The organism is Alcanivorax sp., assembly GCF_002733835.1.
GTDB lineage: Bacteria > Pseudomonadota > Gammaproteobacteria > Pseudomonadales > Alcanivoracaceae > Alcanivorax.
Map to the genome: position 1 here is coordinate 1 of NZ_NVWY01000008.1, position 56,946 is coordinate 56,946.

The window sequence follows — 56,946 nt, forward strand, 5'->3', positions numbered from 1 at the left end:
CCTTGGGTCAGATGCTCCTTTGGTCCCTCCACCCCGGCAAGTCCTGCATGGTTGCAGGAAGAGCATTCAAACATACAAGTTCCCTTCCAGGGGACGAACGAAGGTCGCTCTGCACCTTGCCGCCTATTGCGATAATAGAAGAACAGGCCGCGCCTCTGACTCTAGTGATGATCCTTCGGACCTTTTTCGCGCTTCGCGCGGTTCGTCCCCTGGAAGGGAACTCCTACAGGGATGGGAGGGGAAGGAAGCGCGTGGCGCGAACGCCACGCGGGGGAAGATCAGCCTGCGAAGTTGAGCAGGACGCCGGCGGCGACGGCGGAGCCGATGACCCCGGCCACGTTGGGACCCATGGCATGCATGAGCAAGAAATTGTGGGGATTGGCGTCCAGGCCGACCTTGTTGGCCACCCGTGCCGCCATGGGGACGGCGGACACACCGGCGGCGCCGATAATGGGATTGACCGGGTGGCGACTGACGCGGTTGAGCAGCTTGGCCATCAGCACGCCAGTGGCGGTGCCGATCATGAAGGCCACCAGCCCCAGGGCCAGGATACCCAGGGTTTCCATGACCAGGAACTGTTCTGCGCTGAGTTTCGCCCCCACGGCCAGCCCCAGCATGATGGTCACCACATTGATCAGGGCATTGCTGGTGGTATCCACGAGCCGGTTCACCACCCCGGATTCCTTCATCAGGTTACCCAGGCAGAACATGCCCAGCAGTGGCGCCGCATCGGGTAACACCAGCGCCACCAGCACCAGCAACAGGATCGGGAACAGAATTTTCTCTACCTGACTCACCGAGCGCAGTTGCTCCATTTTGATCTGGCGCTCTTTTTGCGAGGTCAGCGCCCGGATGATTGGCGGCTGGATAATGGGTACCAGCGCCATGTAGGAATAGGCCGCCACCGCAATCGCGCCAAGTAGATGCGGCGCCAGCTTGGTGGTGACATAGATGGAAGTGGGACCGTCTGCGCCACCGATGATGCCAATGGCGGCGGCATCCGACAGGGAAAATTCCATGCCCAGAAAATTCAGCGCCAGCGCCCCCAGCAAGGCGGCAAAGATGCCAAATTGCGCCGCCGCGCCCAGCAACAGGGTGCGCGGGTTGGCCAGCAGCGGGCCAAAATCGGTCATCGCCCCTACGCCCATGAAGATCAACAGCGGGAAAATGCCGGTAGTCAGGCCTACGGTATAAATCAAATAGAGAATACCGTCGCCGTAATTGGCTTTTACTGCCAGGTGGTGCAGCTGATCCTGCACCGCTGGCCCTGCCGCCTGCGCGGCCGTATAAAGCGCGTCACGCCCTGCCCCGGCCTCCATACCCAGCACCTGTGCCATGGAGGCCAGCAGCTCTGTAGAGCCAAAATGCAGCGCCTGACTGATGGCGGATTCCGCCAGCCCGGCCATGGGAATATTGGCCAGCAAGCCACCAAAGCCGATGGGCAACAACAGCAATGGCTCGAATTTTTTATGAATGGCCAGCCACAGCAAACCCAGGCAGACCAATAGCATGACCAGCTGGCCGCCGCTCATGTGAAACAGCCCGGTGCTGTGCCAGAGGGTTTGCAGCTTATCCATTGGCGGGCTCCACGCTGAGCAGGGTTTGCCCCACGGCCACGGCGTCGCCCTCTTTCACGGCAACCTCGCTGACCACGCCTGCGCAGGTACTGGACACATCCGTTTCCATTTTCATGGCTTCCAGCACCATGATTTTTTGACCTTCGGTGACCTGATCACCAGGCTTCACCAGTACCTGAAAAATATTCCCCGCCAGCGGCGCAGGCACCGGCACGCTGTTGGCCGGGTTACCGGGAGAGGGGGCGGATGGCGCAGGGGCAGAGGCACCACCCACCGCACGCAGGCCGGTTACATCACCGCCCTCGTTCACTTTCACCGTGTACTGTTGGCCGTCTACCTCAACGGTATAAACCCCTTCTGACTGCGTGCCGCTGCTGGCCGCGTCTTTACCTTCGCCCGGTGCCGCTTCAAACGCCGAGGCATCGCCCCGGTTTTCCAGAAAACGTTGCCCAATTTGCGGGAACAACGCATAGGTAAGCACGTCGTCGATTAAGCGCTCCCCTTCCGCCAGCGCCATGCCCCTGTCTTTTGCCAGAGACAGCACTTCATCACGGAGACTGCCCATTTCGTTGTCGAGCAGATCACCCGGGCGGCAGGTAACCGGTTCGTCCCCCTCCAGGGTGCGCTGCTGTAGCTCGGCATTGTACGGGGCCGGTGCGGCGCCATATTCGCCACGGAGGATGCCGCGGGTTTCCTTGCTGAGCACTTTGTAGCGTTCGCCGGAGAGCACATTGAGCACCGCCTGGGTGCCGACGATTTGCGAGGTGGGCGTCACCAGTGGAATGAACCCCAGATCTTCACGGACGCCGGGAATTTCCTGCAGCACTTCATCGAACCGGTCCGCTGCGCCCTGCTCCTTGAGCTGACTTTCCATATTGGTGAGCATGCCGCCGGGCACCTGCGCCACCAGGATGCGCGCATCCACACCTCGCAAGCTGCCTTCGAAGGCGGCGTACTTTTTGCGAACCTCACGAAAATAACCGGCAATACGATTCAGTTTTTTGATATCCAGCCCGGTATCCCGGTCCGTGCCTTCCAGCATGGCGACCACGGATTCCGTTGGGCTATGACCATAGGTCATCGACATGGACGAGATGGCGGTGTCCACGTTGTCGATGCCCGCTTCTGCCGCTTTCAGGGCCGTGGCGGTGGACAGCCCCGTGGTCGCGTGCGATTGCATGTGCACGGGAATATTCAGGGAAGCTTTCAGGCGCGTCACCAGCTCGAACGCCACGGCGGGGCGCAGCAGGCCGGCCATGTCCTTAATGGCAACCGAATGGGCGCCCATCTGTTCGATCACTTTGCCCTGCTCCACCCACATGTCCATGGTGTGCACCGGGCTGACCGTGTACGCGATGGTGCCCTGGGCGTGCTTGCCCTGCTTTACCACAGCGGCGATGGCCCGCTCGATATTGCGCATATCGTTCATGGCATCAAACACACGGAACACATCCACGCCGTTTTCCGCTGCACGTTCCACAAAGGTATCCACCACATCATCCGCATAGTGGCGATAGCCCAACAGGTTCTGCCCACGCAGCAGCATTTGCTGTGGCGTTTTTGGCATGGCCTGCTTCAATTCGCGGATGCGCTGCCAGGGGTCTTCCCCCAGATAACGAATACAGGCATCAAAGGTCGCCCCACCCCAGGATTCCAGTGACCAGAAGCCAATGTCATCAAGTTCCGCAGCAATCGGCAGCATGTCATCCAGGCGCATACGGGTAGCAAACAGGGACTGGTGCGCATCACGCAGCACCACATCGGTAATGCCCAACGGTTTCAGGTCACTCATGGAATAATCCGGTATCTATGACAGTGAAGACTGGCGATGCTGCTGCACCGCTTTTTCGATAGCTTTGATAATGGCCGGCGATGGCATATTTTGCGGGGAGGATGAAGCGGGCTGCGGCGCCGGTTCCTCGCGGCCGAATTTCTGCACCAGCGCCGACATGGCAGTGGTGACGGCCACCAGCACAATCAGAAAAACAAACACGACACCCATGCCAACCAGCATGAGTTCGACACCCTGAGCCATCATAGCGTTCATGGAACACTCCTTTTGGTTCCAAAAGCGGATTCAGTCACCGCGTGCGAGAGCGAAAGGCGTCGCCGTTTGGGCGGGCATCATGGTGGCCTTGTGAGCCGGTATTGCTCTCGCGGGGTTAAAGGCAATGTAGACAGATTGTCGACAACCCGCAATGAGGCATGCGAGGAACCGGTTGGTGGTTTTGATCAATCGACGGCGTGCAGGCCAGATTTATCCAGACCGTAGAGTAAAAAATATCGCAATGGAATGAAGTGCAATACGGCGTCGGGAAGACTTGGGGGTCGTACCTGCTCGGACAGCGTTGAGCCTGCGAGCCTGTTGCATGCGGCATGAAGGGTGAGGCGTGCAGCGGCCGCAGAGCGGCATAAAAAAAGGCCCCCGATTGGGAGCCTTCTTTTATTCGTATGGTACACCGGGAGGGAGTCGAACCCCCGACCTACTGGTTCGTAGCCAGTTGCTCTATCCAGCTGAGCTACCGGTGCAAATCTCGTTGCTGTAACGCCGCGAGAGGCTGCGCATTATTCCGAAAGCCCCGCGGTGAGTCAAGCGTAGATCGGTTAAAAGTTCGGCAATCAGCTTTCTGCGGCAGCCATTTGTTTTTGCATGTAATTTTCCAGGCCGACTTTATCGATCAGACCGAGCTGGGTCTCCAGCCAATCGATATGCTCTTCCTCGGATTCGAGGATATCTTTGAGCAGGTTACGGCTGATGTAATCCTGGATGGATTCGCAATAAGCAATGCCTTCACGCAGGTCTGGCACAGCCATTTGCTCAAGCTTGAGATCGCATTCCAGCATTTCCTTGGTGTTTTCACCAATCATCAGCTTGCCCAGATCCTGCAGGTTGGGAATGCCTTCCAGGAACAGAATGCGCTCGACCAGCATGTCCGCATGCTTCATCTCGTCGATGGATTCGTGATATTCCTTGGCATAGAGTGCCTGCAAGCCCCAATCCTGGTACATCTTGGCGTGGAGGAAGTACTGGTTAATGGCAACCAGCTCATTGCCGAGTGCACGGTTGAGGAACTCAATCGCTTTGGCGTCGCCTTTCATTGGGGGGATCTCCGTCACATGAACTTGGGGTAACCCCTATTGTTCAGCAAGTGTGTGACAGAGACAAGGCAGGAGAGGAAAAAAAGCGCTTCAAATACAAGCGCTTATGCAAATGAGAACGATTGTTTATGCGGTTTGTGGCCAGAAAACAACCGCCTCACCAGCAGTAGAAGAGTTCGAGAATGAGGTCGCCTCGTTTGCGCTACGGGTCTCACGCAAAATTTGGCGGGCGTGACGGGCACATTTACCACACTGACTTCCAACCCCAAGTTCCCGACGAAGATCACGCAGGCTGTCGCAGCCAGAATCGACCGCTTCCCGTATATGGTTGTCAGTAATACCCTTACAAATGCATACGTACATAAGTCGCCTTTCCTCAATCTCTGAAAAGGATGCTAAACCTAACGCGAATCATTATCAACTACTTTTGGGGATCTATTCACCCACCCCGCTCCAGCTTCCCTGAGAGCAACGCCATCCATATGCAAAATGCACATTTAGCCACCCAGCACCCTTATCTCACGGTGAAATCCTGGCAGCACGACCTGTACGACAGGCATAAAAAAGCCCCGCAAAGCGGGGCTTTTAGCCTTCATAAACCCTTCTGACGTATCAGGAAGGCTTCTTCTTGGCCGGAGTACGCTTACGTGCAGCTTTCTTGGCAGGCGCTTTACGGGTTGCTGCCTTTTTTGCTGCAGGTTTCTTGGTGGCCGCTTTTTTGGCAGGCGCCTTTTTAGTCGCTGCTTTTTTTGCAGTCGCCTTGGGCTTGCGAGCGGTCGCTTTCTTGGCCGCACGCTTGGCCTTCGCCGCCGCTTTACGCGCAGCTGCCTTGGCTTTCTGCTCCGCTTTCTTCTGTTCGGCCTTGGCTTTCTTCGCCAGTTTGCGCTCATGATCACGCAATTTGGCTTTGAAGTTGCGCTCAGCAGTGCGCAGTTTCTTCACTTCGCGGGCAACCACTTTCTTGGCGGCCTGGATCTCGGCACGAATCAGTTTCGCTTCGCCACGAATATCCTGGAGTTTCAGGCGCGCAGTGTTCATGCGACCGCGTGCAGTTTCAACGGCACGCTTGGCGGCGGCAGTGGAAGTTTTTTGTGCTTTTTCACGCTTGGCGGCAACATCGGCACGCAGTTTCGACAGTTTGGCGTTCTCTGCGTCGATTTTGGCGCGATGCTTATCAAGTTTGGTTTGTGACTGGGTAACTTTCTTTTCTGCCTGGGCTACAGCTTTGTCCTGTAATTTAACCTTGGATTCAGCGTTGCTGACAGATTTGGGAACAGCCGGTGCTTTTGCAACAGCGGCTTTCTTCGCTGCGGGTTTGCGCGCCGCAGTTTTTTTCGCGGCGGCTTTCTTTGCTCTAGCCATGATTGATCTCCTAAGCTATGGCGTTGTCATCAGTACTGCGACAAGTGGAAAATAGCATAAAAAAAAATCAGTTGGTACATTATTTAATCAACCCACTTTTAATTTTTCTGATTTTTTTCACTGCCTTTGCTACCCGCCCTTTTCACCCCGTTTCTCTTTTACGCGTTTTCGTTTTATTTTTTATGGGCATTATTTACCTCCCGACGAATATTGAATCTTCCTGGGGCAGTATTTCTGCACGTTTTTCTACACTCGTTGTTCTTCCTGCACACCTTGGGTTTACACAACAACACAGTCCATGTGCACGAAAAAAAAGCGCTCTTACAATAAAATCCACAGCCATTATGGAAAGCCTCCTCTCGCTATCGCGCCTGAAAAAGACAGATCACCCAGGCAAAGGCGCCTTTCTTTCCTGCGCCTCTTACAGCGAATCAACAAGACAGACTATTTTGATTTGAGTAGAACCGTTACGCGCCGCCTGAAAGAATCGCCCCCATTACTTTGCGAGAAATGCCGTTCATTTTTCCACTTCCCGGAAGGCTATTAGGCATCACTTTTATTGGGTTGCATCCTCATTCGTTGTTTTTTCAGTTCGAGACGACTCCGAACCAGACGCGCCGTGCAGCTCCTTGAGAGACAACCCGCCATCCACATTACGGCGCCCCTTTCCCAACTCAGGAGAAAATCCGGGCATATGGCAGCAGGTAAATCAGGACGAACAGGGGGTAAGCGCCAGTCGGTATTCACACTGGGAGGGGTTTGGTGAGAGATTTGGGGCGATATCAGGGAATACGCCAGATGGTGCATGCTTGGCTATTGGTTGCAGGCTTTCTGTGATTCCTCCCCAAAAAAAACGGGAAGCCGAAGCTTCCCGTTTTTATACAGCGTTTTGTCAGCCTCCCACAGGAGGCCGTAATCAGCCTTTCAGGGCGGACAGCACGCGGTCGCGGATGTCCTCAACAGAACCAACGCCTGCAACACGCACATAGGCCGGTGCGTTAGATTCGCCCTGCCTGGCCAGGTCCTGATAAAAATCTACCAGCGGACGGGTCTGCGCCTGATACACCTCAAGACGCTTGCGAACCGTCTCTTCCTGGTCGTCGTCACGCTGAACCAGCTCATCACCGGTTTCATCGTCTTTGTCTTCAACTTTAGGTGGGTTGTACTTGGTGTGGTACACACGGCCAGAGGCCGGGTGGACGCGACGACCGCTCAAACGCTCGATGATCTCTTCATCGTCTACGTCGATTTCCACTACAAAGTCGATATCGACACCCTGCTCCACCAGAGATTGCGCCTGGGGAATGGTGCGGGGGAAACCGTCGAACAGGAAGCCGTTTGCACAATCATCTTCCGTAATGCGCTCTTTCACCAGGCCGAGGATGATATCGTCAGAGACCAATCCGCCCGCATCCATCACTTTCTTGGCTTCCAGGCCCAGTGGAGTGCCTGCTTTTACCGCAGCGCGCAGCATGTCACCGGTGGAAATCTGAGGAATATTGAACTGTTCCTTGATGAACTGCGCCTGGGTGCCCTTGCCCGCACCGGGGGCACCAAGCAGGATGACACGCATAGGATTCTCCATCTTACTGTCGTCAGAAGAGGCAAAAAGTCCCTCTGATTTATTCACCCTCATCGCCACGGCCAAGTGCCGTACGGCTCTGGATACGGCCCACGCTAACCCCACGAGAGGGCGCAATGCCCGCCGCAGACGGCGTAAACTGGCGTAATTTCCAAGCGTATGGGTGTACAAATCAGAGGAACCCAGCCTCCGAAGGGGTGCAACTTTACCTTGAGGCCCCCTTCATCACAAGGGATAGGGGCTGCTACTTAGGTAGCAGCCCGGGGCGGCAAGCCCCTATTGGCGGGACAAATCGAGGGTTGCAGGCTGCGCCTGGGGAAGTTGTAACGAAACCGGTACGGCGGTAATCGCCGCCTGATCCACCGAGGCACCCGGTGCTGGCGTGTAGCGGGCACCGATAACCAGGTCCGCCTGCGCGTCCGGGTAGCCCTGCAGCCAGTTTGCCGCCGTCAGCTCCACAGTAATGGGGAAATGGGGAACCACTTTCCGTTGTGCAGCCAGCGGTTGCCCGGTGCTTCCCGCTTCGCGAAGGAACACAAACAGGGTACCACCAGCCGGCAGGCCTTCACCGCTGATTGTCGCCCCAAGGTTGGCAAAGACCCCTTCACGCTGCTTTTGCTCCCGGGCCCGATCCAAACCGCGCTGCAACAGTTCCGCCGTTTCGCCTTCGCTGTGCCGGGACAACAAAGACGCCCAGGCCTGTTCCGACAGCGCATAACGCCCGGCCCGGTCCGCCGACATGGCCAGCAACATCCAGGCCCCATCGTGATTCGGTTCACGGTCCAGCACCCAGCGAATTTCGTCCAGCGCCGGGTCGGTAAGCCGTGCTTCATTCTTTTCGATCAAGGCGCGTGCCAGCAGCAGATGCATGGCGGCATCATCCGGATTCAGCTGCAAGGCCTTGCGAGCGGCTTCTTCGGTCTGTGCCGGCGCTCCCAACTGGTCATACAGAGCGCCCAGGGCATACCAACCAACGGCAGAGGGGGTCCGGGAGAGTTCGGATTGCAACACCCGCACCAAGGCCCCGGCGGGCACTTCAGAGGCGGCTTTCTCCGGTGGTTGCCCGGCGATAATTTGCCGCGCCACCTCACCGTATTCCTGTTTATGCCCCAACCAGGTGCTGGTGTGCTCGTTAAGACCGATAAACCCGTAACCGGCGCCGGCCAGAACCACCATCACCAGGGGAATACCTATCGCGCCCGTCATGTTCTTGCCGGCTTTGCGCCCTTCACGGCGCCACATCATCCACAGCACCGCAGCCATCACCAGCAACAGAACCAGCGCCATCACCCACAACATCATTTCGTGCCCTCTTCCGGTTCTTTACCCTGGGATCTCTCATCTTCTGCTGCCGCTTTACGGCTGGCGTTACGCAGCAACATAACGATCACTACGCCGCCACCCAATAACAACAAAATGGGGCCCAGCCACAAAATGGAGGTACCGGCATTCACCGGCGGGCGATAGCTGACAAAGTCACCATAACGAGAGACAAAATAATCGACGATGTCCTCATCGCTTTTGCCTTCCAGGATCATGGTATGCACTCGCGTTCGCATATCCTGGGCAATGCCGGCATCGGAATCCGCAATGCTCTGGTTCTGGCATTTCGGGCAACGCAGTTCCTCAGACAGGATACGAAAACGCTGTTCCTGTTGTTCATTATCGAACTGATAGACATCAATGGCGGCCAAGGCCGGCATGGACAGTATCAGCAGCAACACCATACGCAGCATTATTCTTCTCCCTCACCCTGCCCCGTCGCTGGCGACTGTGTAGGCAATAAAGGAACAAATTTTTCTTCCCAGACGCGGGCATTCAAATCCCCCGCGTGGCGCAACACGATCTCCCCCGCCGGGTTAATCAGGAAAGTTTCCGGGGCCCCATAGACCCCCAGATCCAGTCCCAGTTGGCCGTCGGCATCCACAATTACATGGGTGAAGGGGTTACCCAGGTTAGCCAGATATTGACGGGCGGCCGGCAGCTCGTCCTTGTAGTTCAACCCGGAAATGGCCACACCCCGTGCCGCCAGCTCCAGCAGATACGGGTGTTCCACATGGCAGGTGGGGCACCAGGTGGCCCACACATTCAATAGCTGCCAACGCCCTTTCAGGGACTCTTCAGTATAGGTTTCTTCGGTCAGTAACGACGGCAGGGAAAACGACGGTGCCGGTTTGCCCACCAACGCAGAAGGCAGTTCCTGTGGATCACGACCCAGGCCGCTGGCCAACAGCACCGCCAGCAACACAAAGCCGACCAGAGGCAAAAACACCCAGGGAGAATTAGCTTTCATTGGCAGCTCCTGCGTCGTTGGCCGCAAAACGGTTACGGCGGTAACGTTTGTCTGTCAGCGCCAGGGCACCACCAAGGGCCATGATCAAGGCGCCTAACCAGATCCAGCGAATTCCGGGTTTGAAGTAAATGCGCACCGCCCAGGCATTGCTGTCATCCAGCGGTTCACCCAGGGCCACATACAGGTCGCGCCAGAAACCGGCATCGATGGCCGCTTCGGTCATTACCTGGCGGCTGGCGTGGTAGGTACGTTTTTCCGGGTGCATCACCGCCACCGGATCACCGTCATGGCTCACGTGGAAATGACCACGGGTGGAATCGAAGTTGGGCCCGCGGTATTCGTCCAGGCTGTCGAACACAAAGGTGTAGTGCCCCAGTTCCGCCGTATCCCCCGGCGCCATGCGAATGTCGCGCTCTACTTCGTGGAAGCTGACCAGGGTAATGCCGGCAATCAATACCGCCAGGCCACAGTGAGCCAGCACCATACCCCAGTAGCCGCGCCCCAGTTTGCCCAGCCCGGTGACAAAACCTTGCTTGTAGGCACGGGCCCGGCGAACCACATCGTCCACGTGGGCAAACACCAGAAACAGCGCCAGCATGATCGCCAATACGCCCTGCCATGGGCTGGGCTCTGGCAGGCGAGAGCCAAACCAGCCGGCAATAATGGCGGCGGGGGCCAACAGCGCCATGCGCTTGAACAGGGTGTTACCGTCCTGGCGTTTCCAGTTACTGAACATGCCCGGCACCATCAGCAGAATCAGCACAAAGGCCAACGGCACAAAGAAGCCATTGAAGTAAGGGCTGCGGATGGAGATTTTCATGTCCAGCGCTTCGCCGATCAGCGGGAATAACGTTCCCATCAACACCACGGATGTGGCGGTAAGGAGAATCAGGTTATTACCCAGCAGGAAGGCTTCCCGCGATACCGGCTTGAAACCGGTATCACTGCGTAGCGCCGACGCCCGCAGGCCAAACAAGGTCAATGCGCCACCGGCGACCACAATCAGGAAGCCAAGAATGAAAGCTCCCCGGGCCGGGTCGTTGGCAAAAGCGTGGACCGAGGTCAGCACCCCGGAGCGCACCAGGAAAGTCCCCAGCAAGCTCAGAGAGAAAGTAATAATCGCCAGCAACACCGTCCAGGCACGGAACATGTTGCGCTTTTCGCTCACCGCCAGTGAGTGAATCAAGGCTGTACCCGCCAGCCATGGCATCAGGGAGGCATTTTCCACCGGATCCCAGAACCACCAGCCGCCCCAACCAAGTTCGTAGTACGCCCACCAGGACCCCAGCGCGATACCCACGGTCAGGAAACTCCACGCCACCGTGGTCCACGGCCGGGCCCAGCGGGCCCAGGCCGGATCCAGGTTACCCATCAACAAACCGGCCACCGCAAATGCAAACGCCACGGAGAAACCGACATAGCCCATATAAAGCATGGGCGGGTGAATAATCAGTCCAGGGTCTTGCAGCAGCGGATTCAGATCGGCGCCATCCAGCGGGAACCAGGGCAGGTTTCGATCAAAGGGGTTGGAGGTGAGCAGCATAAACAGCATAAAGCCCACGGAAATCATGCCCATGACAGCCAGCACCCGGGCCACCATCGGCAATGGCACACTGCGGCTCAGCAACCCGACCATGGCCGCCCAGCCGGACAGCATCCAGCCCCACAGCAACAGGGACCCTTCGTGGCCGCCCCAGATAGCAGACAACCGGTACTCCAGCGGCAACGCAGAGTTGCTGTGCCCAGCCACATAGGTCACGGAGAAATCATTGATATAGAAAGAATAGCCCAGCGCCACCATGGCGACAGTCATGGCCAGCCACTGCACCCAGGCCAACGGACGGGCATACCACTGCCAGGCAGGCAGGTTGCGATACACGCCAATCAGGGGGAAAACTGATAGGCACAGGGCAGCAGCCAGTGCCAACCACAGGGAAAGATGCCCGATTTCTACCGCCACGAGAGCTCCTTACTTATACGACTGGATATGCGACTTGCGTTTTTGACTGGTCAAGGGGCGGCCGGACGCGGCTATTTGGCGCGATCCGGCGCGCATAGCATCGGTAGATGGTCCGGCAATTGCAAGTCCGTGGCGGTGCCGCAATGAAAAGACCCCCTGAGCGGTACAAGAAGATAGACAGCGGTCATTTCACTCCGTTCATCGGTCATTTTCGGTAAAACGACGCCAAGACATATTTTGAGACGGTTGCTATTCGTATGCTCTCACCTCGCTTTGCTACTATCAGCGCTTACATGACAGGGTGTCACCGCGCTGAAGATAAAACGTCACAAATAATCCATATACTCAAAATGCGCCGCCCTGGCCTGCATGGAGTAAGACTTTGAGCACTACGACAACACAGAAATCTTCCTACTCTCGCGAGGAGCTCCTCGCCTGTGCACACGGTGAGCTGTTTGGTCCCGGCAATGCGCGGCTTCCATTACCTAACATGCTGATGATGGACCGTATCACCCATATCAGCGATCAGGGCGGTAAGTACGGCAAAGGGGAAATCATTGCCGAACTGGATATCCGACCGGACCTCTGGTTTTTTGATTGCCACTTCGAAAGCGACCCGGTGATGCCGGGCTGCCTGGGCCTGGATGCCACCTGGCAATTGTTGGGCTTTTTCCTGGGCTGGGTCGGCAACCCGGGCCGGGGCCGTGCACTGGGCGTGGGGAATGTGAAATTTTCCGGCCAGGTGCTGCCCACGGCCAAGAAAATCACTTACCGGATCGACCTGAAACGGGTCATTTCCCGCAAGCTGGTGCTCGGACTGGCCGATGCCACCGTGTCCGTGGACGGAAAAGACATCTACCAGGCCGACGATCTGAAAGTTGGTTTGTTCACTTCTACCGACGGTTTTTAGGAGCGATTCATGCGCCGCGTAGTAATCACCGGGATGGGCATTGTCTCCTGTCTGGGCAACGACACAGACAGCGTCACCCGTTCATTGCGGGAGGGCCGCTCAGGTATTCGCTTTAAAGAGGAATACAAGGAAATCGGCATGCGCAGCCAGATAGCGGGCACGCCCACTATCCAGCTGGACGACTTTATCGACCGCAAACCCCGCCGCTTTATGGGTGATGCGGCGGCCTACGCCTACGTGGCCATGCAGAACGCCATTACCGATTCCGGCCTCAGTGACGAGCAGGTCAGCCATGAACGCACCGGTTTGATTGCCGGCTCTGGCGGGCACTCGTCCTTTAACCAGGTGGAAGCGGCGGATATTGCCCGCAGCCGCGGCGTGAAACGGGTTGGCCCCTACATGGTGCCGCGAGTGATGGCCTCCACCGTATCGGCGTGCCTGGCCACACCGTTCAAGATCAAGGGGGTGAACTACTCTATCGCCTCCGCCTGTGCTACCAGCGCTCACTGCATCGGCAACGCCGTGGAGCAGATTCAACTGGGCAAGCAGGACGTGGTCTTTGCCGGTGGTGGTGAAGAGGAACACTGGACGCTGAGCTGTCTGTTCGATTGCATGGGCGCCCTCTCCAGCAAATATAACGACACACCGGAAAAAGCGTCGCGCGCCTACGACGCCACCCGCGATGGTTTCGTGATTGCCGGCGGTGGCGGCATGGTGGTGGTGGAAGAACTGGAACACGCCAAGGCCCGTGGCGCGACCATCTACGCCGAAGTGCTCGGTTACGGCGCTACCAGTGATGGCCACGACATGGTCGCCCCCAATGGCGAAGGCGCAGCGCGTTGCATGCGCCAGGCGCTGGCGACAGTAGAAGGCCCGGTAGACTACATTAACGCCCACGGCACCAGTACGCCGGTGGGAGACGTGGCCGAACTGAAAGCCATCCGTGAAGTGTTTGGCGATCAGTGTCCGGCGATTGGCTCTACCAAAAGCCTGTCCGGCCACAGCCTGGGTGCGGCCGGGGTACAGGAAGCCATTTATTGCATGTTGATGATGCAGAATGACTTCACCGCCATCAGTGCCAACATTGAAACCCTGGATGAAAAAGCCGACGGCATGCCTGTGCTGGTGAAAGGCAAAGACAGCGGCCCGACCACCGTGCTGAGCAACAGTTTCGGCTTCGGTGGCACCAACGCCAGCCTGGTGCTGCGTAAATGGGAAAGCTGAGTTCAACCTTGTGCAGTAATGGCTGACAATGCCAAAAGCGTTATTCGGCCCTCACCAAAAAAGCCCGGCACTTACCGTAGCCGGGCTTTTTTGTGGTTTCCAGCGGCCAGTGGGACCGGCGCCGAATCAGAACTTGTGGATCATGCCCACGGAAAACGCCATGCCGGACTCGTCCACATCATTGATAGTGCCCGCCGGATCGAAGTCCGTGTCTGAGGCAGAAATCAAGCCATAAGCAGTGGTGAAATCACCCAGTTTGTAGTCTGCGCCCACCGTCAGCGTGGCCACATCCAGATCCAGATCGCTGCTATCTAGCATACCCGCCTGGGCCTTCAGGGCCACACGCTCAGAGACACCAAACTTGCCGCTCAGCAGGTACGACATCAGGTCACCCTCTGGCGCGCCGTAGGGGTCCAGTTTGCTGCGCTCGACAATGGCACCCACCGCCACACTGCTGCTCACATTCAGCCCCAGGGAAGCGCGCACGGTTTCCAGGTCACCGCCGTCAATGGCAGGCCCAACGGTCCCGTCGGTGTAGCTGCTTTCATAGGCCAGAGCGGCATAGAGAGCATCCTGCTGATAGGTAGCAGACAGCCCCCAGGTATCGGTGAGTCCGTCCTTGGTTTCACTGTTGGGCGCCACGCCGACCACCACATCGTCTTCACCCGGCGCCAGCTGGGCCCTCACCACAATGCCGCCCAGGTCCATGCTTTCCCAGTTCAGGCTATTGCTGTTACGGCGCTGGCCGAGAAAGACGGTGTCCATATCCGCCACGGTATCGTTGAACTGGTCGATCTTGCCTTCCGCCAGTTTCACCACGCTGTCGTAACGGCCGGCGAAAATCTTGCCCACCTGGGTGCCCAGGCCCAGAAAGCTGTTGCGTGTGGAAAAGGTGGCGCTGCTATCACCGTCCGCGTCGTAACCCACTTCCATCTGGTAAATCACCGACAGGCTGTCGTTATACAGCGGCTCTTCGCCTTTCACCCCCAGCCGGGAGTTGTTGCTGGACACAAACCAGGCGTCGGACAGATCATCCTGGCTAAAGACCAGGGCGCCCTCCGGATAATCACTGGTTTTATCCACGCTAAGATTCAGCTTGCCATAGAAGGTCGGCGCCGCCATGGCCCCCACAGGCAACATGGCCGTGGCGACCGAAGCCGCAAGTAGCATTTTTTTCACGTTAATTCCCCGCTCAATGTGTCGCTCGCAATTGATGACGACTATATGACTGTTTTGTGTCACCAACAAGAACGAGCAAGCACGGCGAGACCCTGGTGTTGCGTGTTGTGTGAACTCCGTTGTGGCCGCAGAGCGGCAAAAAGACGGCAAAAAAAAAGCCCCCTGGCGGGGGCTCAAAAAATACCGTCATAGCTTCTCCTGCCAATGGCAGGTCCCGAGCCTGATGACGATAGGCACACTCGGTTAATCCAGTGATCACGACAAGGCCGTAATCAGAACATAATCAGAACCAGCTTGGATCCATCTCCATAAAGGTGTCGTCGCCATTAATCAGCTGTTGCGCATCCCATTCCACCCGGGGCAATTCCCAGCGGAAGAAGTAACGGGCAGCCTGCAATTTTCCTTTCGCAAAAACCGCATCGTCAGGGTCGCTCAACGTGACTGCTGCATTAGCCTGGCGTAACCACATCCACGCCGCCACGGTGTGGCCCAGCAACTGCAAATAGGCATTGGCATTGGATAATGCCGCGCGCGGGCCGGCACTGGCCATTTGCTTGCCCACCGCCTGGGTGGCTTTTTCAATCAGGAGCAACATGGCTTGCAACGCATCCGCCATTGGCTTGCAGCGCTCGTCAGCGGTGGCCTGCACATCGGCCATGATTCGTTTCGCCAACAACAGCATGCCCTTGCCGTTGTCCATCCACACTTTGCGGCCCAGCAGATCCAGACCGTGCACGCCGGTCGTACCTTCATGAATCGGGTTAAGACGGTTATCACGCCACACCTGTTCCACCGGATATTCACGGGTGTAACCCGCACCGCCGAAGACCTGAATCGCCATATCGTTAGCTTTCAGACCAAACTCGGAGGGCCAGGTTTTCAATACCGGAGTCAGCAGATCAAGCAGCAACTCTGCCTCTTTGGCGGCTGCCTCTTCCCCGGTCTGGATCTCGTCAACCAGACGATAGCCGTACAGACTCATGGCAATCGCCGCTTCCGCATAGGCTTTCTGGGTGAGCAGCAACCGTTTCACATCCGCATGCTCAATGATCGGCACCTGCGGCTTGGAAAAATCCGCATCATCCGGGTGGCGACCCTGTACCCGGTCACGGGCATAATCCAGCGCAAACCGGTAACCCCGATAACCCAACAGCCCGGCACCAAACCCTACGCCCACCCGCGCTTCGTTCATCATCTGGAACATGTAACGCAGGCCCTGATGGGGCTCACCCACCAGATAGCCATGGCAATCATCGCCGTCACCAAACGTCAGGGCAGTGCTGGTGGTGCCACGGTAGCCGAGCTTGTGAATCAGCCCTGCCAGAATCACATCGTTGCGTGCATCCGGGTTACCGTCGTCATCCAGTCGATATTTGGGCACCACAAACAGGGAGATCCCCTTCACCCCTTCCGGGCCACCGGGAATCTTTGCCAACACCAGATGCACGATATTTTCTGCCAGTTCATTTTCACCGCCAGAAATAAAAATCTTGTTGCCCTTGAGCCGATAACTGCCGTCATCCTGGGGCACCGCACGGGTGCGGATATCAGTAAGGGAAGACCCCGCATGGGGTTCTGTCAGAGCCATGGTCCCAGTGAAACGCCCTGCCATCATCGGTTCCAGGAACCGGGTTTTCAGGGTCTCGCTGCCAAAGTTACGAATCACATTGGCCGCTGCCGCCGTCAGAAACGCATAGCCGGTAGAGCTGGGGTTCACACAGGTGAACATGCCTTTACAGGCCGCAGCGGCAATCTCCGGCAGCTGCATCCCGCCTTCTTCAAAACTGGCCCGGGAGGATAAAAAACCGGCATTGATATAGGCATCGAACGCTTCTTTGACTTCCGGGCGCATCACCACTTTGCCATCCACGAAAGTGGGCTCTTCCTTGTCGGACAGTGCGTTGTGGTTGGCGAATTTTTCCCGCGCCAACTTTTCAGCTGTATCCAGAGCCGCTTCAATGGTCTCACGGCTGTGATCTTCAAAACGCGGGCGGGCAAACAGGCTATCGGTGTCCAGCACCTCAAAAAGCTGAAAGCTCAAATCACGGCGGTCGAGAATCATATCACTCACAGTAGCGCTCCGGTTATTTTGGACAACAGCTTGCCATCGTTATGCCGTGTCTGGCATTGTCGCCTATGACTAATTCATGGTGGAACACGACATATGTTCACGGTAGCAGTACTGGCCTTTGATGGCGTCTTCGCCTCTGCTCTCACCGGGGTGGTGGATCTTCTCAACCTGACCGGAGTGACCTGGAACCGGATTCACGGACAGCCTCTGAACCGGCAATTCAAGGTCCAGGTGGTGTCCCGTGGTGGCAACCCGGTGCGCTGCACTAACGGCATCCGCATGGCAGTGGATTGTTCCCTGGAGCAGATGGATCAGGCCGACCTGGTGGTGGTTCCCACCATTGGCGGCAAAATCGAAACCGTGCTGGCCCAGGAACAGGATGCACTACCCTGGTTACGTTTTCTGCATCAAGGCGGCGCTGATCTGGCCAGCAACTGTACCGGTGCTTTCCTGCTCGCTGAAGCCGGGCTACTGGACGATAAAACCGCGACTACCCACTGGGGATTCAGCCAGGAGTTTCGCCATCGCTACCCACAGGTAAACCTGAATGAACGGGAACTGATTACCCGTGATGGCAACATTTTCTGCGCCGGTGGCGGCACCGCCTGGCGTGACCTGACCATCCTGTTGGTGGAGCGCTTCTGCGGTGCGGATCTGGCCCGGGAACTGGCCCGGGCGTTTGTCATTGATGTGCGAAACGATCTGCAAAGCATTTACGCCGGCCTGCCGGCACATACCTATCATCAAGACGACCAAGTGCAGGCCATCCAGGGCTGGATTCACGAGCACTACAAGGAAAACACCAGCCTGGGGCAATTGGCCGAACGGGTGCATTTGAGCCCACGCCAGTTACAGCGCCGGTTTACCACCACACTGGGCGAGCCGCCGTTGCAATACCTGCAACGGGTGCGCATTGAAGCCGCCCGCAAAATGCTCGAGCGCGGCACCAATAACCTGGCCAAACTGTCTGAACAGGTGGGTTATCAGGACGTGAGCAGTTTTTCGCGGTTGTTCAAACGGCACACCGGCCTGTCCCCCAGCCACTACCGGCAGCGTTTTGCCCGCACCGGCGCCCTGAACGACTAGTCCTGCCGTTTGTCATCTGCCTGATTGCGCAGCAGCAGGAAACCCCTGACAGTGGAAGCCTGGAGCCGCGTGAAGATTGTTGACGGAACCTTGACGCCCCCGCGCGGAATATACTCACAGACAAACAAGGAGAGTCCTGTGAACAACCTGTCCATCCTTCTGGTAGAAGACCATCGGCAACTGGCCCAGACCGTATTGGAGTACCTGGAGCAGGAAGGCGCCAGTGTGGACTACGCCGGCAACACTCGCCTTGCCCGGGAACTCGTTCAGGAGCATCACTATGACCTGATGCTTCTGGATGTGATGCTGCCCGGCGAGGACGGCTACAGTTTCTGCCAGTACCTGCGCAAGGAGCTGGCGCTGGATATGCCGGTGATTTTCATGACCGCCCGGGATCAGCTGGAAGACAAACTGGAAGGGTTTGATCGCGGCGGCGACGACTATATCGTCAAGCCCTTCGCACTGCCGGAGCTGTCAGCCCGGGTGGCTGCGCTGGTACGCCGACAACGCAAGGAAGTCACTGCCAACACCTTGCAGATTGCCGATCTGGAACTGGACCCGGCCCGGCAGGAAGTGCGTCGCGACGGTCAGTTACTGAAACTCTCCCCCACTGCCTTTCGCATTCTGCGTATCCTGATGCGCGAATCCCCCAAAGTGGTCAGCCGGGAACAGCTGGAACACGAACTGTGGGGCGACCTGGTGCCCGATTCCGATGCCCTGCGCAGCCATCTCTACAACCTGCGCAAAGCGGTAGACAAGCCTTTCGATATTGCCCTGCTCAACACCCTGCCGGGCGTTGGCTTTAGCATTCAGGAAACAGCACAACCGCACAGCAACGCGCAGTAAACTTGCACTTGGATGGGCTCGGGGCAGAGAATAGGCAAAAAAGCGATTTTGCCTATTTATGCCAGCCAACCGTACCGACACTTCGTTAGCCAGCTATTCTTCCTGCCAGGAATTGCTGGACGCACATCTAGCCCAACTACAAAACCGTTTTGGTATGGCGCTGTGGATGATCACTCGCCTGCGCACCGATGAGTTGGTGGTATTGCGCTCCCGGGATAATTACTACGGCCTGAACCAAGGCAACCGCCTGCAATGGGAACAAAGCTATTGCGCCAAAATGATGGAACTCGGCGCCCCCCGCATTGCCGCCAACGCACAGCTCAATCCCGACTATAGCCATGCCCCGATCAACAGCGATCTGACCATTGGTGCCTATATCGGTCTTCCCCTGGTGGACCGGGACAACCAGCTGTTCGGCACACTTTGCGCCCTGGATCCGGAGCCCCAGAACCCTGCCCTGGAACAGGCACTGCCCGCCCTGCAGCATGAAGCCCGGCTAATCAGCTTCCTGCTCGCCAATGCCCTGCGGGACGCGCAGCAACAACGCATCAGTATTTTTGTGGAACACCCGGATCGTTGCCCACAGACCGGCCTGCCCGGTCCGCAGGGGTGGGCGGATATAACGAATGAGGAACAGCAACATTGCCGGGATTTCGGCACCGAGTCGTGCGTGCTTTTTCTGCACGCACCGGAGGAGAGTGACAGCCTGATTATCGCCGATTCCCTTGCCGCCCTGTTGCGCGAACAGGACAGCGTTGCACACCTGGGCGACAATCATTTCGGGATTCTTCTTGCCGACGCCGATACCAGCAAGGCAGAGAAAGTCATTCATCGCGTCCGGGACGCACTGAATGCCAAACAGCTACTGGTACAGATTGAACAGCAAACGTTGAGCGCGCTCTGATACCCGGTTAAAACTGAACCCGCACTTCCGTGCCCTTGCCCGGTTCACTGGCCACCATCAGCTCCCAGTCATAGCGCTCACACAGGCGTTGCACAATCGCCAAGCCCAGGCCGTGGCCACCTTCCACGCTTCCGCCCCGCTCAAACGGCTGCATGATGCGCGACAACTCATCCGCATCCATGCCCGCACCATAATCCACCACCTGCACGGCCTTATCCATCACCACGATGGTGACATCACCAGAGCCACTGTAGTTAATCGCATTGCGGACCAGGTTCGTCAGCACAATGGTGAGCGCCGCCTCAGGGCAGTTCACGCTCAGTAGCGCCGTCTGCCGGACCTGCAAGCGGATTTGCTTGCGCTCGGCCAGGGGGTTCAGGCGTTCAATCAGATTCACCGCCAGATCATTGACGATCACGTCCTCACTCTGCTGGCTATGCTGCTCCGTGCGCGCCAACATGAGCAATGTCTCCAGGGTGGCTTCCATGTCATCGACGGTGTCGTCCATACGCCGAATCAGAGGGCGGTCGCCCACTTGGCTCACCAGTAATTCCAGGTTGGCGCGAAACACCGCCAGTGGCGTGCGCAATTCGTGGCTGGCATCACGGGTAAACTGGCGCTCACGCTCCACAAACGACACCAACCGGTCCGCATAGCCATTCAGTGCCGCCACCAAAACCGCCACTTCGCTACCCGAATCCGCCGATATGTCGCTGAGATCCGGGCGAGCCACACTGGGGTCATTCACCGGCGTTTGCCGTAATGCATCAGAAAGCTGGACCAGGGGGGAAAGTAAATCGCGGGATTTTTTCCAACCGAGAAACGAGGTGATGTAAATCACCAACAGCACCCCGGTTAACGGCAGAATGCCGAACAGGAACGCCAAGACCGACACGCGCTTTTCATCAAAAATCAGGTAAAGCCGCGCGCCGTCGCGGTGCTCGATATACACAATGGGCCGCTCACCGGCCAGATCCACCCGCTGATAACCGTCAGGCAAATTCGCCAGTACCTGGGGAATCGTATCCTGCACCGCCTCACTGTCCAGCAAGCCCAGCAGATGGCGGGTGTTGGGACGCGGCTGAGTCGGGTTTACCTCCACCAGCGACCAGTAGTGGTCGGCTTCCTTGATCAGTGCCTGTTTGACCAGCACATGCTCAATAATATTCGCCGTCGCCCATACGCCCAGAACGGTGGCCAGGCTGATCAACAATAGCTGAACCAGATAGACGCGGGTAAGACGATGTTGAACGCCGGTTTTTTTCATGCCTTGCTCATTTTATGGCTATTCATGGTCGCCCGCGATAACAGCGCTCAATTCGCCACAGGCTTGGCGAAGCGGTAATGCGCAACGAACCACTCTTCGCCTCCACCATAGTTAAACAGCTCCGCACACGCCATGAAAAACATGCGCCAGCGTTGCAGCCAGATCTTGCCCTGGCCTTTACCGTAAATTTCATCCAAGAGCCGAGTCAGCGCGGCCTGCTTCTCATCGGCCAGTACCAACCAGGCCTCCAGAGTGCGGGCATAGTGGGTGCCGTTCACGGCCCAGCGCTGCTCCTCCTGAAGATCACCGGCACAATGAGGCAGCCAGTCGTAAGCCGGCATCATGCCACCGGTAAAGAAGTACTTGGCCATCCAGTCCTTGCTGCCTTCGGTCTCGAAAAGGTAGGTCAGATCGCGATGACAGAACACGTGAATGAAGAGCTTGCCACCCGGCTTCAACCAGTCATGAATACGCGCCATCAACGTTTTGTGATTGCGCATGTGCTCAAACATTTCCACCGACACCACCCGATCGTAGGGCTGCTGCGGCTGATACACAGAGGCATCCGCGGTGATCACATCCACATTATCCAGACCCCGCTCTGCAGCGCGCCCGAGAATAAAAGCACGCTGGGACGACGAGTTGGAAATCGCGGTAATCAGGCTGTTGGGATACTGCTGCGCCATCCACAACGTCAGAGAACCCCAGCCACACCCCATTTCCAGCACATCCTGGCCATCTTCCAGCTCTGCCCGCTCACAGGTCATCGCCAGCATCACCCGCTCTGCCTCTTCCAGGGTACTTGAGGGATTCGGCCAATAGCCGCTGGAATACTTCAGGTAGGGCCCCAGCACCTGCTCATAGAAGCGGGCATCCACTTCATAATGCTGCTCATTGGCCTCGTCCTGGCCCACCGCAACAGGCCCCTGTCGCAAGGCCTCTTCGAACGTCTGGCGGTTACTGCGTTGTTTTTCCTGTTCAAGGCGCTGCCCCAGCAGACGACGAATACCAAAACGCACCAGTCCATCGGGCAGCAGCCCCGATTCCGCCATTTGAATCATCATGATTTGGGTCTCCAGGGAAAGAACGCACTCGTCGTGCGCTGATAATCACGGTAGTCATCGCCGCGGGATTTGAGCGCCTGTTTTTCGGTATAGGGGATGCCTGTGACGAACCACAGAAATACGAACATGGCCAGGGGCAACAGCCACAGCCAGCCCGCGTACGGCGCACCGATGGCCATCACGGGGTAACTGACCCAGTGCAACCACTCGCAGAAATAGTTGGGATGGCGACTGTAGCGCCAGAACCCTTCACGGCAGGTCTTGCCTTTGCTGTCAGGCCGCTTTTTGAAATCGGCCAACTGCTTGTCTGCCAGGGCTTCCCCGGCGATGGCCAGCAAACCGACAACAACGCCCAGCAAAACCAACGGCGGCGCAAACCGATCCTGCTCGCCCACCACCCAGAACGTGAGCGCAAAACCCCAGGCCAGTAGCGCCTGGCCCCAGAAGAAAACCAGGAACACAGGCTGCGCTTTACTGCCCAGCACCTCGCGCATGGCCGCGTAACGGCCATCTTCAGCGCTTTCCTGACTCACTCGCTGAAAAATATGGCTACCCAGACGCAGCGACCACAACAATAACAACACCCCTGCCGCCAATCGGGGCACCAAGGCACCGTTTCCGGTTACCAGAAAACTCACGCCTACAATGCCCACCGACCAGGCCCAGAACACATCGACCCAACCGGCGTTGCGGGTCTGGCGTTGCTGTAACCACAGCACGGTAGCAACAATCAGCAAGGCGATAAGCAGCAAGTAATGGATTTCAGGCATGTTCGGTTTCCTGTTTTGTCATCGTCGCAACCTGCGCCAGCAACGGTACCGCTATGGCCCAACTGACACCGTAAACGGTAGCCAGCAACAGCCAACCCTGTGGCGCGGTCGCTGCCCCCAGGCGAATGCCCATGGTGACGGAAAAGACGCCGCCCAAGGCACCAAACAAGGCCGCCAGCACCGGCCGGCCACACAGCCAGTTCAGGCTATAGCGAAAACTCACCGCAAAGCCCAGCCACAACGCCCAGACCCAATGCGGGGCCCACCAGTGTTGCTGCCAGTCGCGGTACTGCAACACATCCGGCAGCAACCACAACGGCTCCATCAACAAACACAACAGGCCACCGGTAGCGATCAGCAGCAGGTCCTGGCGCCACTGGCGTGTCAGCGTTACTTGCGCGGCGACCATGGCAATCAACACGCCCCAGGCCAGCAATCCCACCCCCTGCGCCGCCCCCATCACAGCGGCCGCCCAGAGCAACTGGAACGCGAAAAAGTTAACGATGACCGCACGTGTGGGGAAATTCATAGGCTTACGATGCAGCATCCCTCGTCAAAGCGCTGTGAATCGTGACGCCAAGCCTGCGCCCTTACGACTCCATACAACACTGGCAATTTCAGCTTCACAACCGATTCACCACAGACCAGACAGAATCCAACCATGAATGCTTTCAGCACATTATCGTTTTCGCTGCTTCTGACGCTGCTTTTAACCGCCTGCAGCAGTACGCCCAAAGGGCCTTACGGGTATACCGACCGGTATCAACAGGCGCTCACGTCTGCCCCCAGCGGCCACCCGGTTGATTCGGCGACAATCGATCGTTTTATTGCGTTCTTCAACCCGCTGGATGCCAACACCGTTCCCACACAGATCGACACCATCTATGCCGACCCCCTGTATTTCAACGACACCCTGGTCACGCTGACACAACGAGACGAGTTAGCCGCGCATTTACAAGCCACCGCCGAAGGGCTGAACAGCATGTCCCTGACCGTCAACCACATCATTAAAGACGGCAGTGATGTGTATCTGCGCTGGGTCATGGAGGCACGTTTCAGCCTGCTCGGCAGCGAACGCCTGTCTTACACCATTGGCATCAGCCAGCTGCGTTTCAACGCACAGGGCCAGGTCATTTTCCAGCAGGATTTCTGGGACAGCAGCCAGGGCGTTGACCAGCACTTGCCCGTAATAGGACCGATGACACGATGGCTAAGAGAGCACGACTAATCCCGGCCGGGCTGCTAATGGCTGCTGCGGCAATCGCCTCACCAGGTTACGCGAGCGAAAGCGAGCAACCCTGGCAGGTTTGTACCCGCAGCGATGTGAAAGCCCTGCGCTTCATCACGGTGGGCGAAGCCACCCTGTCCCGACACGACTGTCAGACCGACGACCTGCTGTCACCACCGTTGCGGCTGACCTTCCGCTATTTTCGTGACGTTCCCGGTGATGCCTTTGCCAAAGCCGCGCTGAACTTTCTGGAAAAAAACCTCCAAGCAACGGAATTCGACCGATACCAGTCCCGTTTCCAGGCATTCAACAGCCATTATCAGGACATCAGCGATGGCGACGCCTACAGCCTGACCTATCGCGAAGACGGCCTGACGCTGGCCCTCAATAACCAGCTCCTTGCCAGCGAAGCAGGCACCACCTTTGCCCGCTACTACCTTCGCATCTGGTTTGGCGAGACCCCCTATTCCCAATCACTGAAGGAAAACCTGCTGGATCAGTGAGATACCCCGCCCCCTATTGCACGGCATGCAAGCAGACGTGATACTGACAAACATAATAATCAGCACGTTAATTGGGGATTATCGAGCATGGCCAAGCTTTTTCATGTGGTAGCGACGTCCGCCAGACTGGTCAGTCGTAGCGACCGCCGTTCCGCCCTGAAAGGCACCGCCGCCATCACCTTGTGCTCAATCCTTGTCTCCCTTGTGCTCACCAGCATCGGCATCATGCTGGTGGGTGAACGCGACTGGTTATCACCGCTGGTTCTTGCCGCCCTGCTCCCCCTGTTATTGGTGACGCCACCACTTTATCTGTTCAGCTGCCGGTTGATTGCGCTGGACAGGTACAACCACCAACTTCAACAGCTGGCCCGCGAGGATCACCTCACTGGCCTCTTCAATCGCCCCCACCTGCTGGGCATGCTGGAACGGGAACTGGCCCTGAGCCAACGACACAACTACACGGTTTCCATCCTGCTGATTGAAATCGAGGACTTCACCCAGCTACTGGATAGTTACGGACGCCACACCGGCGAAAAAGCCCTCCGTCTGTTTGCCGACTGCATTCGAGAAAAAATCCGCGAAAGTGATCTTTTTGGGCGGTTTGATGGTGCCCAGTTCCTGCTGGTGCTTCCCCACACCAATTTTGATGATGCCGCCCGCATGGGTGAAGGCCTGAAAGCCCTGGCCGGCAATCTCAAGCTTTCCAGCCCGAGAACCGCAGCCCAGCCAGAAGAAGCGGTTTCCGTATGCGCCCGTATCGGCGTTGCCAGCACCGAAAACAGTGGGCGCAGCCTCAACCCGCTGCTTAACGAAGCGGACTATGCGCTCTACCAGAACCGCAACGAAGGGCGTGACAAGAAGCCCTCTCCCCCCCCATCCGAAGGCATCGCAGAATAACGCCATCGCTTTCCGGAGCCCCTAGTATTAAGGGCTCACGACAGTCACGAGCTTTAATACTTTTACACTACAACATTACAAAAAAGTGTCCTCCCGCTACCAAATAAATTCCATATTTGTAAATTTTTTTATTAATCTGAGTAGTGAGGATTTACATGGGAGACAGGCTAGCCAACACTGGCCCAGTGTTTGATCTGCCTACTGAATAAGACAAGGAAGGAGCTTATGAACGCTAAACGCTTTTTAGCGGCGAGCATTGCTTGCGCATCTGTCACCGCGACCACCACCGTCATTGCTGACGAGATCCCCGAACAGTATTTCTACTTCGGCGGGCACATCAGTGAAAACTGGCTGGATGTGGGCGACCACATTGACCAAAACACCAGCGAAAACGAAGTTACCCTTCCCGGTGCCCAAATGGGTTACCGTTTCAACCGTGACTGGTCTTTTCAGGGTTGGTGGGAGCGTAACAACTCCAACACCGATATCGGTGGAGGTTCGGACATCAACATTGCACACGGCGCCCTGCGCAAACACTTTGCCGGCAACTCCGCCTTCGAACCCTATGTGGGTATCGGTGCTGGTGAACTGCGTTTTGAGCCTACCAGCAACAGCTCGGACGACAACGCCGAAACCATCGGTACCATGGAAGCCGGTTTCCAGACTCTCCTGCACCCGCATTTCATGCTGGACGTGGGCGCGCGCCCTTACTACAGCTTTGACGCAGAGCGCTGGGATGCAGAAGTCTATGCAGGCCTGAACTTCATCATTGGCGGTTCCAGCGAGAAAGAAGAGCCGGCACCGGTTGAAAATGTAGTCACCGACAGCGACGGCGATGGTGTACCGGATGAGCGCGATCAGTGCGCCAACACCCCGGCAGGCGCCCAGGTAGATGCCACCGGTTGTGAGCTGGATGATGACAACGACAGCATCGTTAACAGCATGGACGAATGTCCGAACACCCCTGCCGGTGCCCTGGTTGACGACAAAGGCTGCCAGCAATACCTGGACAAGGACGTAAAAGAAACCCTGTACGTTGAATTCGGCCACGATAAAGCCGAAGTCCGTCAGACTTCTTACCCGTCTCTGGAAAACCTGGCCGAAGGTATGCGTCAGTACCCGTCCGCCAACCTGGTACTGGAAGGTCACACTGACAGCACCGGTTCTGCGGCTTACAACAAGAAACTGTCCCAGCAGCGTGCAGATGCTGTGAAGACCGTACTTGTTGATCACTTCAACGTAAGCGCGGACCGCATCACCACCGTAGGTTACGGCGAAGAGAAGCCTATCGCTGACAACAAAACCAGCGAAGGCCGCGCCGAAAACCGTCGCGTGGAAACCATCATGAAAGCCACCACCAAGGAAGCGCAATTCCAGTAAGGAATTACGCTGACTAAAAAAGGGGCCGGTTTTTACCGGCCCTTTTTTTGTGCCGCGCTGTGGCCGCAACACGGTTCACGCAGGCATGTAACACGCTAAAAACCTGGCAGGCATGCGCGTTGTGGGAACAAAGCCGCTAACCGGTTTCGCCCAACCTCACCTATCGCTACTTTTTCCGGCGTTCAGCAAAAAAACCTTTGAGCAGTAGCGCACTCTCTTCTGCCAACACGCCCCCCTCCACGCCCATCCGATGATTGTAGAAATCCACCGACGGCAGTTGTAGCTGGCTTTCGCACACCCCTGCGCGGGGCTCACTGGCGCCATACACAAGCCGGCCGATGCGCGCATGAATCATGGCCCCAAAGCACATGGTGCACGGTTCCAGGGTGACATAGAGCGTACTGCCACTGAGCCGGTAATTACGCTCGGCTTGCGCAGCGCTACGCATGGCCACTATTTCCGCATGGGCACTGGGGTCGCTGGCGATAATGGGCTGGTTATACCCCTCGCCCAGTAACTGGTTATCCCGGACAACCAGTGCACCCACCGGCACTTCCCCCCGATCTGCCGCCTGCCGAGCCAGCGCCAGGGCCTGTTGCATCCAGTATTGATCGTCCACCCGCTCTCCTTATCCCGTCTCCATGCCCGCAAAACACACACACATGGCATCGCACAGACGAAGTGTACCGCAAGCCCTACCCGCACAGAACGAAGCGTCCCATTCCGGTCGGCGCTGCCCGCCGCTGGCGTAGCCTCTGCTTTTCATTACAATCAGGGCACCGAACATATTGAGAGCTGTTATGACTGTCATTGGCACCCCTTTCACCGACAACGCTACCCGCGTCATGCTGCTGGGCTCCGGCGAGCTGGGCCGCGAAGTCGCCCTGGAACTGATCCGCTACGGTTGCGAAGTCATCGCCGTGGATCGCTATGCCCACGCCCCCGCCATGCAGGTGGCACAACACAGCCATGTCATCAACATGCTCGATGGCGCCGCCTTGCGGGCACTGGTCGAACAGGAGAAACCGGCGTTGATCGTTCCGGAAATCGAGGCCATTGCCACAGACGAGCTGGTCAAGCTGGAAGCGGAAGGCTACACCGTGGTGCCCACTGCCCGGGCAACCCAATTGACCATGAACCGTGAAGGCATTCGCTGCCTGGCCGCAGAAGAGCTGTCACTGCCCACTTCGCCCTATCGCTTTGCCGATAACGAAGCGGACTATCAGCAGGCCGTGCGCGAGATCGGTTTTCCCTGCGTGGTGAAACCCGTCATGAGTTCCTCCGGCAAAGGACAAAGCACCCTGAAAAACGACGCGGACGTTCTGCCAGCCTGGGAATACGCGCAGTCCGGCGGCCGCGCCGGTCAAGGCCGGGTCATCGTGGAAGGCTTTGTGGACTTCGACTACGAAATCACCCTGCTGACGGTTCGCCATAAGGCCGGCAACGAGATCAAGACCAGCTATTGTGCCCCCATCGGCCACCGTCAGGAAAACGGCGATTACCAGGAATCCTGGCAGCCCCAGCCCATGAGTGAAGCGGCACTGCAACGCTCCCGCGACGTCGCACTGGCGATTACCGACGCACTCGGTGGTCTGGGTATCTTCGGGGTCGAGTTGTTTATCAAAGACGACCAGGTGTACTTCAGCGAAGTGTCTCCCCGCCCCCACGACACCGGCCTGGTGACACTGATTTCCCAGACCCTTTCCGAATTCGCCTTGCATGCCCGGGCCATTCTTGGTCTGCCAGTCCCGGAAATCGAGCAGCGGGGCCCCTCAGCATCATCCGTATTGCTGGTACAAGGCCAATCTGAGGCCATGCGTTACCATGGCCTGGACACCGCCTTGGCCGACACGGATACCGAAGTGCGTCTGTTCGGTAAACCGGATATCAACGGCAGTCGGCGCCTGGGCGTTGCACTGGCCAAAGCCGACAGCATTGACGCGGCACGCAACAAGGCAAACACCGCCAGCGCCGCACTCAACGTCGACCTGTAACCCTTAAAGGAATCGCACATGCAGAATCAGGATACGCACAGCAAGGTGATCGGTTACTTACTCTGGATCTTCGGGTTCATGGGCGCCCACCGTTTTTACTATGGCCGCCAACTCACCGGCACACTCTGGTTTTTTACTCTCGGGCTATTCTTCATCGGCTGGATCATCGACCTGTTTCTGATCCCCGGCATGGACGACGCGGCAGATACACGCTACGAAGCCGGTAGCGTCGATTACAATATCGGCTGGATTCTGCTCACCTTTCTCGGCATTTTCGGCATTCACCGCTTCTACATGGGCAAGGTCATCACCGGCATTATCTACCTGCTGACTGCCGGCCTGTTCGGGCTGGGGATTCTCTATGATTTCTGGACACTGAACGGCCAGATCGCTGAGAAAAACCGTCTGGTCTAACGCCTGTCGGACGCCTGATGCTGGAAGCCCGATGCCTGACGAAGAAAAGCACTGACGAAACCGTCTTGTCTTTTAGTGTCCTGCATCGGGCATTATCCATCCAGCGTATGAATCAGTTCTTCATGGCGTACTTGCCCGCCCCCAGAAAGACCAGCGCGGCAGCGGTGAACAGATAGAACGCCTGCAACTCGATTGCCCAGCCGCCAGTGTTGCTCAGGCTGAACAACTCACCCATATGCGCCAGAACCAGCGCGACCAGCATATTGCCAACAATCAGCGCGGCACCAATACGGGTCTGATAACCGATAATCACCATCACCGGCGCAATCACCTCGCCAATGAACACGCCGTAGGCCAGGAACCCTGGCAGGTGGTGTTCCGCCAGCACACCGGCAATCCAGCCAACCCCGGCATGCAGCTTGTGCACGCCATGCAGCAGCAGCATCAAACCCAACGACAGGCGTAAGATCAACTTCCCGATATCCGGATTATTCAGCATGGTCAGGCTCCAGCAATTGCGGTTTTGGAAGCAACCATTCTTCACTGTCTCTCTGAAAAAGAAAAGGCCGCCCAGAGGGCGGCCAATCCGTTACCAAAGTACAATTTTTCAGGTCTGCGCTAGGTGGGTGTCCCCGTTACGCGGTAAATATGGCTATCGTTCATACTGCTGAACAGGGCGTCCTTTATCTTGCGCACAGCATACACCCGCTGCGCCTCGATACTGGCATCCTGCACGCTCTCGGCGATCAGTGCGGCAGCCACCGTACTGTTACCGTTCACGCCATTGATCTGGACCTGAAGGTTCTGTTCGCCGGCCGCAGTGCGGCCCTGCACATCCAGCCTGACCAGCCCCTGATTAACGATAGTACCGGCACCGCGCCAGACATCGGCAAAGTCGATGGCATTAATGGCAAGCCGGGCATCACGCTCCTGGTTTCCATTCATGTTGCCATAGGCGTTGCGGACATCGCCCATACGTTCTACCTGTAACATAGTCAGCTCCTAGCGGGGGTTAACCACCCAGTTAGTGCCCAGGCCAATCACCGTGCCCCAGTTACTGCTGGAGGTGCAGGTAATGGTTTCGCCATCCACTTTCACCGTGCCTTTATCGCTGTCGGAACCCCCGGCACCACCAAACTCAAACGGTCCGATGAAGAAGCCACCTTCACCCTTGATGGTTTCGGTCACTTGCTGGGCAAACTCGGAACCGGCATTGATGGTGATGGTTGGCCGATAACCGACAATCATTTGTGAAACGATACGTGCCAGGTTGCCGCCCTTGCCAAAGTAATAGGCATCGTCGCCGTTCTTGAAACCGGAATGACCCGGCATGAACGGACCATTCAGGTAGTTGGCCGGCATGGCCGCGTTAAACCAGTTGCCCGGGGTCACCGTGACGATGGAGACATCTTCAAAGGCAAAGCTGATGTCGTACTGGCTGGAGAAGTGCTCTGTCGACACTTTTTTGTATTCGCCCCCGGCTTCAAAGCCAAAGAAATCGAACAACCCGCCCAGTTCTGTTTCACCATAGACGGTGCTGTCTGACCATTGTTTGGTGGACGAATCCAGAGAGAAGGTTTTGGCGGAACCGGCGGTAGCGGCTCCACCGAAGTTGTTACCGGTGATCCGGTTAACGTAGTCCCAGGGGGTTTCACTGATCTGAAACGCGGATTGATCCTTCACCGAGTTGCCATCCTGGCCCACAACCGTCACCAGGTTATCGTCATAGCGCTTGGTCGCCTCACTGATCGGGCCTTTCAGCTTCTGCATGTATTCCGTGTAGTTGCTGTTGGCTTCCTTGAGTTGTGCTTTTGCCTGGTTCAACTGCGATGCGGAGGCCAGACCTTCATTGGCCAACCAGTCATCGAATGACTCGGTGCTGCTGGTTTGCTGTTTGAAGTTCTGATAAGCCACATTCACGCTGGACTGGATCTGAAACAGGTTGTGCGAAGCATCCGATATCTTCTGCTGCAACGCCTGGCCGGCTTCACCGCCATCGGCCATAAGGAAGTTCAGAAACATGCGGTACTGGTCACCGAATCCCTGCTTCATGCCGTAGGTATTCGGATCCACCTGCGGGCTGGCAGGCACAATATTGAGAAACTGTACTTGCTGATACGGCAGCGAGCCCATCGGTGGATTCTTGCCACCCCAGTTCCACGGGGTCGGCCCGGTCAACATTTGCGGTACGCCTTCGATCTTGATCTGATCCTGGAAGGCGGTCATGAATTGTCCCCAAAGCGTTTTCGTCATATCGCTCATAATCATTCTCCTGATGATGTTTTTTATCGGGCATTTCCATGCCTCACGATGTGCCATTTGGCGCAATCAGTATCAGAGCGAAATATCAGCGTTGGGAAATTATGGATGGTGATGAAATCCATAATCACAGATGCATTATCAGCGATGATCACAACCATCATTAACGATAATGAATCGGGTAAAAATTACCGGGTAGGATGGAGGCCACCCGGCAACCAGGGAAGCGATCCACAGCGTACCTTGGGGGGAGCCGGCAATAAAAAGAGAACAAGGACGATTCATGAGCCTCGACACATCGCTGGTACCCGAGACCCTGCTCAACGCACAACGCATCATTGCGCTACCTGAAAACCCCGACCACCTGCCTGCGGTGGACTGGAAGAAACTGGGCGCTCCGGATAACCGGATTCCCCACATCGAAGAAACGCCCAGTCATCAAGCCGATTCTCCCTTACCCAAAGCCGACGTGGTCGTGATGACCTGGACCCTGGCAGAGTGGGCCGCCATGAATCAGGTACTCACCAACCGGCGTGATCCGCTCACACCGGATCAGCTGCACAGCCATGAATGGCAGGAAGGCTGGCTGTCTTACCAGCGCGACTACTACCAGATTTATCAATATATGGTGGATGTCTCCAAGACCTTCCAGGGCGGCGCGCCTTCGTTGTACAGCGAAAGCTGGGGTAGCTTCCGCCAGGTCCGCATCGGCGACTTGAACGTCTTGCTGGTCAAATCCGGCATGCACCTGGCCCAGGATGGCAGCCAGCTTCCCCTGATCCGTTTTGTTGAACAAATCTGCCAGGAAGCCCAACCCTCATTGCTGTTATCCATCGGTACTGGTGGCGGCGTACGCAGCGAAGACGCCCTGGGCAGCGCCCTGATTACCAACCAGGCCTATTTCCATTGCCTGAAACACTTCGCCAATGCCCGTTTCAATCACAGTACCGTGACGTCCAGCTGGCAGCCGGATAACCGTTATCTCCCTCTGGCCCAGGAAGGAGTGCTCCACACCCGTGGGCCGCAGATTCTGCCAGTGAGCCCACAGTATCCTGCAGGCGCCCATATCGACCCCGACCCGGCCGCCGCTCAACTGAAAGTGGTCACAGAACAACCCATCATCACCACCGACACCTTCCTGTTCGGCACCACCGATAACGGCCTGGAAAAACTGGGTTGCATGGTGGAAATGGACGATGCCGTGGTCGGCATGGCATGCCAGCAACAAAAAACGGCCTTTGGCTTTGTGCGTAATGTGTCCGACCCGGTTATCAATGGCGCCCTGCCCGCCTCCCTGCAGGACAGCTGGGCCGGCTACATCTACCGGGAGCAGGGCCTATACACCAGCTACAACGGCGCACTCGCCACCTGGGCCTTGCTGGCCGCCGAAGCCGACCGAAAGGAGAAAGGACAATGAGTACAGCAATTCAATGGTTTTCCGTGTGCGCACAGGAACAACGGGACCAGGTAACCCTGACGCCACTGGCACCCTTCAGCGGCGAACAGATTCTGGGCAACGCCAGTAGCCTGTGTGCACGAGGCAGCGAGCTATTCATCAGCCAGCACAATGGCATGCTGTCCATGGTGTTGGTGGATGAAAAAGCACACAGCTTTAGCCCCGTTATCGAGCTGAATGCGGAGAAACCGTATCAACAACTCAGCCCTTTTATGCTGGGTAATCAACTGCATCTACTCGCCTACAACGAGTCAGACGGTATTTTTGATTTCTTCCGCGTGATGCCGGACCACTTCGCACACCAGTATCGCTTCCAGAAAACCTACGGTGACATCACTACCGGATTCACTACCGTACATGCCTTTGCTTACCGGGATAGCTGCCAGTTCATGGCCTACAATAAAAGCACCGGCACCAGCCGCCTTTATCAACTCACGGTGCCTCCCAACACCCCGCTTGGCGTGGCCATGACCTGGCATAAGGAATGGGCAAAAGGCTGGGAAAATTTCAGCTTTTTCACGCTCGGCGGGGAAAACTTTTTCTTCAAGATGAACCCGCGCTACAACGCGGTGAACATCGACCATTACATGGACGACCCTTCCCAGGGTTCGCACCCGGTGGGCACCAAGCTTCCCCTGTCCATGGACACCACACAGACCGCCACGATTGCCCTGCAGGAAGGACCCGGCTTTGTCGCCTACGAGACCGGTAATGGCCAGCTCACCGTTAATCGTTTTCACACGGACTGCCTGGGCTGGACCTGTCAGGCCAAACAGGCGGTGAACGCCGCAAGCAGTCGACTGCTGGTAATCAACGCCACCCAGGGGCCATTAATCGCACTGATCTGATCAGTGAGTCATGTCGAAAAACCAGTCGATTACCTGTTCCACCCGGGATGGGTAATCGTGGCCTTTGATAGTGGTGATATAGATATTGTTCATCAGTGGCTTGCCCGTTTCCACGCGATGAAGGGTCCCGTCTTCCAGCTGTGAAGCAACGCAATGGCTGGGCAGCACCGCCACACCCAGGCCGCCCACCACCATATCAATGGCACCGTGAATTGAGTTAATTTCCCCGGCATAGGTCAACGAATAGGCATTCAGGTTACAGCGCTCCGGCAGAGCATGCTTGAGCCAGCGATCATAGTAATACCCTGAGCCGGGATAATTGATGAACGCCTGCTCCAGTATCACGCTTTCACTGGGCCGCTTGCCATCAGGCGGGTCACGGCTTACCAGCACATATTCTTCCTGACAGAACAACCGGTATTCCAGCAGAGGGTGGTCATTTTTTTCCGTCACGAAACCAAAATCGGCCCGGTCATCCAGCACCATCTGCACCACGTCCTGGGTGGATGTGAGCGTAATTTTCAACTCGATATCCGGGTGCGCCAGGCGCCGCTCCAGCAACATGGGAAAATGCGGTGACATCAGACAACTGGGCGGCATGGCATAGGACACCAGCCCCACAATCCGGGTTTCCATGGCATGCACTTCATCCATGAACTGCTGGGTAGTGAGCATCTGATGCCGAATGTACTGGGTCAACGCATCGCCCGCATCGGTGAGCACCACCTTCTTGCCGATCCGCTTGAACAAGGTGACCCCAATCTGCTCTTCCAGCTTGGCAATATGCTGACTCACGCCAGATTGCGTCATGTGAGCCCGCGTGGCCGCATGGGTAAAACTGCGTGTTTCTGCCGCCGCCATAAAGGCCTTGAACAGGCGCGTGTCCAGCAGAGTGAAATCCCGGTTGGAAAAACCCATCAGCCAGCCTCCTCCGCCGGCGCGGGCACCGCGGGGCTGGTGGCGAACTGCAGATTCAGGCTATCACCTGCCTGCACATGGAGCCCGGCATAGCGAGCAAAGGGGGAAGGTGGCACAGAGCAAGGCACGGATTCGCTCAGCAACGCTCGTTCGCCCAGCCCTTCGGCCAGTGGTTGCGGATTACCAGTCCAAAGCGACCAACAAACACAGAGATCATCGTCCAGATACAGGAACGCGCCAGACAGCCCCTCTGGCATAGCTTTCAGCAATCCGGCAAAACGCTCACAAACCGCGCCCCGGAAGGCCTCTGCGGTTTCCTCCGTGCGCACCGCGACTTCACTGATAACCCGCCCGGATTGCCAACTCTCACCGTGATCAAGAACCTGCATGGCCCCGGTCTGGGATGGGTCACCGCGAAACTGCGCCGGGAATGCACTGTGGCTGGCCGGCCGGCCCGCCTCTGTACTGAAACTGAAAACCGTACTGTGCAGCGATGCATAGGCACGCCCGCCACAGCTTTCATGGCACGCCGCCTCGTAGGTCGCCGGGTCCGGATAAAACACCAGCGCAATTTCGTCCGGCACCACCGCATGGCGGCTGGTCGGTACGATGGAAGGGATATAAGCCTGCAATCCCAACGGCCCCATAAACTGAACCGTGGCCGGAATAAAAATCTGGCCAAGCTGGTCATACAGTTTCTGACGATGCGGAGCCGGAGCCAGTGTCGGCAAGGCATAGCCCAGCCAGACGCGCACCGCCCGTCCCTGTGTCGACGTTTCCATGTCGTTAATCTCCTTACTGTCTGCCGGCAATCGGCTGACATAAATACGGGGTAAAGACTGACATGAAGAAAGCTAAGCAACAAGATGAATATGCAGCGACATAATGCCTGTACTGCGCAGAGCATGAAGAGGCCTGTATCCTGAGGTACGGGCACATTGAGCCTCACCCTGCGACCCCGCATACTGGCCATTTAACCATCGGAACTCGTCATGCCCACGGTAACAGTTTGGGAAACGCCCAAGGCTGGCAGCCTGGCCAATCTGGTTCAAAAGCAGCGGCCATTGCCTCCCCTGTCTCTCGGGCATGTCCGGGTGCAGGTTCATGCGGTGGGGCTGAATTTTGCGGATATTTTCGCCCTTACCGGCCTTTACTCCGCAACCCCGGAAGGCGCCTTCATCCCCGGGCTGGAATTTGCCGGCACAGTCATCGACACAGGCACAGATACCGACAATACCGACAGCGCCTTCCAGGTTGGCGACCGGGTGATGGGTGTCACCCGGTTCGGCGGTTACTGCTCCAGTGTTGATAGCGAACCGGATTACCTGATCCCCCTACCCGACGACTGGAGCTTCGTTCAGGGCGCCGCCTTCCCGGCCCAGACCCTCACCGCCTGGTATGCCCTGACCACCCTCGGCGCCATCCAGACAGGGCAACGTGTACTGATTCACAGCGCCGCCGGCGGAGTCGGCCTGCAGGCCATGAAACTGGCGACCCTGCTGGGTGCCAACCCGGTTGGAACGGTAGGCAGCCCCGACAAAGCCGCGATGCTGCAGGAAATGGGTTTTGAAAATGTGCTGATACGCCAAGCGGATTTTTCCCGACAACTCACCGAAACCGGCCACCGTTTCGATCTGGTGCTCGACGCCATCGGCGGCACCGTCCAGCAAGCCAGCTTTGCCGCACTGAACCCCATGGGCCGGCTAGTGGTTTTCGGCGCTGCGGAATTCACCCCCACCGGCAACCGCCCCAACTATCTCAAAGCCGCCTGGCGCTACCTCCGCCGCCCCCGCTATGACGTTATGGATATGATCAGCAGCAACCGGTCGGTGATGGCCTTCAATCTGATCTGGCTATGGGAGCAAAAAGCCAGCATGAAGGCCTTGCTCAGCGAACTACAGACCATTGCCCTGCCCCCACCCCATGTGGGCCATCGCTTTGCCTTCGATGATGCTCATGCGGCGCTGGCACTGCTACAGTCAGGTAAATCGGTGGGCAAGGTGGTGCTGGAAATTTTGTGACACCAACAGCGCTGAATTTCTAACCTATTTAAACTGCCACAACGGTCACACCCCCTGACATTAACGTGATGGCCTACAGCACTGTCCGATATATCGCACATTCCCGGCCCCGGCGATTCCTATACTCCTTGTGACACCGGTATCAAACCGGACCAAGACCACACAAGGGGGAACTATGAAACTGACGTTAATGAGCCTTTTGCCTTGCATTCTGGCCCCTGCCGTTGCCACAGCCGGAGGTACCATTCACCTCAACAGCGAACCAGGGGATTATATTGGAGGCGGGATTACGCAAACGCTCTCTGACAGTACCGGAACCATCAGCCTGGATTACACACAATCCCGGCTGACTCTGGGCTACGAAGACGCGAACACCGACCTGGACATGATTTTTTCTTCACCGGACAACCAGGTACTGGAAGAAGAGCACTATTTGAATGCACAACGAAATGCCTTTAAAGGTGCCTTGCGAGCAGGCCTTTCCGTTTCCATGGATCACCGCGGTTGCAACACCATTGACGGTGACTTCTTCATTCATGAACTGGATCTCGCGGCAGCGAATCCGGTCATAGCACTGGACTTCGTACAGTACTGCGGCAATAACGATGCCCCGCTAAACGGCAGCATCCGCATCAACTCCACTCTGCCAGAAAATTTACCGCATCCGGTTGCGGTTATTGAACGCCCCATGCGCCAGCTAATTGACGACACCTCTGTAACCCTGTCTGCCGAAAAGTCGTATTCCGATAGCGGTGTTATTGCCGGCTACCAGTGGGAGCAATTGAATGGCCCCGCAATTACGTTGACGAACACGAACAGCGCAACACCGTCTTTTACCGTTCCTTCCCTGCCTCTGGATGGCGAAGAGCTCACGCTAAAACTCACCGTCACTGACAGCCTTGGGCAAAACAATTCCCAAACACTAACGCTGCCACTGGTGAGTAAAAGTGCGCCATTAACCTATATGCAGATAAACAGCCCTGAAGGTGACTATATCGGGCAAGGCAAGCAGCTGTACTTCGACGATGCTTTCAGTACCTTCAACCCCAGCATTAACTATGACAATGGCGTGTCCGTACACATTGATGATGGCGATAACTGGCGGGCGGATTTTGCCGCGCCCTACAATGCGGCGTTACAACCCGGCAACTATCAGGCTGAGCGCTTCCCCTTTCAGAGCGATGGCCTTGGTGGACTCAGCATTTCCGGCGACGGCCGAGGGTGCGACACGCTTTCCGGTGGCTTTACCGTTCACTCCATTGAACAACAGGAAGACCAGGTCGACAGCTTCATGGCCAGTTTTTCCCAGCACTGTGGAGGCACTCAGAACCCTGCCCTGCTGGGAACCATTGCGCTTAATGCTCGCCACCCCAGCGTACCAACAGCTAATGCTGGCCCTGGATTCTCAACAGGCCAGAACCAGACATTCACCCTGCACGGGCAATTCTCTTCCGACGACAGCAACATCACAGAATATCAATGGACACTGGATCAACCTGATATTGATATTACCGGCGCAGACCAGGCCGTGGCACAGTTCGAAACGCCCAACCTTGATGCCAATGACGATGACATCATCATAACGGCGACGCTTACCGTGACAGATGACGAAGGGTTCAAAGACCAGGACTCGACCACGATCACCGTCTCCTACCAAAACAGTGCCCCCCAGGCCAATAACGACAATCTGTCTATCGGCTATTGGGGCTGGCAGTACCTGAACCCACTGGAAAACGATACCGATGCGCAAAACAACATCGACCCCGCTTCTCTTGAGATTACACAAGGTCCGAATCGGGGCTACGCAGAGAACCTTGGAGATGGCCAGCTACGCTATTTTCCCTTCTTCTTTGGCAATAAAACTGACTCGATTACCTATCGGGTGAAGGATCAGGCGGGCGCCTGGTCCAACACGGCCATCATCACGCTTAGCCACTAAGACACACGGCGGGACCCTGCCCCGCCATCTTGCTCGCTTTCAACAGCTGCGAAGAAACCCCTTCAGATCTTTCTCACTCTCCGGCCGGACAATACGCCCGGTTTCTTCACCGTCCCTGATCAGAATCAACGTCGGCCAGAGCTTCACCCGGAAACTACGCCCCAAGGGCCTTCCCGGCCCATCCGCTATTTTTATATGCTCAAGATCGCAGTGCTCCGCAAGCGCCGCTTCGATATCCGGCTGGGCCGCAATGCAGTAACCACACCAATTGGCGCCGAATTCAAGCAGTCTCAACCCGTCACCCTGATCCAGCTGCTCGCGGGTAATGCTCTCATCTTCGTACTCACGCACATACGCCATCACCGTCTCCAACAAACTCGCCCGCTACCGGCAGACATACCGGCAAGTCTTATGCTTAGATGTTCCCATCTGTAGAGAACCCACTGTAATGATTCCCCTGTGGCAGACAACCAAGGTGACCTTGTGAGCGAACCGGTTTTAACAGAACAACGAGACGGCCTTTATATCATCACCCTGAATCGCCCGGAAAAACGCAACGCCGTCGACCGGCCCACCGCCGATGCGCTGCGTGCCGCCTTCGACCACTTTGAGCAGGATCCGACTCTGCATGTAGCCATCCTCCATGGCGCTGGCGATAATTTCTGTGCCGGTGCCGACCTGTCTGCCATGGGCGACCCGGCACTGCGAAATGAGGTGGAAGCCACGGGGACAGGCCCCGGCCCAATGGGGCCGTCGCGCATGCTGTTAAGCAAACCGGTAATCGCCGCCGTATCCGGCTACGCGGTCGCAGGAGGACTGGAACTGGCCCTGTTCTGCGATCTGCGCGTGATGGAGGACACCGCCACCTTCGGCGTGTTCTGCCGGCGCTGGGGCGTGCCTTTGATTGATGGCGGCACCGTCCGCCTGCCCCGCCTGATCGGCCATAGCCGCGCCATGGACATGATTCTCACCGGTCGTCCGGTTAATGCGGAAGAAGCCCTGCAGATTGGCCTCGCCAATCGGGTAGCCCCGGAAGGCAAAGCACTGGACGAAGCCATCACCCTGGCCCGCCAGATCGCCGCCTTCCCACAACGCTGCCTGCGCGCAGACCGGCTATCCGCCTACCAACAATGGGACAAGGACCAGGAAACCGCCCTGCGCGACGAAGGCGCCGGGGGATTCCCGGTAGTATTCGAAGAAGCCCTGGCCGGCGCAGAACGCTTCGCAAGAGGCGCAGGCCGCCATGGGAGCTTTGAAAAAGATGACACGTAAAGCGTCTTAAAGCAGGTCGGATTTACCCAAGGGCACAGAGAGGCCGAAGGCCGTAATCCGACGCCCAACAACGCAGCCAGAAAGAAGACAGATTGTCGGCTTACGGCTACGCCTAAGTCGACCTACGAAAACTTACTATAAGGGCCGCCCACAAAAAAGCCGACTATTAATGCCGGCTTTCTTGCTACAGCTTGAGGGTTAGTCGATTAACGCACCACCACAAAGAACACGCCGCCGTTGCGGTTAACCCGCAACAACAGGGCCGCTTCTTTATCGCCCACGGCCTTGCGTAACTCGTCCATGGTTTCCACGTCCTGGCGGTTCACGTTGATGATCACGTCACCGTTGCGCAGCCCGGCTCGCCAGGCCGGGGAGCCTCGCTCTACTTCGTCGACCAGCACACCGGCGTCGGCATGTTGCAGCTCGCCCTTGCGCAGGTCGCGCAGGTTGGCGCCTTCCAGGAATTTGGAAACAGCTTCACCACCAGCGGTTTCCCGTGATGATTCACTGATCACGGCGGTGACATCTTTTTTCTTGCTGTCACGCAGGATGCTCAGGGTCACTTTTTCGCCCACCGGCGCCATGCCCACCTTGTTACGCAGGTCCGCCGCACGGTTTACTGGGCGGCCGTCCACGGCGGTGACCACATCACCGCTTTTCAGGCCGGCTTTCTCTGCCGCACTGTCTTCTACAACCTGGGTGATCACCACGCCGCGCTGGCGCTCAACACCAAAGGCTTCCGCCAGTTCTGCGGTCAGGTCCTGGATGGTGACGCCGAGCATGCCGCGGCGCACTTCACCGTGTTCGATCAGCTGCTGCATCACGTTCTCGGCCATCTCGGTGGGGATGGCAAAACCGATACCCACATTGCCACCGGCCGGCGCCAGAATCGCCGTATTGATACCCACCAGCTCACCACGCAGGTTGACCAGTGCACCACCGGAGTTGCCCGGATTAATGGACGCATCGGTCTGGATAAAGCTTTCATAGCCTTCAATGCCCAGCCCTGTGCGACCCAGCGCGGAAACGATGCCGCTGGTCACGGTCTGGCCAAGCCCGAAAGGGTTACCAATGGCGACCACGAAATCACCGACCCGCAGGCCAGTGGAATCGGCGATGGCAATTTGGGTAAGGCGTTCCGCGTCTTCCAGTTTCAGGACGGCCAGATCCACTTCCTCATCCACACCCACCAGTTCCGCCGACAGTTCACGGCCATCGGTGAGCGTGACTTCGATATTATCGGCGTTCTTGACCACGTGGGCGTTGGTCAGCACATAGCCTTCCGCAGCATCCACAATCACCCCGGAGCCAGCGCTGGCAGCGCGGCGCTCGGAGGGCCGCTGGCGTTCCGGCATATTGAAGAAGCGACGGAAGAAAGGGTCATCCATTAACGGGTTACGCGCCGCCCGCACCCGGGTTTCAATGGCAATATTCACCACCGCCGGCGAGGTTTTTTCCAGCATGGGCGCCAGCGAGGGCAGCGCGTCCCCTTCGGCCGTGACAGCAGGCAAAGCCGCCTGAACCGGGGAAAAGGCAACACATAACAGCGTCAGCACCCAGACGACGGGAAGGATTGGTTTTTTTTGCGTAGACAACGTTTTTTCAAACAACGGTTGTTCCTCCTGTTTCAAGGAAAGCATCATCGATAAAAGGGATGATGGGCTAAAAGTCCAGTACCGGATGCCACCCAGAAATGCCCGACCCGCAATCGCTGGTACCGGGGATTAGGCGTCACCCACTTTTTTCTGACCAGCGCAAGCGTCTACGGTTCCGAAGCAAACAGACGAACGCCGTTGTACTCCCGCGATTCCCCCAGATCCGGCCAGGTACAGGACTGCCACTCCCCCAGCAGCCGGTAGCCCGGCGGGTTCAGGTCCGGCACCCGGGAATCCGCCAGCAGCACCGCACCGGCAGCCTGAAAGCGAGCCAGTAACGGCAGGTTATCGCGGTCATAGAGAATATCTGCGGCTGTCACCAGGTCCGCCTCTGCCAGGGAGGAGTCCAGATCATTGCTCAGCACCACCTCGACGCCGTTCTCCCGGGCGTTCATGGCCGTGGCCGTGAGCGCATCCTCGTCCAGATCACAGGCGATGACCTTGCGTGCCCCGGCCATGGCAGCGGCAATGGCGACCACCCCCGAACCCGGGCCCACATCCACCACACAACGGCCGGCCACCTGCTCGGGATTATCCAGCAGATACTGCGCCAGCACCTGCCCGGAAGCCCAGCAGAACGACCAGTACGGCGGCTCTTCCATGATTGCATTGACCATTTCCGGGTCCAGCGCCTGCTCCGGGAACAGCTCATCCAGTAGCCACAGGCGCAGGGCGGGCGTTTGTGGCAATGCCTGGCACGACAGGGACACCGCCGGTAATACGCGGTGGAGCCGTTCGTGCAAGGCGTTGAGGCCTACTTTTTCCTGTTCTGTTGTCATACTCTAGGGCCTACTTTTCCTATCCGAAATCGTCGAAGAGAATAACAAAATGACCGGCAGACAGGGATGGATTGGCGTTATCGCGCTACTGCTCAGTGTGACCAGCCCCCTCAAGGCACGGGAAATCTGGACAGACGGCGTACCCGACGCCTATTTCAAACATTTCGTGGAGTTCTACAAGGCCGACCCCAGTGCCATGGGCCGCTGGGCCACCGGGTTGACTCGCATCTCCACCGCACAGCTGGATTACACCCTTAAAGCACTGGATACCACCCAGTTCACCTACCTGTACCCCATGGAAATCAAGGGCTACGACCTGCTCCGCCACAACGGCATCCCCACCGAGGAACTGTCGTTAATGGCCGTGCGGGCCGGCAAGCTGATTCCCGTGCCCTACCAGATCGACGAGTTCGACAAGACCGGCCTGATCTGGATTGAGGGTGAAAACGACAGCAAGGCGGAAGGCGAGCCCGGCATTTTTGACGATTTCGATGAACTGGTTTTCATGTTCCGCGATGGCGGCTGGGACCGCTTCGATCCGGCGCAACACACCCTGGCCGAAGGGCAAATGCTGGAAGAAATCCGTCTCGACTCGCCGCGTAACAAGCCCCGCTATCTGTATCTGGTGCGTAATAACAGCGAACGTTCACGGGCGGATTATGTGGAGGTGAATCTGGACGAAGGCTGGATCCAGACCACCCTGATGCGCATGGAGTATGAACCCAGGGATTTCACCCAGATCCAGTCCATGGCACCGCGCCTGGGACCCCACAAAGACGAAAATGTCTTTGATAATGTGTATGTGAATATCAGCACCGGCATCCTCAACCAGAACCTGCGCGTGGACCTGGATACCCGCAAGAACATCAAAGCCACCCCCCTGGCCGTGCGTGACGGCGCCGTGCGCGCCTCCATGCTGGTCAAGGCGCGGGTCTGGTATGCCTACCTGCCCACCTTTTTCAGCCAGAAATTCCAGGTGGATTTCTACGAACAGTCGGTGACTATTCCCTCCCGGTTCGCCATCGGCAGCATGAAGGTATTGAAGTTTTTCCTGATGTTCCTGCGTGAGCCGCGCATTCACTTTGCCATTGATTTCCAGAACCTGGATGGCGCCCGGCTGACCTTTGATTCCGTCTACGACGACAAACAGTACGGGATCGTGGACGGCACCATGAGCGACTTCGAAACCCGCATGAATGCCACCCGCCTGCCCGGCGACTGGCTACACCTGGATTCCAATCAGGGCTGGGAAATGTTCTTCAGCAACCACATGCCGGTGGTGCCCAACGGCCTGTTCGATGCCTTCCTGGATGGCGTGACCATGAACATGTTCTACGAGGATGATGCCAACAGCACCACCAAGTACGAGCGCGATCCCGGTGCCACCCCGCGGCTGGGTTTCCAGAGCGAAGGCATTCCCGATACGGTGATTGATCTGATGGGCGCGATCCCCAAGCTCGACTTCCAGAACATGGACAGCCTGGGCGAAGCCATTGTGGCCCTGGCCGCCGCCGAACAGGACGGCGCATTCGAGAAATACGATGAAGTGGTCAACAAGAAGCTGGCTGAGCTGAAAGCCGATGGTCGCATAGGCACCGTGGATGAGTTGGCCGATGCCTTTATTGCGGATCTGGACCGGATGAATTTCTCCGGCATCCCCCGCGACACCTTCAACCAGATCGTTCACCAGGCCATTGTCGACACCACCCCGGCGGTGGACCAGATTCATCATGGCCAGGTGTTGGCCAGAATGATCACCCTGGCCAACGATCAGGATATCGATATCCGCCGCCTGCGCTACGCCACCATGGACAACACCCTGTGGTTCCCGGCCTGGGTAGGCGAAGGTGGGGCCAGCGACTTTCAGTGGCAGGTCAGCCACGCCCCGACAGCGACGCCGCTGGGGCCAGTTGCCGTGCCAGCCAGCAAGCCTGCGCCTTCCCCCGAGGCGGCACCTGCAGCGGCCGCCCCCGCTGCTACGTCTCCGTCTGGGTCTTCTGCAACAGCGCCGTAAGCTCGGCGCTGTCTTTCACCTGCCCGTCTTCATCCAGCTCCGGATACGGCACCCCGTGGGCATCGCATAAACGGGCAATACGGGCATAGCCCCACCGGAAAAGCAGCTCGTGGTAGCGAGCGGCGTCCACACGTGGCTGATCATAAAACCCTTTCGCCCGGCGCTGCTCACAGGCTTCGGAAAGAATAATCGCCGCCGCCACACTCACATTGAATGACTCCACCATGCCCATCATGGGAATGGTCACATTCTGATCCACCACGCTGGCCACCTCGTCGCTGACGCCGAATTTTTCGGTCCCCAACAACAGCGCCGTTGGCCGGGTGTAATCCACTTCCCGATAGGGAATCGCATCATCGGACAAATGTGCCGCCAGCACCTGCACCCCCTGGCCCTGCAATTCACGGATCACGTCGGTGCTTTCATCGCGCTTATGCACCTGCACCCACCGCTGCGAGCCCATGGCCGTGCCCGCCGCCATGCGAGCCCGGTTCTTGGGCAACACCGCATGCACATCAAGAATCCCCACCGCGTCACAAGTACGCACTATGGCAGCGATATTATGGGGTTTGTGCACGCCGTCCATGATGACAGTCAGGTCAGGCTGGCGGCGGTCCAGGGTGTCGCAAATGCGGCGGTAACGTTCCGGGGTCATGGGTTTTCCTCGTGGCTGGCCGCGGATTGTATAGGCCCGGCCATGGCTGACACAATTCGCCCGCCTTGCCGATGGCTACAGTCAACAGCGCCACTGCCACTGCCCTGTTGAATCCGCTAGGCTTATGAGCTTGTTAAAACCACTGCCCTGGAGGCTCCATGACTCAACCCTCATCCCGCCGCCTGCCCCTGGAGGGGGTGCGCGTTATCGAACTGGGACAGCTACTCGCCGGGCCTTTTACCGGTACCCTGCTGGCCTACTTCGGCGCCGATGTGGTGAAAGTGGAACCCCCCGGTGGCGACCCGATTCGCGGTTGGCGCAAACTGGATGAGGACGGCACCTCGTTCTGGTGGCGCAGCCTGGGACGCAACAAGAAATCGGTCACCCTGGATCTGAAAACCGACCAGGGCAAGGCGCTGGCTCGCAGGTTGATGGTGGGTGCCGATGTGGTCATCGAGAACTTCCGCCCAGGCACCATGGAAACCTGGGGGCTGGGCCCGGACAGCTTTGCCACCGACAACCCGGGGCTGATCTATACCCGCATTTCCGGCTACGGCCAGACCGGCCCCTACGCCAGCAAACCCGGCTACGCCTCAGTGTGCGAAGGCATTGGCGGCCTGCGCTATGTGAACGGCTTTCCCGGCGAGCGCCCGGTGCGCCCCAACCTGTCATTGGGCGACACCATCGCCGGGCTGCACGCAGCGCTGGGCATTTTGCTGGCCCTGTTCGAGCGACAGAACAGTGAGCAGGGACAGGTCGTGGATGTGGCCCTCTACGAATCCGTGTTCAACCTGCTGGAAGGGGTGATTCCGGAATTCGATGGGGCCGGCGTCATCCGCGAACCCGCCGGCTCCACCGTCACCGGCATTGTTCCCACCAACACCTACCGCTGCGCCGACCGCAAGTTCGTGGTGATCGGCGGCAACGGCGATTCCATTTTCAAACGCTTGATGACCGCCGCCGGCCGCCCCGATATGGCTGAGGATACCGCCATGGCCAGCAACGCCGGTCGCGTGGAGCACGAAGAAGCCATCGACGCCGCGCTGGACAGCTGGTGCCGCAGCCTGCCCAGTGATGAAATCCTGGCGATTCTCGAAGAAGCCCGGGTGCCATCCGGCCCCATCTATTCCGTGGCCGACATGATGCAAGACCCGCACTTCCAGGCCCGCGGCCTGTTCCAGCAGGTGGAAATCAACGGCAAACCGCTCAAGGTCCCTGCCATTACCCCAAGGCTGGCCGACACGCCCGGCGAAACCCGCTGGCCCGGTGGCGAGGTGGGCAGCCATAACCAGGCCGTGCTCCGTGATGAACTGGGATTGAGTGACGCTGAATTTGCAGAGCTGCAGGCCCAAGGCATTATTGGCTGACGCAGGCGCCCGCCCACGGCGTCATTGACGGCAACGTAGCGACAGCGGTAAAAATAAAAGACGTCATCGAAAGCAGGATACCACCATGACCCAGATTCTCTGGATTGGCGTGTGTGTTGTTGCGGTGGGCTTGTTGGCCACCGGCCTGTATTTTCATCTCCGACGCCAGGCTCTCGGTTCCGATCCCATCCTGATCGGGAGTTGCTACCTCAGCGGCGCCGGCCTGCTGGCCGGCAACATGGTGCTGCCGCTATTCTGATCCGCGTGGCTCCGAATGCCTGATGAGAAAGGCCAAAAGCCTGGATAACTGGCGCTCTTGCGCGGCGTCTTTGGGGGGTTGCCAAGAGAGCACTGGATCGCCCATCCCGCGATGAGCCCACCTTTTTCAGCTCTCCACAGAGCCATGGCCCCGTCGGGCGCTGAGGTGCATATACAGGTTATGCATGACGCGCTGGGCGATCAGGCGAGCGCGGTCGGTCATCGGCCCGGCAAAGCGCCCCTCCAGGTTCGCCATAAAATGGCCCAGCCATCGCTCGTGATGCTCCCCGGTAAGCGGCTCGCGATCGTCCAGTGCACGATGCTTTGCCATCATATGGCGCTGATAGTCCTGCTCGCCCAACAGCATTTTGTACCAATACTGGCAGATGGTCGGCAGGTGCTGTTGCAGATCAATCCCCGCCACCTGCAGAAACACCGGTGCCATCACCGGATCCTTCAGCAAGCGCTGATAAAACCCGTGCACCATGGCATCAATATTTTCCCGGCAATCCAGATCAGGCAGGTCACTATCCCTGGCGAGCGATTCACCCGGGCGAAAAATCCCAACCGCCGTCATTCCACTCTCCGCGTGCTTGCGTGAAGCGTGTTGCCTGTAGCGTCTCTCGTTACCACTCAATCCGCCCGATGAGGATATCCTTGAACATGACAAAATCACCGGCAAGGCTGTACCAGGGATGCTTGAAGGTAGCTGGGCGGTTTTTTTCAAAAACATAATGCCCCACCCAGGCAAAGCCATAGCCCACCACTGGCAGCAACAGTAAGCCCCACAGATTGCCGGTCATGAACACGCCGGCCAGAACGCCGAACAGACCCAGGGTGCCGAAGAAGTGCAGCCGGCGACAGGTGGGGTTGCCATGCTCCTGGAGGTAATAGGGGTAAAACTCCGCGAAGCTCTGGAAATCAGATTGCTTGATGGTCTCCATGGGACCTCCTGTTAGGTGCTCTTGTTCTGATTGTTGATGATGTCATAGCTGTGGGCTGCCATCATTGTAGGCAGCGGCTGATGGGTAAACATTACGTCCCATTGTAACCCAGTCGCTACGTTTCAACGGGCCATTTTATTGTGATTTGACGCCAATCGGATGGCACAGGCAGCCATTGCAGTCCCCCCTTGATCATGGACAATGGCGTGCTTTCACAATAAATACGGTGTCGACCTTTATTATCGGCGCCCTGCACTCCCCATTTTTTTGCGAGACATTTATGGCTCTTCGCCCGCGTGTACGCCGCCTGATCAGCAAGCACGGCAACCCTATTCCCCGCAGCCTCGACGAGCTGATTCAGCACGGCGATGAAGCCCCGCTGGACAAGACCGGCATGGGTTCTGAACAAGTTGAATCCATTTGGCGGGCCACACGCAAGCTCTATCGCAGCGGCATGAGCCCGGCGATCAGCCTGTGCCTGCGCCGCCACGGCGAGATCATGCTGAACCGCAGCATCGGCTATGCCGACCCGGCAACCCAGCGCATCATGACGCCGGACACCCCAGTGTGCCTGTTCTCCGCCTCCAAGGTGGTCAGCGCCATGCTGGTACATCATCTGGTGGAACAGGGTCAGCTTGATCTGGACGACCCGGTGACCCGCTACCTGCCCGCTTACGGACAAAACGGCAAGGGCCGCACTACCCTGCGCCACCTGCTTACCCATCAGGCCGGGATTCCCCGCCCCCAGGAACCGGTAGAAGCCGACATTCTCTATCGGCCCCAGGAAATTATCGACATCCTCTGCGCCGCCAAGCCCAGCGGATTCAATACCCAGGCCTACCACGCGATAACCGCCGGCTTCATTCTTGGCGCCGTGGTGGAAGCCATAACCGGGGAATCCCTGAACGCCACCCTCGACCGGGTCATTCGCCAGCCCATGGGGATGAAGTATTTCACTTTTGGCCAGACCGGCGCAGAACGGGCCGTGGATGTGTCCACAGGGCTGCCCTTAAAACTGGTAGACCTGTTTCTCAGCTATGCAGTGGGCGGCAGTATCGATGAAGTGGTGGAAGTCACTAACGACGAGCGTTTCCAGCAAGCTATCGTACCGGCAGGCAACCTGTATGCCACCGCAGAAGAAGCCAGCCGTTTTTTCCAGATGCTGCTTAACGGCGGCCGCCATGGCGACCAGCAGATCTTCCAGCCAGACACCGTGGCCCGCGCCCTGGAGCCAGCCTACCATCGCCCCCGCTTCGACCGGACGCTGATGCTGCCACTGAACTTCTCCAACGGCTTTATGCTCGGCAACCGGGGCATGGGCATGTTCGGCCCCGGCGCCCCAAAATCCTTCGGGCATTTGGGCTTTATCAGCATTTACTGCTGGGCGGATCCGCAGCGAGATCTGAGCGGCGCCCTGCTGACCACCGGCAAGGGCGTAATCGGCCCCCACCTGCCGGCCCTGTTTGGCTTACAGCACACCATTAATCGGCATACCAAGTTACGCTGAACACCTGATGCCTGATGCCTGATGCCTGATGCCTGATGCCTGATGCCAATAATGATCGCAGTACGGCAACAAGCATCAACTACCCCATCGTTGTTGGTTTTCCTTGCATCATGCGTCCGGCGTCAAGCACCTAGCGTGTTTTCCGGCACCGGCATGCCCCGCTGACACTGGGTGCAGGTCACCACCATATCCAGGTGCTGCCGGCGGCCCTCCTCGCTCACCGCCCAGGGGCGGTTAATAAAGGGCGGCTGGTGACGAACGTGCTGGCGGTGGCCGCAAGACAGTAGCATGACCCAATCCCCCACCTCGTCCTGTTCAAACCCGTTGACCGTTACCTGAAAAGACATGCTTGCCTCCTCTGTCAGTCATTCCTGTTATACCAACATGGCGCCAAAAAAATGGTTCATCGCGGAATTGAGTGATCAGCCAGCTTCAGAGCTTGTCGCATTATCCCGCCCTGGCAGTCGCTGTACGCCGGATGCCCGATGACGGACGCTTGCATTCAAAACCTGAACCCCTGGCCGCCATACTCTGTGCGCAAAATGCATTACCCGATTATTGCCTGAATGATGTCCCTGACAATCCCCAAAATACCCGTCAAAAGAGATACCGCAATAACGACAGCCTCTCAGGCTATTGGGGTTACGTCAGGCATCCGGCGTCGAGCGTTTGGCAAAGTGCCGGGTATTCGCGATAAACCCATCAGATAGCGAGAAGCGTGTTATTCACTCTAATCCGCGAAGAGCCCAAAAAAAATGCCCGCATCAGCGGGCATTTTTTAAAGATCAGCAACGCCAGATCAAGCCAATTGAAGGCGCTTGCGTTCCGCTGACAGGGCAATAAACAGGCTGACGCACATCAACAACAGCACGATGGTGAACGGCAACCCGGTTGTGACAGCCCCTGATTGCAGAGCCTTCAGGGCTTCCTTGCCACCGCCATACAGCAGCACACCCGCAATCAGGCCTTCCATAACCGCCCAGAAAATGCGCTGGGGCACCGGTGCATCCACCTTGCCACCCGCCGTAATGGAGTCGATCACCAGAGAGCCGGAGTCCGACGAGGTCACGAAGAAGATCAGTACCAGTGCAATCGCCATAAAGGAAATGATGCCGGTCCACGGCAGATGCGCCAGCATCTGGAACATGGCCAGCGATGCATCACTCACCCCGTTGGCCAGTTCACCCACGCCGTTGATGGATTGCTCCAGCCCTGTGCCACCAAAAGTGCTCATCCAGATAATGGTAATCACCGTGGGCACCAGCAGTACCGCCACAATGAATTCACGCACGGTACGCCCCTTGGAAATGCGGGCAATGAACATCCCCACAAACGGCGACCAGGAAATCCACCAGGCCCAATAGAACACGGTCCAGCCATGCATCCACTCACTGTCTTCACGGCCAAACCAGGTACTCAGCGGAATGATATTACTGATGTAGTCCACCGCAGTGGTACCAAAGCCGGTGATGATTAGCATGGTAGGCCCGGCGATAATAACGAACAGCAGCAAAAAGACGGCCAGGCTCATATTGATGTTACTCAACACCTTCACGCCACCATCCAGACCACGCACCACCGAGAGCACCGCGACAGCGGTAACACCGACAATAATGCCAACCTGCACATTGATCGCATTGGGCGTATCAAACAGGAAATGCAGGCCGCCGGCAGCTTGCTGAGCGCCCAGACCCAGCGACGTCGCCAGACCGAAGATGGTAGCCAGCACCGCCAGAATATCTATGATGTGACCCGGCCAGCCCCAGCACCGTTCACCCAGCAGCGGGTAGAACGCAGAGCGGATCGTCAGGGGCATGCCCTTGTTATAGGTGAAGAAGGCCAACGACAACGCCACCACGGCGTAAATCGCCCAGGGGTGCAGCCCCCAGTGATACATGGTCGCCCCCATGGCCGTATGCCGCGCCGCTTCCGAGCCGGCTTCCACCGCCAGCGGCGTGCCGTACCACTGGCCATTCAGATAGGCCACCGGCTCGGCCACACTCCAGAACATGAGACCAATCCCCATGCCCGCCGCAAACAGCATGGCGAACCAGGAAAGCGTGGAGAATTCCGGTTTGGCGCTCTGTCCACCCAGGCGAATTTTACCCAGCGGCAGCACCGCCAACAGCAGGCAGAACAGTACAAAGAAATTGCCACTGACCATAAACAGCCAGTCGAAGTGTTCAATGGCCCAGCCCTTGGAGCCATTCAGCCAGGCGTTGGCCTGTTCCGGGAGGATCAGCGTGCCAATCACAAAGGTAAGAATCAGTACTGCACTGATAAAGAAGACAGGATTGTGCATGTCCATTCCCATGAACTGCACATTGTCCTGGCCGACGTCATAGTCGGTCTCGTAATTAATTTTCATTTAAGCTCCGTATTCCGTCTTGCTTTGAGGGGCAGTGTTTCTGCCTTTCAGCCAGTCGGTCCGGACGATGCGAGGAAACCGGGTTGGGTTCCTCTATAGCTTCACAGCCAGACATCACCTGAACGCGAAGCGACCCTTTTGGTCGCAGCCTTGATCAGATCGTCAATGATACGAATCCGCTGCAATCCCTTGGACAAGGGAGCCATACGGGGCCCCGGTAGCGTTTGGCGTCGCCAATAACGATGCTTTCATCAGTCTCTCCCTTCTTTATCGTCTTTAAACAGACTAAATAGTGATCGACCAATGTCAAATACCCCTCTGTGGCTATGCACCAGCACGCACAAAGCTCGGATCATCAGAGAGCAAGACATCAGTCAGGGGGTTGGCCGGGAAGAATCCAGCCAGGGCATGGGCGCAGTCAGCCCAGAGAGGAGGTGTTACACGTAGGTGGTTTCAGTAATCTCGACACAGGGTGGTCGTTCCTTTCGCCACAAAAGAGCATGCATGGTAGCACATCGTGACGATGCCTGCCTTTTCCCGCGCATCCCTGCAGGCACCAGCGGCAGAGATGCCCATAAAAAAACGGAGCCGAGAGCTCCGTTTTTTTATTACGCCTGAAGCAATCAGGACATGTTGGACAGGATCGCGCCTTTCACCGCATCCAGATCCGCATCGATGGTAACCATGCGGCTGTCCTGGCACTGGGCAATGGCAGTATCCGGGTCTTTCAGGCCGTTACCCGTCAAGGTGCAGACGATGGTAGAGCCTTCCGGAATCTTGCCGGCCTTGATGTCGCGCATGGCGCCACCGATGGAGGCCGCAGAGGCGGGCTCACAGAAAATCCCTTCTTTCTCAGCCAACAATTTCTGCGCCGTCAGGATTTCATGATCGCTAAGCTCGTCGAACCAGCCTTTGGATTCTTCCTGCAGTTGCCACGCCTTGTCCCAGGACTGCGGGTTACCGATACGAATAGCCGTTGCCACGGTTTCCGGATCGCTCACTCGCTCGCCACGCATGAACGGCGCCGCGCCTTCAGCCTGGTAGCCCACCATTTTCGGGGCCGCGTTGACGATGCCAGACTTGTGGTATTCGCTGTACCCCATCCAGTGCGCGGTGATATTACCGGCATTGCCCACGGGCAGGCAGTGATAATCCGGGGCGCGGCCCAGCTCTTCAACGATTTCGAAGGCAGCAGACTTCTGCCCCTGCAAACGGTACGGGTTAACCGAGTTCACGATGGTCACTGGCGCCTTCTCGGCCACCTGTTTCACCAGTTCCATGCCCTGGTCGAAGTTGCCACGGATCTGCATGATCACCGCACCGTACATCATTGCCTGGGCCAGTTTACCCATGGCAATTTTGCCTTCCGGAATCAGTACAAACGCGGTGATGCCCGCACGAGCGGCATAGGCAGCAGCGGCCGCAGACGTGTTACCGGTGGAGGCACAGATGATGGCATTGCTGCCCTCTTCTACGGCCTTGGTCACCGCCATGGTCATGCCCCGGTCCTTGAACGAGCCGGTGGGATTCAGGCCTTCGTATTTGACGTAGATATCCACGTCCTTGCCCAACAGCTTGGGGATATTCTTCAAGCGAATCAGCGGGGTATTCCCCTCGCCCAGGCTGATGATCGGCGTGTCATCATTCACCGGCAGGTGGTCACGGTAACGGTTGATCAGGCCGGTGTAACGGTCACGAAAAGGCATGGTTTTGGTCTCTGCTGCTAGTGTAAAGCCTCTAAGCCAGGCTCTGCGGTTCTTGAATGTGGTCACTTTAAACGGCGCGCCAGAAGCCAGATGCATGAAGCCGGACGCTCAAACAGCGACGTCCGGCATCGGGCGTCAAGCGTCCAGCGTCTCTACCCTGATACGCATTATATCGCTATCTACGGCCTCAAGGGCACCGATCTTGGCCAGAGCAGCGCTCATGTCACCCTCGCGCACCTTGTGAGTCATCATCACGATGGGCACCAGGCCCTGGTCCACTTCACGCTGTACCAGTGCATCAATGCTGACATTGTTATCACTGAGGATGCGGGTCACGTCGGCCAGCACGCCGGTCTTGTCCTGCACATGCAGGCGCAGGTAGAAGCTGCAGGACACGTCATCGATGGTCAGAATCGGCTCATCGGACATCTGGTCGGTGTGGAAGCCCAGATACGGTACCCGCTCGTCATGGTCCACGGTCAGTGCGCGGCCCAGCTCAATGATGTCGGCCACGACAGCGGAAGCCGTCGGCTCGGCACCGGCGCCTGCGCCGTAGAACATGGTGGGACCCACCGCGTCGCCATCGATCATGATGGCGTTCATCACGCCATTGACGGCAGACAGCATGGTTTCCTTGGGAATCAGGGTCGGGTGCACACGCAGTTCGATGCCGTTGCCGGTGTCCTTGGCGATCCCCAGGTGTTTGATGCGGTATCCGAAATGCGCGGCGCTGGCCACGTCTTCGGTGGTAATCCGGCTGATCCCCTCGGTGTAGACCTTGGAAAACTGCAGCGGAATACCGAACGCAATGGAGGCCAGAATGGTCAGCTTGTGGGCGGCATCAATACCTTCCACGTCGAAGGTGGGGTCCGCTTCCGCGTAACCCAGCGCTTGCGCTTCTGCCAACACGTCATCAAAGGCCCGGCCACCCTCTTCCATTTCGGTGAGGATGAAGTTGCCGGTGCCATTGATAATGCCTGCCAGCCAGTTCACATGGTTCGCGGCCAGACCTTCACCCAGGGACTTGAGGATAGGAATCCCGCCAGCCACAGAGGCTTCGAACGCCACGTCCACGCCATTATCCTGGGCGGCCTGGAAGATTTCGTTGCCGTGCTCGGCGATCAACGCCTTGTTGGCGGTGACCACGTGCTTGCCGTTCTTGATGGCGGTAAGTACCAGCTCACGTGCGGTATCAATGCCGCCAATCAGCTCTACCAGAATATCGATATCCGGGTCTGTCGCCACCGCAAAAATATCGCGGGAAAGACGAATATCACTGGTATCACAGGCCGCGTTGTCGCGGCGGGCACCGATATGGGTAATTTCAATCGGACAGCCCACGCGGCGAGCAATATCCCGCGCGTTACGCTTCAGTACATTCACGGTGCCAGAACCCACCGTGCCCAGACCAGCAATACCCACCTTCACCGACTTCACGTGATTTCCTCTCTTTATGCAGGGGCGCACAAGGCGCAGCCTGTTAGCCCAGCAGCCCATCCTGACGGAACATCTTCTTGATGCCGCGCATGGCCTGCCGGGTACGTTGTTCGTTCTCGATCAGCGCAAAACGCACATGATCGTCACCATAGTCGCCAAAACCAATGCCCGGCGACACTGCTACACCCGCTTCGGTGAGCAGCTTCTTGGAAAACTCCAGCGAGCCCATGGCTCGATAGGGTTCGGGGATTTCAGCCCAGACGAACATGGTGGCACGGGGTTTTTCCACCGGCCAGCCAATGTCGCCCAGCCCTTCCACCAGCACATCCCGGCGCTGGCGATACATTTCGCAGATTTCGGCAACGCAACTCTGGTCCCCTTCCAGCGCGGCAATGGCCGCCACCTGAATCGGGGTAAAGGTGCCGTAATCCATGTACGACTTGATCCGGGCCAGCGCGTGAATGAGCTCTTTGTTGCCGCAGCAGAAGCCCACCCGCCACCCGGGCATGTTGTAGCTCTTGGACAGGGAAAAGAACTCCACCGCCACATCCTTGGCGCCTTCCACCTGCAGAATGGAGGGGGCCTTGTAGCCATCGAACACGATGTCTGCGTAGGCGATATCGTGCACCACCCAGATCTGGTGCTCTCGGGCAATGGCCACCACTTTCTCGAAGAAATCCAGCTCCACGCACTGGGCCGTGGGGTTACCGGGGAAATTCAGCACCAGCATTTTCGGCTTGGGCCAGGATTCCTTGATCGCTCGCTCCAGCTCCACAAAGAAATCCACCCCTTTCACCATGGGCACATGGCGGATATCCGCGTTGGAAATCACGAACCCGTAGGGGTGAATCGGGTAGCTGGGGTTCGGCACCAGCACAGTGTCCCCGGGGCCCATGGTGGCCAGTGCCAGATGCGCCAGGCCTTCCTTGGAACCAATGGTGACAATGGCCTCGGATTCCGGATCCAGGTCCACGTCATAACGACGCTGATACCAGTCCGTCATGGCCTTGCGCAAACGCGGGATCCCCCGGGACTGCGAGTAGCGGTGGGTATCGCCCCGCTGGGCGGTTTCTGTCAGCTTATCGACAATATGTTTTGGCGTGGGCTGATCCGGATTGCCCATGCTGAAATCGATAATATCCTCACCCCGCGCTCGCGCTGCGGCCTTCATCTCTCCAACAATATTGAAGACATAGGGCGGCAAACGACGGATTCGCTGGAAATCGGTTTCCACGACAGCACCTTGGGTGGGAGTAAAAGAAGGCCGACACATTAACGGCGCAACCCCGCGTCGTCAATGTGTCGGCACCGTCTTTACGGCAGCAAAGCACCGTAATACGGGGGATACAGGCGAATCAGTCCAGTCGCTTGAGCATATCTTCGGGGGTCAGATAGCCGCCCAGCTGCTTGCCTTCGGTGGTGTAAATCGCCGGTGTACCGCGCACCCCGAATGTCAGGCCCAGCTCATATTGTTCATCAACCGGCTTGGCACACTCGCCCAGCTCTGCCTTGTTGATCGTGTCGTTGAGTTTGGCATCCGACAGCGCCTGCTGGCGGTCTTGCGCACACCAGATATGACGCATGGAAGCTGCCGCCTCGGTGGTCGGGCCGCCGCGGGGGAACGCCAGGTAGTGGACTGTCACGCCGGACGCCATGTACTCGTCGATATGGCGATGCAGCTTGCGGCAATACCCGCAGCTAATATCGGTAAACACGTACACTTCCACTTTCTCGTCTTCAGCGGCGTAAGTGATCATGTCGTCCTTGTTCAGCGTCTTGATACCTTCAGCGCGAACCTTTTCCAGGCGCTGCTCCGCCGGATTAACAACCTCACCGTCTTTCAGCTCAAGCAACTTGCCGATCATGATAAAACGGCCGTCTTCGCTCATGTAAACGGTTTCACTCCCGTTTACTTCCAGCGCCAGCATGCCCG

The 56,946-nt window shown here is 57.6% G+C and carries 56 protein-coding genes and 1 tRNA gene (1 of these 57 only partly in view); 21 read left to right on the forward strand and 36 right to left on the reverse strand.

From position 1 onward, the window contains the following. Positions 1-278: 278 nt before the first annotated feature. The 7 genes from COA55_RS06030 to COA55_RS06060 form a co-directional block, all read right to left on the reverse strand. Positions 279-1,577: a sodium ion-translocating decarboxylase subunit beta gene (locus COA55_RS06030; protein WP_290501024.1), complete on the reverse strand. Its 1,299-nt coding sequence runs from the start codon at positions 1,575-1,577 to the stop codon at positions 279-281. Then, entirely contained in the window at positions 1,570-3,369 is a 1,800-nt protein-coding gene (gene oadA / locus COA55_RS06035; RefSeq protein ID WP_290501025.1) for a sodium-extruding oxaloacetate decarboxylase subunit alpha, read from the reverse strand. Before oadA ends, COA55_RS06030 begins: the two co-directional genes overlap by 8 nt. A gap of 15 nt (positions 3,370-3,384) precedes the next feature. Continuing rightward, positions 3,385-3,624 (reverse strand): OadG family transporter subunit, encoded by a 240-nt coding sequence (locus COA55_RS06040; protein ID WP_290501026.1) that lies wholly within the window; start codon positions 3,622-3,624, stop codon positions 3,385-3,387. Positions 3,625-4,029: 405 nt separating this feature from the next. Beyond that, positions 4,030-4,106: transfer RNA gene (locus tag COA55_RS06045), tRNA-Arg, on the reverse strand. Between the two features lie 90 nt (positions 4,107-4,196). Continuing rightward, positions 4,197-4,676 (reverse strand): bacterioferritin, encoded by a 480-nt coding sequence (gene bfr / locus COA55_RS06050; RefSeq protein WP_063519670.1) that lies wholly within the window; start codon positions 4,674-4,676, stop codon positions 4,197-4,199. Between the two features lie 126 nt (positions 4,677-4,802). After that, a complete protein-coding gene (locus COA55_RS06055) occupies positions 4,803-5,039 on the reverse strand; it encodes a bacterioferritin-associated ferredoxin (protein ID WP_082872398.1) in 237 nt (78 codons plus the stop codon). A gap of 249 nt (positions 5,040-5,288) precedes the next feature. Beyond that, complete coding sequence (locus tag COA55_RS06060; protein ID WP_063538361.1) at positions 5,289-6,038, reverse strand: hypothetical protein; 750 nt, start codon at positions 6,036-6,038, stop codon at positions 5,289-5,291. Positions 6,039-6,055: 17 nt separating this feature from the next. Here COA55_RS06060 and COA55_RS06065 point away from each other — a divergent pair, with 17 nt between their 5' ends. After that, positions 6,056-6,496, forward strand: coding sequence for a hypothetical protein (locus COA55_RS06065; RefSeq protein ID WP_290501027.1), 441 nt, complete (start codon positions 6,056-6,058; stop codon positions 6,494-6,496). A gap of 458 nt (positions 6,497-6,954) precedes the next feature. Here COA55_RS06065 and adk read toward each other — a convergent pair whose 3' ends face one another. The 5 genes from adk to COA55_RS06090 all read right to left on the reverse strand — a co-directional run bounded on the left by adk (position 6,955) and on the right by COA55_RS06090 (position 11,873). Beyond that, positions 6,955-7,611, reverse strand: a complete 657-nt coding sequence (gene adk / locus COA55_RS06070) for an adenylate kinase (RefSeq protein WP_063518628.1) — start codon at positions 7,609-7,611, stop codon at positions 6,955-6,957. A gap of 285 nt (positions 7,612-7,896) precedes the next feature. Beyond that, positions 7,897-8,922: a tetratricopeptide repeat protein gene (locus COA55_RS06075; protein ID WP_290501028.1), complete on the reverse strand. Its 1,026-nt coding sequence runs from the start codon at positions 8,920-8,922 to the stop codon at positions 7,897-7,899. Then, on the reverse strand, positions 8,919-9,356 hold the full coding sequence (locus COA55_RS06080; RefSeq protein ID WP_290501029.1) for a cytochrome c-type biogenesis protein: 438 nt from the start codon (positions 9,354-9,356) through the stop codon (positions 8,919-8,921). Before COA55_RS06080 ends, COA55_RS06075 begins: the two co-directional genes overlap by 4 nt. Beyond that, positions 9,356-9,913: a DsbE family thiol:disulfide interchange protein gene (locus COA55_RS06085; protein ID WP_290501030.1), complete on the reverse strand. Its 558-nt coding sequence runs from the start codon at positions 9,911-9,913 to the stop codon at positions 9,356-9,358. Before COA55_RS06085 ends, COA55_RS06080 begins: the two co-directional genes overlap by 1 nt. Continuing rightward, positions 9,903-11,873 (reverse strand): heme lyase CcmF/NrfE family subunit, encoded by a 1,971-nt coding sequence (locus COA55_RS06090; RefSeq protein WP_290501031.1) that lies wholly within the window; start codon positions 11,871-11,873, stop codon positions 9,903-9,905. Before COA55_RS06090 ends, COA55_RS06085 begins: the two co-directional genes overlap by 11 nt. 382 nt (positions 11,874-12,255) lie before the next feature. Between COA55_RS06090 and fabA the strand changes: the two genes are divergently transcribed. Together fabA and fabB are read left to right on the forward strand one after the other, a co-directional pair. After that, entirely contained in the window at positions 12,256-12,783 is a 528-nt protein-coding gene (gene fabA / locus COA55_RS06095; RefSeq protein WP_290501032.1) for a 3-hydroxyacyl-[acyl-carrier-protein] dehydratase FabA, read from the forward strand. 9 nt (positions 12,784-12,792) lie between these two features. After that, the gene (fabB, locus tag COA55_RS06100; RefSeq protein ID WP_290501033.1) at positions 12,793-14,007 is read left to right on the forward strand and encodes a beta-ketoacyl-ACP synthase I; all 1,215 of its coding nucleotides are present in this window, start codon (positions 12,793-12,795) and stop codon (positions 14,005-14,007) included. Between the two features lie 126 nt (positions 14,008-14,133). Here fabB and COA55_RS06105 read toward each other — a convergent pair whose 3' ends face one another. Continuing rightward, complete coding sequence (locus tag COA55_RS06105; protein ID WP_231884038.1) at positions 14,134-15,177, reverse strand: porin; 1,044 nt, start codon at positions 15,175-15,177, stop codon at positions 14,134-14,136. A 292-nt stretch (positions 15,178-15,469) separates the two neighbouring features. Further along, positions 15,470-17,257 (reverse strand): acyl-CoA dehydrogenase, encoded by a 1,788-nt coding sequence (locus COA55_RS06110; protein WP_290501034.1) that lies wholly within the window; start codon positions 17,255-17,257, stop codon positions 15,470-15,472. 93 nt (positions 17,258-17,350) lie between these two features. Here COA55_RS06110 and COA55_RS06115 point away from each other — a divergent pair, with 93 nt between their 5' ends. The 3 genes from COA55_RS06115 to COA55_RS06125 all read left to right on the forward strand — a co-directional run bounded on the left by COA55_RS06115 (position 17,351) and on the right by COA55_RS06125 (position 20,093). Continuing rightward, positions 17,351-18,343 carry a helix-turn-helix domain-containing protein gene (locus COA55_RS06115; RefSeq protein ID WP_063519421.1) on the forward strand — a complete coding sequence of 331 codons (993 nt, stop codon included), beginning with the start codon at positions 17,351-17,353 and terminating at the stop codon, positions 18,341-18,343. Positions 18,344-18,481: 138 nt separating this feature from the next. Further along, positions 18,482-19,189: a response regulator transcription factor gene (locus tag COA55_RS06120; RefSeq protein WP_063519420.1), complete on the forward strand. Its 708-nt coding sequence runs from the start codon at positions 18,482-18,484 to the stop codon at positions 19,187-19,189. Between the two features lie 58 nt (positions 19,190-19,247). Beyond that, positions 19,248-20,093 (forward strand): GAF domain-containing protein, encoded by an 846-nt coding sequence (locus COA55_RS06125; RefSeq protein ID WP_082872527.1) that lies wholly within the window; start codon positions 19,248-19,250, stop codon positions 20,091-20,093. A 7-nt stretch (positions 20,094-20,100) separates the two neighbouring features. Here the strand turns inward: COA55_RS06125 and COA55_RS06130 are convergent, their stop codons facing one another. The 4 genes from COA55_RS06130 to COA55_RS06145 are packed head-to-tail and all read right to left on the reverse strand — an operon-like array spanning position 20,101 to position 23,723. After that, the gene (locus tag COA55_RS06130; protein ID WP_063519419.1) at positions 20,101-21,360 is read right to left on the reverse strand and encodes a HAMP domain-containing sensor histidine kinase; all 1,260 of its coding nucleotides are present in this window, start codon (positions 21,358-21,360) and stop codon (positions 20,101-20,103) included. A 47-nt stretch (positions 21,361-21,407) separates the two neighbouring features. Continuing rightward, positions 21,408-22,424: a cyclopropane-fatty-acyl-phospholipid synthase family protein gene (locus tag COA55_RS06135; RefSeq protein WP_290501035.1), complete on the reverse strand. Its 1,017-nt coding sequence runs from the start codon at positions 22,422-22,424 to the stop codon at positions 21,408-21,410. Continuing rightward, positions 22,421-23,194, reverse strand: coding sequence for a DUF1295 domain-containing protein (locus tag COA55_RS06140; RefSeq protein ID WP_290501036.1), 774 nt, complete (start codon positions 23,192-23,194; stop codon positions 22,421-22,423). Before COA55_RS06140 ends, COA55_RS06135 begins: the two co-directional genes overlap by 4 nt. Next, the gene (locus COA55_RS06145; protein ID WP_063539194.1) at positions 23,187-23,723 is read right to left on the reverse strand and encodes a DUF2878 domain-containing protein; all 537 of its coding nucleotides are present in this window, start codon (positions 23,721-23,723) and stop codon (positions 23,187-23,189) included. The genes COA55_RS06140 and COA55_RS06145 overlap by 8 nt, the downstream gene beginning before the upstream one ends. Positions 23,724-23,855: 132 nt before the next feature. Here COA55_RS06145 and COA55_RS06150 point away from each other — a divergent pair, with 132 nt between their 5' ends. The 4 genes from COA55_RS06150 to COA55_RS06165 all read left to right on the forward strand — a co-directional run bounded on the left by COA55_RS06150 (position 23,856) and on the right by COA55_RS06165 (position 27,202). Further along, entirely contained in the window at positions 23,856-24,422 is a 567-nt protein-coding gene (locus COA55_RS06150) for a nuclear transport factor 2 family protein (RefSeq protein ID WP_290501037.1), read from the forward strand. A gap of 17 nt (positions 24,423-24,439) precedes the next feature. Next, positions 24,440-24,925: a chalcone isomerase family protein gene (locus COA55_RS06155; protein ID WP_290501038.1), complete on the forward strand. Its 486-nt coding sequence runs from the start codon at positions 24,440-24,442 to the stop codon at positions 24,923-24,925. 87 nt (positions 24,926-25,012) lie between these two features. Beyond that, positions 25,013-25,822 carry a GGDEF domain-containing protein gene (locus COA55_RS06160; protein ID WP_290501039.1) on the forward strand — a complete coding sequence of 270 codons (810 nt, stop codon included), beginning with the start codon at positions 25,013-25,015 and terminating at the stop codon, positions 25,820-25,822. A gap of 225 nt (positions 25,823-26,047) precedes the next feature. After that, positions 26,048-27,202, forward strand: a complete 1,155-nt coding sequence (locus COA55_RS06165; protein ID WP_290501040.1) for an OmpA family protein — start codon at positions 26,048-26,050, stop codon at positions 27,200-27,202. Between the two features lie 166 nt (positions 27,203-27,368). Here COA55_RS06165 and tadA read toward each other — a convergent pair whose 3' ends face one another. After that, positions 27,369-27,821 (reverse strand): tRNA adenosine(34) deaminase TadA, encoded by a 453-nt coding sequence (gene tadA / locus COA55_RS06170; RefSeq protein WP_290501041.1) that lies wholly within the window; start codon positions 27,819-27,821, stop codon positions 27,369-27,371. Positions 27,822-28,002: 181 nt separating this feature from the next. Here tadA and purT point away from each other — a divergent pair, with 181 nt between their 5' ends. Further along, complete coding sequence (gene purT / locus COA55_RS06175; RefSeq protein WP_290501042.1) at positions 28,003-29,196, forward strand: formate-dependent phosphoribosylglycinamide formyltransferase; 1,194 nt, start codon at positions 28,003-28,005, stop codon at positions 29,194-29,196. Positions 29,197-29,214: 18 nt separating this feature from the next. Continuing rightward, positions 29,215-29,610, forward strand: a complete 396-nt coding sequence (locus COA55_RS06180; RefSeq protein WP_063539188.1) for a TM2 domain-containing protein — start codon at positions 29,215-29,217, stop codon at positions 29,608-29,610. 112 nt (positions 29,611-29,722) lie between these two features. Here COA55_RS06180 and COA55_RS06185 read toward each other — a convergent pair whose 3' ends face one another. The 3 genes from COA55_RS06185 to COA55_RS06195 all read right to left on the reverse strand — a co-directional run bounded on the left by COA55_RS06185 (position 29,723) and on the right by COA55_RS06195 (position 31,872). After that, complete coding sequence (locus tag COA55_RS06185; RefSeq protein ID WP_063521717.1) at positions 29,723-30,109, reverse strand: DoxX family protein; 387 nt, start codon at positions 30,107-30,109, stop codon at positions 29,723-29,725. Positions 30,110-30,228: 119 nt separating this feature from the next. Beyond that, complete coding sequence (locus COA55_RS06190) at positions 30,229-30,603, reverse strand: hypothetical protein (RefSeq protein WP_063521438.1); 375 nt, start codon at positions 30,601-30,603, stop codon at positions 30,229-30,231. A 9-nt stretch (positions 30,604-30,612) separates the two neighbouring features. Then, positions 30,613-31,872 (reverse strand): hypothetical protein, encoded by a 1,260-nt coding sequence (locus COA55_RS06195; RefSeq protein ID WP_063539190.1) that lies wholly within the window; start codon positions 31,870-31,872, stop codon positions 30,613-30,615. Between the two features lie 280 nt (positions 31,873-32,152). Here COA55_RS06195 and COA55_RS06200 point away from each other — a divergent pair, with 280 nt between their 5' ends. Then, positions 32,153-33,286 carry a hypothetical protein gene (locus tag COA55_RS06200; protein WP_063520088.1) on the forward strand — a complete coding sequence of 378 codons (1,134 nt, stop codon included), beginning with the start codon at positions 32,153-32,155 and terminating at the stop codon, positions 33,284-33,286. Beyond that, the gene (locus tag COA55_RS06205; RefSeq protein WP_063520089.1) at positions 33,283-34,173 is read left to right on the forward strand and encodes a hypothetical protein; all 891 of its coding nucleotides are present in this window, start codon (positions 33,283-33,285) and stop codon (positions 34,171-34,173) included. Before COA55_RS06200 ends, COA55_RS06205 begins: the two co-directional genes overlap by 4 nt. Here COA55_RS06205 and COA55_RS06210 read toward each other — a convergent pair whose 3' ends face one another. Continuing rightward, positions 34,174-35,091 carry a LysR family transcriptional regulator gene (locus COA55_RS06210; RefSeq protein ID WP_063520090.1) on the reverse strand — a complete coding sequence of 306 codons (918 nt, stop codon included), beginning with the start codon at positions 35,089-35,091 and terminating at the stop codon, positions 34,174-34,176. Continuing rightward, complete coding sequence (locus tag COA55_RS06215; RefSeq protein ID WP_063520091.1) at positions 35,091-35,873, reverse strand: hypothetical protein; 783 nt, start codon at positions 35,871-35,873, stop codon at positions 35,091-35,093. Before COA55_RS06215 ends, COA55_RS06210 begins: the two co-directional genes overlap by 1 nt. Before the next feature lie 210 nt (positions 35,874-36,083). Here COA55_RS06215 and COA55_RS06220 point away from each other — a divergent pair, with 210 nt between their 5' ends. After that, a complete protein-coding gene (locus tag COA55_RS06220; RefSeq protein ID WP_063520092.1) occupies positions 36,084-37,112 on the forward strand; it encodes a medium chain dehydrogenase/reductase family protein in 1,029 nt (342 codons plus the stop codon). Between the two features lie 175 nt (positions 37,113-37,287). Continuing rightward, on the forward strand, positions 37,288-39,051 hold the full coding sequence (locus tag COA55_RS06225; RefSeq protein ID WP_290501043.1) for an Ig-like domain-containing protein: 1,764 nt from the start codon (positions 37,288-37,290) through the stop codon (positions 39,049-39,051). Positions 39,052-39,090: 39 nt separating this feature from the next. Here the strand turns inward: COA55_RS06225 and COA55_RS06230 are convergent, their stop codons facing one another. Next, on the reverse strand, positions 39,091-39,411 hold the full coding sequence (locus tag COA55_RS06230; protein ID WP_063520094.1) for a thioredoxin family protein: 321 nt from the start codon (positions 39,409-39,411) through the stop codon (positions 39,091-39,093). A gap of 123 nt (positions 39,412-39,534) precedes the next feature. On the opposite strand from COA55_RS06230, the gene COA55_RS06235 reads away from it, so the two are divergent. After that, complete coding sequence (locus COA55_RS06235; RefSeq protein ID WP_063520095.1) at positions 39,535-40,323, forward strand: crotonase/enoyl-CoA hydratase family protein; 789 nt, start codon at positions 39,535-39,537, stop codon at positions 40,321-40,323. A gap of 206 nt (positions 40,324-40,529) precedes the next feature. Here the strand turns inward: COA55_RS06235 and COA55_RS06240 are convergent, their stop codons facing one another. Together COA55_RS06240 and COA55_RS06245 are read right to left on the reverse strand one after the other, a co-directional pair. After that, on the reverse strand, positions 40,530-41,918 hold the full coding sequence (locus tag COA55_RS06240; protein WP_290501044.1) for a DegQ family serine endoprotease: 1,389 nt from the start codon (positions 41,916-41,918) through the stop codon (positions 40,530-40,532). Positions 41,919-42,085: 167 nt separating this feature from the next. Further along, positions 42,086-42,757: a 50S ribosomal protein L11 methyltransferase gene (locus COA55_RS06245; protein WP_290501045.1), complete on the reverse strand. Its 672-nt coding sequence runs from the start codon at positions 42,755-42,757 to the stop codon at positions 42,086-42,088. A gap of 49 nt (positions 42,758-42,806) precedes the next feature. On the opposite strand from COA55_RS06245, the gene COA55_RS06250 reads away from it, so the two are divergent. Next, a complete protein-coding gene (locus COA55_RS06250; protein WP_290501046.1) occupies positions 42,807-44,771 on the forward strand; it encodes a hypothetical protein in 1,965 nt (654 codons plus the stop codon). Here COA55_RS06250 and trmH read toward each other — a convergent pair. Next, positions 44,734-45,426, reverse strand: coding sequence for a tRNA (guanosine(18)-2'-O)-methyltransferase TrmH (gene trmH, locus COA55_RS06255; RefSeq protein ID WP_290501047.1), 693 nt, complete (start codon positions 45,424-45,426; stop codon positions 44,734-44,736). The genes COA55_RS06250 and trmH overlap by 38 nt on opposite strands. A 158-nt stretch (positions 45,427-45,584) precedes the next feature. Between trmH and COA55_RS06260 the strand changes: the two genes are divergently transcribed. Further along, complete coding sequence (locus COA55_RS06260; protein ID WP_290501048.1) at positions 45,585-46,793, forward strand: CaiB/BaiF CoA-transferase family protein; 1,209 nt, start codon at positions 45,585-45,587, stop codon at positions 46,791-46,793. 85 nt (positions 46,794-46,878) lie between these two features. Further along, positions 46,879-47,052 carry a hypothetical protein gene (locus COA55_RS06265; protein ID WP_007148446.1) on the forward strand — a complete coding sequence of 58 codons (174 nt, stop codon included), beginning with the start codon at positions 46,879-46,881 and terminating at the stop codon, positions 47,050-47,052. A 126-nt stretch (positions 47,053-47,178) separates the two neighbouring features. Here the strand turns inward: COA55_RS06265 and COA55_RS06270 are convergent, their stop codons facing one another. Together COA55_RS06270 and COA55_RS06275 are read right to left on the reverse strand one after the other, a co-directional pair. Continuing rightward, positions 47,179-47,628, reverse strand: a complete 450-nt coding sequence (locus COA55_RS06270; protein ID WP_290501049.1) for a group III truncated hemoglobin — start codon at positions 47,626-47,628, stop codon at positions 47,179-47,181. A gap of 49 nt (positions 47,629-47,677) precedes the next feature. Beyond that, complete coding sequence (locus tag COA55_RS06275; protein WP_007150782.1) at positions 47,678-47,995, reverse strand: DUF962 domain-containing protein; 318 nt, start codon at positions 47,993-47,995, stop codon at positions 47,678-47,680. A 280-nt stretch (positions 47,996-48,275) separates the two neighbouring features. Here COA55_RS06275 and COA55_RS06280 point away from each other — a divergent pair, with 280 nt between their 5' ends. Further along, positions 48,276-49,502 carry a serine hydrolase domain-containing protein gene (locus COA55_RS06280; RefSeq protein WP_290501050.1) on the forward strand — a complete coding sequence of 409 codons (1,227 nt, stop codon included), beginning with the start codon at positions 48,276-48,278 and terminating at the stop codon, positions 49,500-49,502. Between the two features lie 122 nt (positions 49,503-49,624). Here COA55_RS06280 and COA55_RS06285 read toward each other — a convergent pair whose 3' ends face one another. The 6 genes from COA55_RS06285 to COA55_RS06310 all read right to left on the reverse strand — a co-directional run. Further along, a complete protein-coding gene (locus COA55_RS06285; RefSeq protein WP_063520002.1) occupies positions 49,625-49,849 on the reverse strand; it encodes a DUF3565 domain-containing protein in 225 nt (74 codons plus the stop codon). 452 nt (positions 49,850-50,301) lie between these two features. After that, entirely contained in the window at positions 50,302-51,870 is a 1,569-nt protein-coding gene (locus tag COA55_RS06290; RefSeq protein WP_063520003.1) for a BCCT family transporter, read from the reverse strand. 623 nt (positions 51,871-52,493) lie between these two features. Further along, positions 52,494-53,576: a threonine synthase gene (gene thrC / locus COA55_RS06295; protein WP_290501051.1), complete on the reverse strand. Its 1,083-nt coding sequence runs from the start codon at positions 53,574-53,576 to the stop codon at positions 52,494-52,496. A 135-nt stretch (positions 53,577-53,711) separates the two neighbouring features. Continuing rightward, on the reverse strand, positions 53,712-55,013 hold the full coding sequence (locus tag COA55_RS06300) for a homoserine dehydrogenase (protein WP_290501052.1): 1,302 nt from the start codon (positions 55,011-55,013) through the stop codon (positions 53,712-53,714). A 43-nt stretch (positions 55,014-55,056) separates the two neighbouring features. Then, positions 55,057-56,247: an alanine transaminase gene (gene alaC / locus COA55_RS06305; protein ID WP_082872352.1), complete on the reverse strand. Its 1,191-nt coding sequence runs from the start codon at positions 56,245-56,247 to the stop codon at positions 55,057-55,059. 121 nt (positions 56,248-56,368) lie between these two features. Then, on the reverse strand, positions 56,369-56,946 hold the 3' portion of the coding sequence (locus tag COA55_RS06310; RefSeq protein ID WP_290501053.1) for a DsbC family protein. 166 nt of this gene lie beyond the right edge of the window; the window shows 578 of its 744 coding nt (coding positions 167-744); its start codon lies off the right edge, out of view; it ends in the stop codon at positions 56,369-56,371.

Bases quoted from the DNA above. Each gene is read 5' to 3' on its own strand.
- COA55_RS06220 (WP_063520092.1), top strand. From the start codon at position 36,084: ATGCCCACGGTAACAGTTTGGGAAACGCCCAAGGCTGGCAGCCTGGCC.
- oadA (WP_290501025.1), bottom strand. From the start codon at position 3,369: ATGAGTGACCTGAAACCGTTGGGCATTACCGATGTGGTGCTGCGTGAT.
- COA55_RS06030 (WP_290501024.1), bottom strand. From the start codon at position 1,577: ATGGATAAGCTGCAAACCCTCTGGCACAGCACCGGGCTGTTTCACATG.
- purT (WP_290501042.1), top strand. From the start codon at position 28,003: ATGACTGTCATTGGCACCCCTTTCACCGACAACGCTACCCGCGTCATG.
- COA55_RS06085 (WP_290501030.1), bottom strand. From the start codon at position 9,913: ATGAAAGCTAATTCTCCCTGGGTGTTTTTGCCTCTGGTCGGCTTTGTG.
- COA55_RS06150 (WP_290501037.1), top strand. From the start codon at position 23,856: ATGAATGCTTTCAGCACATTATCGTTTTCGCTGCTTCTGACGCTGCTT.
- COA55_RS06270 (WP_290501049.1), bottom strand. From the start codon at position 47,628: ATGACGGCGGTTGGGATTTTTCGCCCGGGTGAATCGCTCGCCAGGGAT.
- COA55_RS06105 (WP_231884038.1), bottom strand. From the start codon at position 15,177: ATGCTACTTGCGGCTTCGGTCGCCACGGCCATGTTGCCTGTGGGGGCC.
- COA55_RS06195 (WP_063539190.1), bottom strand. From the start codon at position 31,872: ATGAGCGATATGACGAAAACGCTTTGGGGACAATTCATGACCGCCTTC.
- COA55_RS06180 (WP_063539188.1), top strand. From the start codon at position 29,215: ATGCAGAATCAGGATACGCACAGCAAGGTGATCGGTTACTTACTCTGG.
- thrC (WP_290501051.1), bottom strand. From the start codon at position 53,576: ATGCCTTTTCGTGACCGTTACACCGGCCTGATCAACCGTTACCGTGAC.
- COA55_RS06125 (WP_082872527.1), top strand. From the start codon at position 19,248: ATGCCAGCCAACCGTACCGACACTTCGTTAGCCAGCTATTCTTCCTGC.
- COA55_RS06285 (WP_063520002.1), bottom strand. From the start codon at position 49,849: ATGTCTTTTCAGGTAACGGTCAACGGGTTTGAACAGGACGAGGTGGGG.
- fabB (WP_290501033.1), top strand. From the start codon at position 12,793: ATGCGCCGCGTAGTAATCACCGGGATGGGCATTGTCTCCTGTCTGGGC.
- COA55_RS06275 (WP_007150782.1), bottom strand. From the start codon at position 47,995: ATGGAGACCATCAAGCAATCTGATTTCCAGAGCTTCGCGGAGTTTTAC.
- COA55_RS06065 (WP_290501027.1), top strand. From the start codon at position 6,056: ATGGCGTTGTCATCAGTACTGCGACAAGTGGAAAATAGCATAAAAAAA.
- COA55_RS06200 (WP_063520088.1), top strand. From the start codon at position 32,153: ATGAGCCTCGACACATCGCTGGTACCCGAGACCCTGCTCAACGCACAA.
- COA55_RS06265 (WP_007148446.1), top strand. From the start codon at position 46,879: ATGACCCAGATTCTCTGGATTGGCGTGTGTGTTGTTGCGGTGGGCTTG.
- COA55_RS06075 (WP_290501028.1), bottom strand. From the start codon at position 8,922: ATGATGTTGTGGGTGATGGCGCTGGTTCTGTTGCTGGTGATGGCTGCG.
- COA55_RS06055 (WP_082872398.1), bottom strand. From the start codon at position 5,039: ATGTACGTATGCATTTGTAAGGGTATTACTGACAACCATATACGGGAA.
- COA55_RS06165 (WP_290501040.1), top strand. From the start codon at position 26,048: ATGAACGCTAAACGCTTTTTAGCGGCGAGCATTGCTTGCGCATCTGTC.
- COA55_RS06260 (WP_290501048.1), top strand. From the start codon at position 45,585: ATGACTCAACCCTCATCCCGCCGCCTGCCCCTGGAGGGGGTGCGCGTT.
- COA55_RS06280 (WP_290501050.1), top strand. From the start codon at position 48,276: ATGGCTCTTCGCCCGCGTGTACGCCGCCTGATCAGCAAGCACGGCAAC.
- COA55_RS06040 (WP_290501026.1), bottom strand. From the start codon at position 3,624: ATGAACGCTATGATGGCTCAGGGTGTCGAACTCATGCTGGTTGGCATG.
- COA55_RS06060 (WP_063538361.1), bottom strand. From the start codon at position 6,038: ATGGCTAGAGCAAAGAAAGCCGCCGCGAAAAAAACTGCGGCGCGCAAA.
- COA55_RS06190 (WP_063521438.1), bottom strand. From the start codon at position 30,603: ATGTTACAGGTAGAACGTATGGGCGATGTCCGCAACGCCTATGGCAAC.
- COA55_RS06135 (WP_290501035.1), bottom strand. From the start codon at position 22,424: ATGATGATTCAAATGGCGGAATCGGGGCTGCTGCCCGATGGACTGGTG.
- COA55_RS06145 (WP_063539194.1), bottom strand. From the start codon at position 23,723: ATGAATTTCCCCACACGTGCGGTCATCGTTAACTTTTTCGCGTTCCAG.
- adk (WP_063518628.1), bottom strand. From the start codon at position 7,611: ATGCGTGTCATCCTGCTTGGTGCCCCCGGTGCGGGCAAGGGCACCCAG.
- COA55_RS06130 (WP_063519419.1), bottom strand. From the start codon at position 21,360: ATGAAAAAAACCGGCGTTCAACATCGTCTTACCCGCGTCTATCTGGTT.
- COA55_RS06245 (WP_290501045.1), bottom strand. From the start codon at position 42,757: ATGACAACAGAACAGGAAAAAGTAGGCCTCAACGCCTTGCACGAACGG.
- COA55_RS06080 (WP_290501029.1), bottom strand. From the start codon at position 9,356: ATGCTGCGTATGGTGTTGCTGCTGATACTGTCCATGCCGGCCTTGGCC.
- COA55_RS06290 (WP_063520003.1), bottom strand. From the start codon at position 51,870: ATGAAAATTAATTACGAGACCGACTATGACGTCGGCCAGGACAATGTG.
- COA55_RS06115 (WP_063519421.1), top strand. From the start codon at position 17,351: ATGTTCACGGTAGCAGTACTGGCCTTTGATGGCGTCTTCGCCTCTGCT.
- trmH (WP_290501047.1), bottom strand. From the start codon at position 45,426: ATGACCCCGGAACGTTACCGCCGCATTTGCGACACCCTGGACCGCCGC.
- COA55_RS06205 (WP_063520089.1), top strand. From the start codon at position 33,283: ATGAGTACAGCAATTCAATGGTTTTCCGTGTGCGCACAGGAACAACGG.
- bfr (WP_063519670.1), bottom strand. From the start codon at position 4,676: ATGAAAGGCGACGCCAAAGCGATTGAGTTCCTCAACCGTGCACTCGGC.
- COA55_RS06155 (WP_290501038.1), top strand. From the start codon at position 24,440: ATGGCTGCTGCGGCAATCGCCTCACCAGGTTACGCGAGCGAAAGCGAG.
- COA55_RS06210 (WP_063520090.1), bottom strand. From the start codon at position 35,091: ATGGGTTTTTCCAACCGGGATTTCACTCTGCTGGACACGCGCCTGTTC.
- COA55_RS06185 (WP_063521717.1), bottom strand. From the start codon at position 30,109: ATGCTGAATAATCCGGATATCGGGAAGTTGATCTTACGCCTGTCGTTG.
- COA55_RS06250 (WP_290501046.1), top strand. From the start codon at position 42,807: ATGACCGGCAGACAGGGATGGATTGGCGTTATCGCGCTACTGCTCAGT.
- COA55_RS06230 (WP_063520094.1), bottom strand. From the start codon at position 39,411: ATGGCGTATGTGCGTGAGTACGAAGATGAGAGCATTACCCGCGAGCAG.
- COA55_RS06225 (WP_290501043.1), top strand. From the start codon at position 37,288: ATGAAACTGACGTTAATGAGCCTTTTGCCTTGCATTCTGGCCCCTGCC.
- COA55_RS06140 (WP_290501036.1), bottom strand. From the start codon at position 23,194: ATGCCTGAAATCCATTACTTGCTGCTTATCGCCTTGCTGATTGTTGCT.
- COA55_RS06160 (WP_290501039.1), top strand. From the start codon at position 25,013: ATGGCCAAGCTTTTTCATGTGGTAGCGACGTCCGCCAGACTGGTCAGT.
- COA55_RS06215 (WP_063520091.1), bottom strand. From the start codon at position 35,873: ATGGAAACGTCGACACAGGGACGGGCGGTGCGCGTCTGGCTGGGCTAT.